Consider the following 56,604-nt stretch of genomic DNA (forward strand, 5'->3'; position numbering starts at 1 on the left):
GAAGGTGCAGCGCCGAGTCGGCGGCTACAATCTCGATGCGCTGGTGCCGCGCAATGCGCGCAACAACATGGCGCATCTTCTCGTGGGCTCCGAGGGCACTCTCGCCTTTACCACCAAGGTCGAGCTGAAGCTGTGGCCGGTGATCCGCAACAAAGCGCTCGGCATCTGCCATTTCGGCAATTTTTACGAGGCGATGGACGCCGCCCAGCATCTGGTCAAGTTGAAGCCGATCGCGGTCGAGCTGGTCGATCGTACCATGCTCGCGCTCGGCCGCGACATCGCGATGTTCCAGCCGATCATCTCTGCTGCCATCAAGGGCGATCCGGATGCGGTGCTGGTGGTCGAATTCGCTGAAGAGGATCAGGCGGATAATCTCGTACGCCTGAAGCAGCTCGGCGAGCTGATGGGCGATCTCGGCTTCGGCTGGAACAACGACAAGCGCAAATGGGGCGGCGTGGTCGAAATCATCGAGCCTGCGCTGCAGAGTGGCATCGCCGATTTCCGCGCCGCCGGCCTCAATGTCATGATGTCGATGAAGCAGGAGGGCAAGCCGGTCTCCTTTGTCGAGGACTGCGCCGTGCCGCTGCCGCATCTCGCCGACTACACCGCGCGGCTGAGCGAGGTGTTCGCCAGGCACGGCACCAGCGGCACGATGTACGCCCATGCCTCCGAGGGCTGCCTGCATGTGCGACCGGTGTTGAATTTGAAGCTCGATAAGGACGTCAAGGCGATGCGCGCCATCGCCGAAGAGGCCTTCGAGTTGGTGCGCGAATACAAGGGCTCGCATTCCGGCGAACATGGCGACGGCCTGGTGCGCTCCGAATTCCACGAAACAATGTTCGGCGAGCGCCTGGTCGCCGACTTCCGCGAGGTGAAGCAGCGCTTCGATCCCGATGGCGTGCTCAACCCCGGCAAGATCGTCGACGCACCGAAGATGGACGATCGTTCGCTGTTCCGCTTCAAGCCTGGGTATCGCGTCGCTGAGCTCAAGACAAAACTCGACTGGTCCGCTTATCCCGGGGCCGGCGGCGGTTTTCAGGGCGCGGTCGAGATGTGCAACAACAACGGCGCCTGCCGCAAGCTTGAGGGCGGCGTGATGTGCCCGTCCTACCGCGCGACGCGCAACGAGAAGGACGTCACGCGAGGGCGCGCGAACACTTTGCGGCTCGCCATCTCCGGCCAGCTCGGCGAGGGCGCCTTGTCGTCGGACGAGATGATGGAGACGCTAAAGCTCTGCGTCTCCTGCAAGGCCTGTCGCCACGAATGCCCGACCGGTGTCGACATGGCCAAGATGAAGATCGAGGTGCTCGCCGCGCGTGCGGCGTCACACGGCCTGACCTTGCGCGATCGCCTGGTCGGCTACCTGCCGCGCTATGCCGGCCTCGCGTCGCGCTTCGCGCCGCTCGTCAACCTGCGCAATCACAGCCCGCTGCTGCGAAGACTGTTCGAGCGCTTCGCCGGCATCAGCGCGCGACGCGCCCTGCCCGCCTTCCGCAGTGATGTGTTCGTGCCGCCTGCGGACAGCGTGGGACCTGAAACCGGCCGCGAGGTCGTGCTGTTCGCCGACACCTTCAATCGTATCTATGAGCGCGAAAACCTCGAGGCCGCACTGCGCGTGCTCGCGGCCGGCGGCTATCGCGTGCACCTGCCGAAGCCCGCGAGCGGCGGCCGGCCGCTGTGCTGCGGCCGCACCTTCCTGTCCGCCGGCCTCGTCGACCAGGCCAAGGTCGAGCTCGATCGTCTCGTCGCCGCCTTCGCGCCCTTCGCCGCGCGCAGCGTGCCGATCGTCGGTCTCGAGCCAAGCTGCCTGCTGACCCTGCGCGACGAGCTGGCTTCACTGCGCAAGGACAACGATGCCAAGGCGGTCGGCGCCCATGCGCTGACCTTCGAGGAATTTCTGGTGCGCGAGGCCGAGGCGGGCCGGCTGCAACTGCCGCTCGGCACCGTCGCCGACAACGCCATGGTGCACGGCCATTGCCATCAAAAATCCTTTGGCGCCTTCAAGCCGGTCGAGCAGGTGCTGCGCCTCGTCCCCGGCCTTGCGGTCGAGACCATCGAGTCGAGCTGCTGCGGCATGGCCGGTGCGTTCGGTTATGGCGCGGACACCTACGACGCCTCGATCGAGATGGCCGAGCTGTCGCTGCTGCCTGCCGTGCGCCGCGCGGACCAGAATACGCTGGTCGTTGCCGACGGCACCTCCTGCCGGCACCAGATCCACGACGGCGCCCAGCGCGAGGCACTTCACGTCGCGCGTGTGCTGGCGATGAGCCTTGATCGTGCCAAAACCCAATCCACAACCACTCCCCTTGCAAAGGAAACCAGCCATGGCTGACCTCACCCTCGACACCGCCCGCAAGATCCTCGACGCCGCCTTCGCGAAATCCACCGAGCTGAAGCTGAAGCCACTCGTCGTCACCATCCTCGACGCCCGCGGCGTGCTCAAGATCGCCGCGGCGCAGGACGGCACCAGCCTGATGCGCGCGGAGATCGCGCACGGCAAGGCCTATGGCGCGCTCGCATTGGGCATGGGCTCGCGCGCTTTGTTCCAGCGCGCGCAGGAGCAGGCCTATTTCATCGACGCAGTGAACACCATCGCCAAGGGCGCGCTGGTCCCGGTCCCCGGCGGCGTGCTGATCATGGACGGCGCGACGCTGCTCGGCGCCGTCGGCGTCTCCGGCGACACGTCGGACAATGACGAGGCGTGTGCCGTGGCGGGCATCCAGGCCGCGGGGTTGAAAGCCAACGCGGGGTGAATCCTGTAGAGGTGGGTTGGACGGCGGCTGCGCGAAGCGCAGTCGCTGACGTAACCCACCACTTCTGTCACCGCGGAGACTAAAGAGGTGGGTTACGCCCTACGCGGCCACAACACTTTGCGCCACCCGACGAGCAAAACACGCTAGCCCTCGGTCAACCACCACCCATCAAAATATTCGCCTTTACAGAATTGCTGTTTTATCGCATTCTCCGCCCCATCTTGATCCGGCGAAAGGGGCGGTCGTACGTCGTCACGAACCGCGGATCGGGCTGCGGTGGACGCGAGCGGCGCCGATGCGGAACGTAGTGTGCAGGGCGGGATGAACCCCGTGAGCACATCGCGGACCGCGCACGACGGACGGCGCCGAATGCGTACGGCAAAACCGCGTGGTCCTGGCCGTCGTTGCTACGGTCAAGCCTTTGCGAATGCGGCATCGCCTCAACCGGGGAGATGTCCGTGATTTTCGCGAGGCGACGGAGGCAAGCAGGAATTCGTCTCCGGGGAGAGCGCGCATAAGCCGTCAAACCACTGCGCAGGGAAGGCCGGATGTCAGGCTGCCCTGTTTCTCTCCTGTGCATTGCGTGTGCAACGTTCTCGCACGGGAGTTATGCGGGGTGCCAGCCGGCACCCGGCCTTCCGTGCGCCCTTTCTCCGGAAAGGGCGTGAAAACGGAGAGCAAACCTCGGGCGGAATACGCCGCGAGAAGGCGAAGGCGTGTTTGCTGTTTGACAATCGAATCTAAGCTGGTGGAAGTCGCTCTCGTGCCCCGGACGCAGCGCAGCGCTTCTTCAGCGGTGCGCTGCAGAGCCGGGGCCTATCCCGCCGCGCTGTACCGAACTGCCTTCTGGGTCCCGGCTCTGCGCAGCAACGCAAGAGCGTTGCAGCGCGTCCGGGACACGAGAGCGGTGCGCCCTCACCGCCCCGTCCAAATCGGCTTGCGCTTTTCGCCGAACGCTTTCAGCCCTTCCTTGGCGTCCTCGGTCATGGCGAGCAGCGCGATCTGGCTTTCGGTGTAGGCGATGCTCTCGTCGAACGACATCGAGGAGATCGCGCGCATGGCGTATTTGCCGCGGCGGATCGCGGTCGGGGATTTGTCGACGATGCGGCCGATCAGCCAGTCGACCTTGGCGTCCAGCTCGGCCGTGGGCACGACATAATTGAGCAGGCCGGCTCCTTGCGCCGCTTTCGCGTCGAACGGCTCGCCGGTCAGCGCCCATTCGTTGACGAGCCGAGGCGGCGCGATCGACTGCAACAGGCTCAACACCTGCATCGGAAACACGCCGACCTTCACCTCCGGCAGGCCGAAGATGACGTGATCGGCGCCGACCGCCATGTCGGTCATGCAGAGCAGGCCCATGCCGCCGGCCATGCAGACGCCGCCGACGCGCGCGATCGCCGGCTTGGTCGCGTTCTGCGACAAACGCAGCAGATCGGCATAGTCGACATTTGGTTTGGAATGATCCATCGCGAAAGCCGCGCCGGAGTTCTGCAAATCCGCGCCGGCGCAGAACGCCTTCTCGCCCGCACCCGTCAGCACGATGATGCGGACATCCTTGTCGTCATGCGCGTCGCGATAGCCGCGTGCGATGCCGGCGATGACCTCGCCATTCAGTGCATTGCGTTTCTCGGGCCGGTTGATGGTGATCCAGAGCGCCTGCCCGCGCTTCTCAGTGATCACGGCTGTGGTGTCGGACATGGCGCACTCGCTTCCTTAGTTCCCGTTTTGCAGCCATTTGCGGCAGCACGGGCGGAAGGTGCAAGGGCAATCTGCGGCGAGCCGCCGCTTTAGCGCCTCGACACAAACTTGAAAGGCGAACGAAGCGCGAGCGCTCAGGCCGCGACCGCTTTCCTGATCCAGACCTTGTTGTCGTGGAAAGCGGCTCCGCCGATCGGCGCGATGGTGTCCGCGCCCGTCAACATGTTGATGCCGCGGTTACCGATATGGTTCTTGTTGGGATGAACCGACTCCGCGATCAGCACACCACGGCGCACGCCCTCGAACAGAATGGCAATCAGCGTGGTCTCGCCGCGGGTGTTGCCGAGCGTCACGGCGTCGCCGTCGGCGATGTCGAGCGCGGCCGCATCCAGGGGATGGATCATCACGCTCGCTTTGCCCTCGCGCGCCTGCGAGGACGGCGTCTCGTTGAAGGTGGTGTTGAGGAAGCTGCGCGACGGGCTGGTGGCAAGCCGGAACGGATGGGCCTGATCGGAGTGCTCGATCACCGCCCAATGGTCCGGCAGCGACGGCATCTTGTCGAAATCCCCCATCGTCTGGCCGAACGGCGGATGCGCCCAATCGGCTTTGAAGTGGAATTTCCTGTCGGCATGGGCGAAGCCGTCGAGATAATGCGAGGTGCGGAAGTCCGGTTGCAGGTCACGCCAGAGATCGGCTTCAAGGCCGGCAATGTCGCCGTGGTCGCTGAGCTTCAGCGTCGCGTCGATCAATTCGCGCGGCGTCAGCTCGAAGCCGGGATGCCTGGCGCCGAGCCGCGGCGCCAGCGCCTGCAGGACCTCATGGTTGGAGCGGCATTCGCCGGGCGGATTGATCAGCTTCGGCCCGACCGAGATGTGCTGGTGGCCGCCGCCGTAATAGAGATCGTCGTGCTCCATGAACATCGTCGCCGGCAGCACGATGTCGGCCATCTCGGCCGTCTCGGTCATGAACTGCTCGTGCACCGCGACGAACAAATCCTCGCGCGCAAAACCCTGCCGAACCAGCGCCTGCTCCGGCGCCACCGTCATCGGATTGGTGTTCTGGATCAGCAGCGCCTTGACCGGCCCCTTGCTGTGCAGGGCCTTGGAATCGCCGGTGAGAATGCGGCCGATCTGCGACTGGTCGAGCGCTCGGATAGTCTGGTCGATGGCGTCATGGCCTTCGATGATGGATTCGTTGAAGTGCCACAGCGCGTAATTGTTGAAGAAGGCGCCGCCGCCTTCATATTGCCAGGCGCCGGTCACCGCGGGAATGCAGTTCGCGGCATGCATCTGCGCCGCGCCGTTGCGCGAGCGGGTGAAGCCGTAGCCAAGCCGGAAGAAGGTGCGCTTGGTTTCGCCGACCAATTTGGCAAAGGCCTCGATCTCCGCCACCGGCACGCCCGAGATCGCGGACGCCCATTCCGGCGTGCGCGTCTTCAGATGCGCCTCGAGCTCGTCAGGGCAATCGGTGTACTTGTCCATATAGGCGCGGTCGGCATAGCCGTCGCGGAACAGGACATGCATCACGCCGCAGGCGAAGGCACCATCGGTGCCGGGCCGCAGGATGATCTTGATGTCGGCCTGCTTCATGGTCTCATTGTCGTAGATGTCGACCGCCGCGATCTTGGCGCCGCGCTCCTTCCGCGCACGTGCCGCGTGCGTCATCACGTTGACCTGCGTGTTGACGGGATTGGTGCCCCAGATCACGACGAGGTCGGAGAGTGCCATCTCGCGCGGATCGACGCCGGCGATCTTGCCAGTGCCGATCGCGAACCCGATACGCCCGACATTGGCGCAGATGGTCTGATAGAAGCGCGAATATTTCTTCACATGCGTGAGACGATTGAGGCCGTCGCGCATCACCAGCCCCATCGTGCCGGCGTAATAATAGGGCCAGATCGATTCTGCGCCGAACTCGCGCTCGGCCTGGTTGAAGCGATGCCCGATTTCGTCGAGCGCCTCGTCCCAGCTGATCCGCGCAAATTGACCGGAACCCTTCGGCCCGGTGCGGCGCATTGGATACATCAGCCGCTCGGGGTGATGGATGCGCTCGGCATAACGGGCAACCTTGGCGCAGACCACGCCGGCCGTATAGGTCTGCTTTTTGGAACCGCGGACGCGGCCGATGCTGCGTCCCTCGACGACTTCGATGTCGAGGGCACAGGCCGACGGGCAATCATGCGGGCAGGTGGAATGGCGGATTTCGATCTTGGCGTGCTGGTTCATGTCCAATTTGGTAACACCAAAATACCTGTCAGCCGAGCGTATTTATCCGGCAATGCCCATGCGATTTGCTCAGGCCGCCTGCGCTGCCGGTTCCTGCCGCAACCGCGAAGAGCGGCACCGCCACACCGCAAACCGCCCGATATTCCAGGCACCGTCGGCTTTGTGAGGCGTCGACAGTCCGCCTCCCCTGCCGCTACAGTGCCGGCCAACAAGAACGATATCAGGGAGGTGGGTGTGACGGCCCGACAATTTATGCTGGCGCTGGCCGCCGGCCTGCTCAGCGCATTCTCCGCAGCCCCGTCCCTGGCACAAGACTATCCCAACCACGCGGTCCGGATCGTCGTGCCCTTCGGCGCCGGCGGGCCGGCCGATGTCGCGGCCCGGCTGATCGGCAATGCGCTCCAGGAGAGTTTCGGCCAGCCCTTCGTGATCGAGAACCGAACCGGCGCGGGCGGCGTCATCGGCACGGTCGAAGCGGCGAAGTCGCCGGCCGACGGCTACACGCTGTTGATGATGTCCAACACCCAGACCGCAAACGAATCCCTGCTGACGCCGGATAAACGCAAATACGAGCTGATGCGTGACCTCGCGCCGATCACGCCGGTGAACTATTCCGATCTCGTCATCGTGGTGAACCCGCAAGTCGCAGCGAAGACACTGCTGGAGTTCGTCGCGCTCGCCAAGTCGCAGCCGGGCAAGTTGAACTACGCGTCCTCCGGCCAGGGCACGCCCTATCACATGGCCGGGGAGCTGTTCAAAGCCATGGCCGGCATCGACCTCGTGCACGTCCCCTACCGCAACAGCGGCGAGGCGCGCAGCGGCGTGATCGGCGGGCAGGTGCAGATGATGATCGACGCAGTGCCGGCGATGGCGCCTAATATCGGCGAGAACCAGGTCCGCGCGCTCGCGACCACTGGCAAGCAGCGCTCAGCGGTGCTGCCAAACGTACCGACGGCGATCGAGGCAGGCGTGGCAGGTTATGAAGCCACGATCTGGCTCGGCCTGATGGCGCCGGCCGGCACGCCGAAACCTGTCATCGACAAACTCAATGCCGCCGTGAACGCGATGGTGAAGCGCCCCGACATCATAAAGCTCTGGACCGAGCAGGGTGCCGTACCCATGTCGATGACGCCGGACCAATTTGAGAAATTCCTGCGCGGCGACATCGAAAAATGGGCCGACGTCGTCAAGAAGTTCGACAAGTCCTGAGGCTGTAGAGCGACAATGCCTACCATTCAATTCCAGCTCAACGGCGCGGCCACGTCCGTGGATGCCGCTCCCGATCGGACGCTACTCGATGTGCTGCGCGGCCCGCTCGGCGTCACAAGTCCGCATTTCGGTTGCGGAGCGGGCGAGTGCGGCGCCTGCTATGTCATGGTCGGCGACCGCGCGATGGCCTCCTGCGACTTGCCGATGTGGTCGGTCGCGGACAAGGACATCGTCACGGTCGAGGGCCTCGGCACGGCAGAGCAACCGCACCCGCTGCAACGTGCCTTTATCGCCGAACAGGCGATGCAATGCGGCTATTGCGTCTCCGGGATCCTGATCAGCGCGGCGGCGTTGCTGAAGCGCAATCCGTCGCCGACCGAGGCGGAGGTCAAAGCGGCGCTGGATCACAATCTGTGCCGCTGCGGATCGCACAACCGGATGGTCCGCGCCGTACTGCGGGCGGCGTCGCAGATGGCGGCATCATGAGTACGGCGTCCCCTGCCCCGACACTGCCGGTCAGCCTTGCGGCCAATCCAAAGCTGTCCTCCTGGGTGAGGCTCATCGGCGAAGGCCGTATCGCGATCTCGCCCGGCAAGGTCGAGATCGGTCAGGGCATCGTCACGGCGCTGGCGCAGATCGCCGCCGACGAGCTCGACGTCGATATCATCAGGATCGAGATGATCCGTGCCTCCACAGCGACCAGCCCGAACGAGGGCGTCACCTCGGGCAGCCTCTCAATCCAGCAGTCCGGCCGCGCGCTGCGCCACGCCTGCGCCGAGGTGCGCCAGCGCTTCCTCGTCGCGGCATCGGAACGTCTCGGTGTCGATGCGTCGCTGCTCGAGATCGATGACGGCACGATCTCGGGCCCCGGCAATGTCAGGACCAGCTATTGGGAGCTTGCCGGCGACGTCTCGCTCGACCACGACGCCAATGCGGGCGCGACAACGAAGAACTTCGCCAAACGCGCTATCGCCGGACATTCGGTCCAGCGCGTCGATATTCCCGACAAGGTGTTCGCACGGCCGCGCTTCATCCATGACCATGCGCTGCCGGGCCTGGTGCACGGACGCGTGTTGCGGCCGCACGTCTCGGGCGCCAAGCTGATCGCACTGGACGAAGCGGCCGCGCGCGCCGTTTCCGGCCTCGTCATGATCGTCCGCGACGGCGGCTTTGCCGGCGTGGTTGCGGACAGCGAGGCTGCGGCGGAAACCGCGCTGAAAGCCTTGCGCAAGGGCGCGACCTGGTCGGCCGGCGAACCGTTGCCCGATGAAAATGATCTGGCGGGCTTCCTGAAGAGCCAGCCGGTCGAGACTGATGTCATCGACACCAGGATGGCGGCAACGACAGGCAAGCCCATTCGGACTCTCCGCCGGCAATACACCCGCCCCTACATCGCGCATGCCTCGATCGCGCCTTCCTGCGCCATGGCACAATGGGCCGGCGACGATCGTGTCCACGTTTGGACGCACAGCCAGGGCGTTTACCTGCTGCGTGCCGATCTCGCGATCGTGCTCAAGCTGTCGGCCGAAAACATCGTGGTCGAGCACATGGAGGGTGCGGGCTGCTACGGGCACAATGCCGCCGACGATGTCGCGCTCGATGCCGTGCTGCTGGCGAAAGCGGCGGGCGGCCGTTCGGTGCGGGTGCAGTGGTCGCGCCACGACGAGATGGCCCACGCGCCGTTTGGCGCAGCGATGGCGATCGAGGTCGAGGCTGATCTCGACGTGGACAACGAGATCGTCGGCTGGCGCCATGCGATCTGGAGCAACGGCCACGCGGCGCGACCGGGGCGCGCAGCACAGCCCGCGCTGCTAGCCGCGACCGAGATTGCGAACCCCTACCCGCGCATGATCTCGACCAACCCGCCCGCTGCCAACGGCGGCGGCGGCGATCGGAACTCCATTCCGCTCTACGACCTCCCCGCCTGGACGGTTACGAGCCACCGGCTGCTGACCATGCCGGTGCGGACCTCGGCGCTGCGGACACTCGGCGGACAAGGCAATGTGTTCGCCATCGAGTCCCTGCTCGACGAGATCGCCGCCCTGCGCGGCGAGGATCCGATCGCGTTCCGCTTGCGTCGTCTGCGCGACGAGCGGGCGAAGGACGTCATCCGCGCCGCGGCGCGACGCGCGCAGTGGAAACCGCAGAAGCAGTACGGCACGGGCCACGGCGTCGGCTTCGCCCGCTACAAGAACACAGGGGCCTATTGCGCCGCGATTGCCGAGATCGAAGGCACTGATGACATCCGCGTCAAGCGGCTGACGCTTGCGGTCGATGTCGGCGAGGCCGTCAATCCGGACGGTGTCATCAACCAGATCGAGGGTGGCGCGATCCAGGCGACAAGCTGGGTGCTGAAGGAACGTGTCCGCTTCGACCGGACGCGGATCACATCGGCGTCCTGGACCGACTATCCGATCCTGACCTTCAGCGAGGTGCCGGCGGTGGATGTCGAGATCATCCAGCGGCCGGAAATCGAGCCGGTCGGCGCCGGCGAGGCCGCCCACGGCCCGGTGACGGCGGCGATCGCGAATGCCGTTTACGATTGCCTCGGCGTGCGCGTGCGCGACCTGCCGATCACCCGTGACAAGATCATTGCTGCCATGGAGCTAGCATCGTGACGACAGTGAACATTTTGAGCGGAGGCGCGGCCCAAGGCCTGGTACGCGGCCTCAGCGAGCCTTTCAAGGCGCAGACCGGCCTCGGCATCGACGGCGAGTTCGGCGCGGTCGGCATCATGGCCGACAAGCTGCGCGCGGGGACGGCCGCCGATCTCGTCATCCTGACGCAGGCGCTGCTTGCAAAGCTCGCGGAGGAGAAGTTCGTCACCCCCTCCTCCATCGCAGATGTCGGATGGGTCGAGACCGCACTCGCGGTCCGCAGCCGCGATCCCAAGGTGACGGTGAAGACCGAGGCCGATTTGCGCGAAGTGCTGCGCAGCGCCGACGCAATCTTCGTCCCGGATACCAGAGCCTCGACAGCGGGACAGCACGTCGCAAAAGTCCTGGATCAGCTCGGCATCGCCTATGAGGTTGCTTCGCGCCTCAAGATTTTTCCCAATGGCGCGGCCGCGATGCGGGAGCTTGCGTCATCGACTGCGACGCGTCCGATCGGTTGCACCCAGGCGACCGAGATCATCGCGACCGACGGCATCGCGCTATCAGGGGCGCTGCCGCCGGGCTGCGAGCTCGTGACGATGTACACGGCCGGCGTGACCACGCGGGCCACGCATCCGCACGATGCGGCCGCGCTGATCGCGTTGCTGACCGGCGCAGACCACAAGGAGCTGCGCCAGCGTGCAGGCTTCACCGGCTAGATAACCGCCCTATTTGTGCAGCTGGGTGAGGCCGGTCGGCGGCCCGTCGACCGCGGTCCAGCCGCCATCGACGAACAGCGTGCTGCCGCTGACATAGCTTGCGGCGTCCGAGGCGAGATAGGCGACGGCGGTCGCGACCTCGTCGGCGCTGCTCCAGCGGTTGAACACGGTGTGGCCGGCGTAGAGATTATAGATGTCGGGACGCTGCTTGAACGGGCCGGTCAGCGCGGTCTCGGCGATGCTTGGCGCGATCGCATTGACGCGCACGCCGGCATGGCCGACCTCGGAGGCAAACCCCTTCACCAGCAGGCCGATGGCCGCCTTGGTCGAGCCGTAGACGCCCAGGCCCGGCTCGATGGTCACCGCACGCACCGAGGAGCAGGCGATGATGCTGCCGCCTTTCTGCTCGACCATGATGCGGCCAAACGCCTGGAAGAACCAGACCGTGCCTTTGACGTTGAGGTTGAGGACGCGGTCGAGATCCTCCTCGGTATAGTCGAGGATGGTCTTGCGGATGTTGAGCCCGGGCGTCGTCACCGCAATGTCGAGCCGCGGAAATTTCTGCATCACGGTCTTGGCCAACGCATTGACGTCCGCAGCGCTCGCGGCGTCACACGCAGCCGCCTCGGCCCAGCCGCCCTTGTCGCGAATGCCGGCGGCGGTCGCTTCGGCGGCATCAAGCGCCCGATCGGCGCAGACGACACGGGCGCCGAGCCCGGCCAGCGCCTCGGCTGACGATTTGCCGATGCCCGATGCGGCGCCGAGCACCACGGCGGTCTTGCCGGTGAGATCGAAGAGCTTGCGATAGTCAGTCACGAACGAATTCTCCTGTGTTGCTGCTATCCCTTGTAGCCCATCAGCAGGCGGGGCAGCCACAGCGAGAAGGCGGGGATGTAGGTCACGAACATCAGAGCTGCGATCAGGGCGGCGTAGAACGGCAGGATGGTGCGCATCACCGCGCCCACCGAGATGCCGCCGATGGCGCAGCCCACGAACTGCGTGGTTCCGACCGGCGGGGTGTTCAGTCCCAGCGCGCAGTTGATCAGCATCAGCATGCCGAACTGCACCGGATCCATGCCCGCCTTCATCGCGATCGGCAGGAAGATCGGCGTGCAGATCAGGATGGTCGCGGCCATGTCCATGAACGTGCCGAGCACGAACAGGATGACGTTGATGAGCAGGAAGATGACCCAGGGCTGCGTCGAGACCTTGCTCATCATGTCGCCGGCGAAGTCGGCCACCTCGTATAGTCCCATCAGATACTGGAACATGGTGGAGACGCCGATCAGCAGCAGCACCACGCCCGTCGTCTTCACCGCCTTGGCCGCAGCGCGCAGGAAGTTCGGCAAGGTCATTGTGCGGTAAATGAAGAACGTCAGCAGGATCGTATAGGTGACCGCGACGGCCGCGGATTCGGTTGCCGTGAACACGCCCGAGAGGATGCCTGAGAGGATGATGCCGACGATCAGAAGGCCAGGCAGAGCGGCCGCAAACGAGCGAAAAACCGCGGGCCAGCCCGGGAACTTGCCGGCCGGATAGCCTCGCTTCACCGCGACCCCGTAGGCGGCGGCCAGCATGCACACCATCAGCACGAGCGCCGGCAGCAGGCCGGCGGCGATCAGCGCGCCGATCGATACCTTGCCGCCGGCGGCGAGCGCATAGATGATCATGTTGTGACTGGTCGGCATCAGCGCTCCGACCAGCGAGGCATGGGTGGTGACGTTGACGGCGTAGTCGGTGTCGAAGCCTTCCTTTTTCATCATGGGGATCATCACGGCCCCCATTGCCGACACGTCGGCCACGGGCGAACCGGAGACGCCGCCGAACAGCGTGCAGGCGACCACGTTCGACATGCCGAGCCCGCCGCGGATGTGCCCGACGAGATTCTTGGCGAGCTGCACGATTTTGTCGGCGACGCCGCCATGCAGCATCAGCTCACCGCTGAAGACGAAGAACGGGATGGCGAGGAAGGAGAAGATGTTCATCCCCGACATCATCTGCTGGAAGATGACGGCGACCGGCAGGCCTTCGTAGAGGATGGTGCAAATCGCCGAGAGACCGATCGCGAAGGCAACGGGTACACCGATGACGAGAAAGCCGAAGAAAGTGGCGCCGAGAATGATCAATTCCATGAGGGGACGACCTCTTCGCCGCGCAGGAGAGCAATGATGTGCTCGATTGAAAAGGAAACGATCAAAACGCCGGAGGCGATCAGCGGCACGTAGCGGATGACCTCCGGCAGGCCGAGATTGGGAATCTTCACCGTTCCGACCGACGCCCCGAGGATCCAGCCGTTGTAGGCCATCGCAATGCCGAACACGGCCACCAGGACGTGGATCACGAGTTCGATCTTCTCACGGACTTGATCAGGAAGCATCACCAGCAAGCTGTCCATTCCGATGTGTCCGGCATCGCGTACGCCGACAGCGGCGCCGATCAGCGTGACATACAGGATCAGAACCAGCGCGAGGTTCTCCGTCCAGGTCGGGCTGGAATTCAGCACGTAACGTCCGAACACCTGGTAGAACACGATGGTGACGATAACGAGCAGTCCGGTCACGGACACATACATGCCCAGCCGAGCGACGACGGCGTTGATCCGCGACAGCAAGCCGGTCGACGGTCGTCCGGCGACTTCCTGCTCGTGGCTTGCGACGTGAGGGTCTGTCATCAGCTCTCCTTGCGGGGCCCGGTGTCGCCATGCGGCGACGCCGGACCGACGCTATGGTCTTACTTCGTGTCCTGGATCCGCTTGACGAGGCCCTTCAGCTTCTCGTCGCCGGCGAACTTGTCGTACACCGGCTTCATCGCATCGACGAATTCCGCCTTGTTGGCGATCGTCACGACCTGAACGCCGGCCGCCTCGACCGTCTTGCGGGACGCCTGCTCACGCTCGTCCCAGAGCTTGCGCATGACGGGCACCGATTCCTTGGCCGCCTTGCGGACCATCGCCTGATCTTCCTTGCTCAGCGTGTCCCAGACCGTCTTGGACATCACGAGAACTTCGGGCGCCAGGGAGTGCTCGGTGACGTTGTAGAACTTGGCGGCCTCGAAATGGCGCGAGGATTCGTAAGAGGGCCAGTTGTTCTCGGCAGCGTCCACCAGACCCGTCTTGAGCGCGGTGTAAACCTCGCCATACGGCATCGGCGTCGGGTTGGCCCCGAGGCTCTGGATCATGCCGACCCACAGGTCGGATTGCTGGACGCGGATCTTCAGTCCCTTGAGGTCGGCGAGCGACTTGATCGGTGCCTTAACGGTGTAGATGGACCGGGCGCCGCTGTCATAATAGGCGAGGCCGATCAGGCCTGCGGGCGCCATAGCCGCCAGGATCTCGTCGCCGATGGGCCCGTCAAGGACCGTGCGCATGTGCTGCGTGTCCCGGAAGATGAAGGGCAGGCACAACGCGATGGTTTCCGGCACGAAGTTGTTCAAGGGCGACGCGTTGATCCGCATCATGTCGAGTGCGCCGATCTTGAGCTGCTCGATGGTGTCCTTCTCGGAGCCCAGGGCTCCGTTGGGAAACACCTTCACACCAAGCTTGCCGCCGCTCGCCGTCGCGAGCTGCTTGCCCATGAACTTGACGGCCTCGACGGTCGGATAATCAGCGGGATGGATGTCGGCGGAACGGAAATCGCGTGCGGTCGCCAAGGGGGCTGAGACCGCGAGCAGAGCGGCTGTAATGATGCCGGTGAGTGTCTTCATCTGGGCTTCCTCCTGAGGTGATTATATCGTTGGGCAGATGCTGTGGGCCGCCTTGGGTCGCTCCACTTCAGGTGTGAAGTCAAGCGCCATTGTCGTCCGTAGGGCGGGCGGCATTCTGAGTCCAAGCCAAATCCGGCATCGATCAATGCTAGAGTTGCATCGATGGATCAAGCGGGTTCGGAGAGGCAATCTGGGAATAGCCAGCTTTTTCCGAAACCATCTGGCCGCCTGCCGCGGGAAACGTTCACGCGCGTCGCTTGACGCCTCCGGTGCGGCCCCTCCAAGATGCTTCGAAACAAAACGGACCGTCCCGAGGAACACCCATGCCGCGGAAGCTGATCGACATCTCCGTGCCGCTCAGAAACGACGTGACGGCCGATCCCCCGGGCAATCACCCGACGATCCAGTATATCGATCACCAGCAAGGCCTGCCGCGCATGCTGCAGTTCTTCGACGGCCTCAAGGCGCAAGACCTGCCGGACGGCCAGGGCTGGGCCGTCGAGCAAGTCTCGCTGTCGACCCATAACGGCACGCATCTCGATGCGCCCTGGCACTTCCATCCGACCATGAATCGCGGCGAGCGGTCATGGACGATCGACGAGGTGCCGCTGGAATGGTGCTTTCAGCCCGGCGTGAAGCTCGACTTCCGGCATCTGCCCGACGGTTATGTAGCGAGCGTCGACGACGTCGAGAAGGAGTTGAGCCGGATCGGGCACACGCTGTCGCCGCTGGAGATCGTCGTCGTCAACACGAGCGCCGGCGCCAAATTCGGCCGCGCCGAATACGTCAACTCCGGTTGTGGCATGGGCTATGAGGCCACCATGTATCTGCTCGAACGCGGCGTGCGGCTGACCGGCACCGACGGATGGAGCTGGGACGCGCCATTCGTCTATACCGCGAAGAAATATGCGGAAACAAAAGATGCCGGCCTGATCTGGGAAGGCCACAAGGCGGGACGGCACATCGGCTATTGCCATCTCGAGAAGCTGCACAATCTCGACCAGCTGCCCTCGACCGGGTTCACGGTGTCATGCTTTCCGGTGAAGATCGAGCGTGCCTCCGCAGGCTGGACCCGCGCAGTCGCAATCATCGACAGCTAGTTACCGTCGAGGCCGCTCTCGGCGAGTTCGCGCAAGGCATCAATGTCGAGCACGACGATGGCGCCGTGCTCGAGGCGAACCCAGTTGCGACCTGCCCAGACGCGCAATTGCTTGTTGATGCTCTCGCGCGTCATCCCCACCATCTCGCTGATCTCCTGCTGCGTGATGGTGAGCGTGCCGCTGCCGGAGTCGAGCTTGCGCTCCTCAGTGAGACCGAGCAGCGCGCTCGCGAGCCGACCCGGTAGATCTTGCAGGATCACCTGCTCGACTTGCTGGCTGGTCCAGCGCAAGCGCGCGCAGAGCAGCTCGATGAATTTCATCGCCAGCGCCGGCTGGCTCTTCACGAACGGCAGGAAGTCCCGGCGGTCGATGATGTAGAGCTCGCAATTGGTGTTGGCGGTCGCGTCGGCCGACCTTGGCGCGCCGTCAAGCACGGCGATCTCGCCAAAGATTTCTCCAGGACCGATCAGGTTGAGAATGGCATTCCGCCCATCAGGCGACGAAGAGGAAATCTTCACTGTCCCGGCGATCACCGCGAACAAATTGTTTCCGGGATCGCCCTTGGCGGCGATCGTCGCACCGCGCTTCACCATGGTGTGCTTGGCGTAGCGGCAGAGCTGATCAAGCGCGTCCGGCTCCAGATCCGCGAAGATCGGGTGCTTGCGCAGGACCGATAGTTTGTTGCCCGCCGACTGTCGCGGGTCGCCGGTCTTGTCCTGAGGCACGCCGCGGGGCTCCTAAGACTGCAAGGCACTGAAGTTCCTGCGTAGTCAACGTTATCAGGCTTTTCAACCAGAAAGCACGCGCGCATCTGTAGGCAAATGCCGCGAAAATGCGGCAGTCGGGCCCCAAGTCGGCATCCGAAGGATGCGCCGATGCATTTGATAGATGCAGAGTTGCAGGTAACGCAATTCTTATTGCGTTGAGACGCTGCCGAACGCCCGGAGCTGGCCCGGGTGAGCATCGCGATTTGGCGCGCCAGATCAGACGATGATCGCGCGAGGGTCTGCGAGAGCGCTGTGGACAGAAGGTCAGGCCGCGGCCAGAGCCTCGACGCCGGCCGTCGGGCAGCAGCTTGTATAGCCGCATGACGCCCTCGAGGAGATTGTAGAACGAGGTTGTGATGTCCTCCTCGGAGAACACGTCTCGCCGGAGGCAAAATGGACGCGACGTCCGAGATGCTCAGAGTTTCAGCCTGACGTCGCAAATATCGGGCTCGGCGGGATCCGGCCTCACCTCGAAGCCGAGCTGGCGACACATCTCAAGCATCGTGGTGTTCTCCCTGAGAACATCACCGGAGATCGCTTTGAGCCCTTCCGACTTCGCGTAGTCGATGATCAGTTGCATCAGCGCCCAGCCCAGCCCCCTGCCCTTGAGATCGGACCGCAGCAGGATCGCGTATTCGCCGCTCTCGTAGATCGAGTCCGAATGGAGCCGGACCACGCCCACCATCTCGCCGGTCGCCTCGTCGAATGCGATAAATGCCATCGCGCGCGCATAGTCGAGCTGGGTCAGGCGCGCGATGAACTCGTGGGTGAACTCCTTCATCGGCGCGAAGAAACGCAGGCGAAGGTCGTGCGCCGTGACGTGACGCAGGAATTCGTGGATGGTCGGTTCGTCTTCGGGACGCAAGGGCCGCACGAAGATGCGCCAGCCGTCCTTGAGCTCGAGGCGGCGTTCCCATTGCGACGGATAGGCCCGAACGGCGAAGTTGGCAGGACCTGAGCCGGCAAACTTCCGTTGCGGCGGCCCGACCGCGACGCGGGCATCGACCGCGGTGATGCCGGTTTCATCCGCGAGCAGCGGATTGATGTCGAATTCGCGGATCTCGGGAATGTCGGCGGCCATCTGCGCCAGCTTGACCAGGACCATGGCGACGGCGTCGGGCTTCACCGCCGGCACGTCCCGGTAAGCGCGAAGCAGCCGTGACACGCGCGTGCGGTCGATCAGGTCGCGGGCCAGTTGCAGATCGAGCGGCGGCAGCGCAAGCGCCCTGTCGTCGATGATCTCGACCGCGATCCCGCCGCGGCCGAAGACAACGACGGCGCCGAAGGTGGGGTCGTCGGCGAGGCCCAGGATCAGCTCGCGCGCCTTCGCCTTGACGACCATCGCCTGCACGATGACGCCCTCGATGCGAGCTTCGGGACGCAGCTTCCTTGCCCGAGCGATAATGTCGGTGGCAGCGGTGCGCACCGCCTCGGGCACGGTCAGATTGAGCACGACGCCGCCAACATCGGATTTGTGGACGATGTCGCGCGACATGATTTTCAGCACGACGGTGGCGCCTTGCGCGAAGATTTCTTTCGCGTAGGCTACCGCCTGCTCGACATCAGTGGCGGCATAGGTCGGAACCATTGCGATGTCATAAGCCTCCAGCAGAAGCTTGATCTCGACGGGTTCGAGCCATTCGCGACCGTCGGCGATCGCAGACGTAACAATCTGCCTGGCAGCCAGGGCGTCAGGCGCGAACGTATCGGGCATCGCCGGAGGAACCTGGCTCAGCTCCTCCACGACTTCGCGATGCCTCACGAGGTACATGAAGCCGCGTACCGCGTCGTCTTCGGTTGGATAGTTCGGAATGCCGGCGCCAGACAGTGTTTCGATGATGTTCTGGTCTGCTCCGATCCACGAGGCGAGCACGGGCTTGGCCCAACTGCGGTGCTTCTGGCGATATGCCTTGACGCGTTCGGTCACCATCGTTGCGATATCGGCAGCCGAGGCGATCGCTGTCTGCACATTGAGGACCAGGACAGCGTCATTGCCGGAATCGGCGAGCAGCACCTCCAGCGCCGCCGCATAGCGCGACGCATCGGCGTCGCCCACGATGTCGACGGGATTAGCGCCGGACCAGGTCGGCGGCAGCGCATCATCGAGCTTCTTGCAGGCCTCCGCCGAGATGCCCGCCGGAATGCCGCCGAGTTCGACCAATCGGTCAATGGCGAGGACGCCGATGCCGCCGCCATTGGTCAGGATGGCGAGGCGCTTTCCGGCCGGGGATTCGACGCGGCCGAGCGTCTCGGCGCAATCGAACAGCTCGCGCAGATCGGAGACCCGCAGGACGCCCGCGCGGCGGAACGCCGCGTCATAGACGGCGTCGGCGCCCGCGAGCGCACCGGTGTGGGTGGCTGCCGCCCTCGCGCCCTGCGCCATGCGGCCGGATTTGACCACGACGACCGGCTTCACGCGCGCCGCGGCGCGCGCTGCCGACATGAACTTCCGCGCGTCCTTGATGGCCTCGATATAGAGCAGGATCGCACGAGTCTTGTGATCCATCGCGAAATAGTCGAGCAGATCGGCAATATCGACGTCAATCTGATTGCCGATCGAGATGATGCCGGAGAAGCCGACGCCGCGCTGCGCGGCCCAATCGACCATGCCGGCCGCGATGGCACCCGATTGCGAAATCAGCGCGAGATTTCCCGCCCCCGGCATGTGCGCGGCAAAACTCGCATTGAGGCTCACGCCGGGCATCATGATGCCGAGGCAGTTCGGCCCGATCAGCCGCATGCCGAATTTGCGTGCCGCCGCGATGGCGGCCTCGTGCGGGGACCCCGGTCCGTGACCGAGCCCGGCCGAGACGATCAGCGCGCCCGCCGAGCCGCGACGGCCGGCTTGATCGATAATGTCGGGAACCGCGCGCGCCGGCGCGGTGATGACCACGAGTTCGGGCACGAACGACAGTTTGTCGAGGCTGTCCACCGCCGCGACGCCGCCGATCTCGGCATGGCGCGAATTGACGAGGCCGAACTGGCCCGTGAATTCAGCCTTCCGAATGTTCTCCAGAATGGCGCGTCCAACGGAGACCGGGCGGGCGCTCGCACCGACGAGCGCAACGGAACGCGGCGACAGCAGGTTCTTCAGACGATAAGTTGACATGAAAGCAAATGCGCCCGGTCGGTGGCGGTTCCGATGGTTGACGATCAGGCCGATGAACTGGCTACCCGCCTAGTGCGAGATCATAACCCAGCACGGTGGCTCGCCAATGACGGTCTTTGTCACACCGCCCCAAACGATCTCGTTCAGGCGCGAATGATGGTAGGCACCCATCACGATCGCATCGATGGCATGGGAATTCGCCCAGCTTCCCAGCACCTTGCCGATCGAACTGCCGCTGCCCGTCGTGGTTTCGAACGAGGCGTAGATCCCGTGCTCCCTTAAGTGATCGACCAAAGCCGTCCCGGATTGCACGATCCGGTCGGACTTGTCGTCCGCCACGGTCACCACGCGGACCGAGGTAGCTGCCTGAAGGATAGGCAGCGCGTCACCGGCCGCTCGCGCCGCGCGCGCGGAGTGATCCCATGCGATCATAACGTTCTCGAATTGCGGTCGCAGTTCGTCCACATGCTGCTCCGGGCAGAGCAGCACTGGCCGCCCGGATTCGAACAGGAGCGTCTCGATGATGTGCTCCGTCCGGCTGTCGTGCGGCTTCACGGGGACCAGCGTGAGATCGCTGAAACGCCCGTGCTCGGCCAGGATTGACGCGATCTGGTCGGCCGGCACCTTGGCCGATCGGCTGTGAGCGCGAATGTTGGCGCGGGACGTCGCATGGCTGAACGCATTCAGGAGCTGCTGCATGTCGCCGGCCTCGAGCAACCCTTTTGCCTCGGCGGCATCGGAATCGTCTGGGAGCATCACCTTCGGCCGCACGAAAACATCCTCTTCGAGTGCCAGCGCGGTGATCCTGGCGCCGAGGTCGGCGGCAACGGCAACGCATTTCTCGATCGCAGCAAGGGCCGGCTCGCGCGGCTGGCCGACAAGCGGCAGAAAGACGTCCTTGATGGGCATCGGGATTCTCCTTTGACCGCTATATTAGGCTCGGCTTCGTCGGGACGCTTGATCCTCGTCAAGCCCGGGGAACTCCGCCAGCCGGGACAGGCGTTGACCAAGGTCAAGGACTGGCCGCGATCTCCTCCTAAGGGTTAACCTGTCGCTTGGTGGACCGCCTTTCGATGCATGTGGAAGTGCCAACTGGAATGACAGAGGATTCTGCGACCCAGGACCGGATCTTTGCGGCGCTCACCGATTCTGTCATGCATCCAGGCGTGAGGCGGATCGATACGCACGCAGCTTCGGTTTTTCTCGAAGGCAGGCGCGCGCTGAAAATCAAGCGCGCCGTGCAGTTTCCGTTCCTCGATTATTCGACTCTCGAGAAGCGCAAGGCGGCGTGCGAGGAGGAGCTCAGGATCAACCGGCCGCAGGCGCCGCAGATCTATCATCGGGTCGTGGCGATCACGGAAGAGCCCGACGGATCGGTGAAGGTCGACGGCCCCGGCCGGCCGATCGAGTATGCGGTCGAGATGTCGCGCTTCGACGAGAGCCGGACGCTGGACCATCTGGCCAAGGCCGGTCCGCTGGATGCTAATTTTGCCTCGGCTGTCGCCGACGCCATCGTGGCTTCGCATGCCGCGGCGATCCCCGCCGACGGCGAGGCATGGGTTTCCTCCATCCCCGGCCTGATCGACGGCAACAGCAATGGCCTGCGGACCGGCTTCGAAGCCGGAGAGATTGCACGGCTCGGTACAGCCTCGCTCGCGATGTTCAGGGGCCTCCGGCCGCCGCTCATAGAGCGCAGCCGTCAGGGCTTCGTGCGCCGCTGCCACGGCGACCTGCATCTTGCGAACATCGTGTCGATCGACAAAAAGCCAGTGCTGTTCGACGCCATCGAGTTTGATGCCCAGATCGCAACCATCGACGTGCTCTACGATCTCGCATTCACGCTGATGGACCTGCTGCGCCATGATCAACGATACGCGGCCAACATCGTGCTGAACCGTTATCTCGCCGCGACGCCGCCCGAAAATCTCGACGCGCTCTCCGCATTGCCGCTGTTCATGTCCGTCCGGGCCGCGATCCGCGCCCAGGTGACCCTGGCACGGCTGAAGCCGTCACATTCTAGCAATCCCGGGATCGTGGACGACGCACGGCGCTATTTTGGCCTCGCCCGGGCGCTGATACACCCTCCCGCTCCCCGCCTGATCGCGGTCGGCGGACTGTCAGGCACCGGAAAGACGATTTTGGCACGCGCACTCGCACCGGTCGTTACGCCGCAGCCGGGGGCCGTCGTGCTGCGCAGCGACGTCGTCCGCAAGCAGATGTTCGGGGTCGAGGAGACGCACAAGCTGCCGGCATCCGCATACACGCCGGAGGTTACAGCCCGCGTTTACGACATGTTGGCTCAGCACGCCCGGCGGGTGCTGGCGCAAGGCCATTCGGCGATCATCGACGGCGTATTCGCCCGCGAGAACGAACGAGACGCGGTCGCCGCACTGGCACGCGAGCGCAACGTGCCGCTGAGCGGCCTATTTCTGGTTGCGGACCTCGCGACCCGGCAGGCGCGGATCGGAAGCCGCCGGGGCGACGCATCCGACGCCACGCAAGAAGTTGCCGCGCTGCAAGAGCACTATAATATCGGCCATGTCGGTTGGGCGACCATCGATGCATCCGGGACGCAAGAGCAGACGCTCCAGAACTGCCGGGACGCGATCGCCGAGAGCAAGTAAGGCAATCTGCAGATAAGGCAATCTGTTTGACGCGGGTAAGGATGGCGCGACCCAGCACGAGTTCGACGGCGGCCGCGCGCGCCAAGCCTGCGGCGAAGCGCAACGCCCTGCCCGGCCGGCTCAGCCCCGGTATGGTCTGCGACACGGCCTTCCGCATCATTGCCCGCCGTCACCTCGACGCCGTTCTTGCCCAGCATGACGGCACCTGCCGCGGCGATCCAGAGGCGCTGCACCAGATCCGAATCGCACTGACGCATCTACGCACCGCCATCCGCTTCTTCTCGCCGATGGTGGATGACGCCCTGCGCCCGCAGGTCTGGACCGAACTGAAATGGCTCAACAGCCAACTCGGCATGGTGCGGGACCTCGACGTGGCGATCGAGCGAGTCATCGCCGAGAGCGGCGGCGAGTTGACCGTGATTGCCGAACTTCAGCACTGGGACGAGAAGCGCGCCGAGAGCCATCGTCTGCTGGCGCGCGCGCTGCAATCCGCGCGATATCGCCGTCTCGTCGAGCAGACCTCCAGCTGGATCGAGAGCGGCCCCTGGTCGACCCGGCGCAGCAAGGAGGCCATCCGGTTGCGCCGCTGCCCGCTTGCCGACCACGCGACGGCGCAACTCACGGAGTGGGAAACGACGCTGCTCAAGAAGGCGCGCAAGCTCCGCAAGCTCAACGTCGAGGAACGGCACAGGCTGCGGCTTCTCAACAAGCGGCTGACCTATTCGATCGAGTCGCTGGAGGACCTGTTCGCCGACGACACGTTGACGAAGCAGAAGTCGATCCTCAAGCAATTGCGCAAGGCGCAAAAGTCGCTGGGACAGTTGAACGACGATGCGCGAGGGCAGACCCTGGCCGCGTCATTGAAAGAGGCCGTCCCCGAGGCGGGCATTCGCTTCCTCAGCCGCAAGCGCGAAAAGAAGCTGTTGCGGACCGCCTCGGACGCCTACCGGAAACTGGACAAGGCCAAGCCGTTCCGCTCCGCCGACCTTGCGCCGAATGCGGAGCGTGAGGATTAGGTGATCTCGCCAAGGCGAGCTGAAACCGGGCACGGCTCAGCGCGGAATGACGGCGGTGGCCTCGATTTCGACGCGCGCCGCCTTCTCGACGAGGCGGACCACCTGAACCAGCGCCATCGCCGGATAGTGCGCGCCGAAGATGGTGCGGTAGGCCTTGCCGAGCTCTTTGAGGTTCGTCAGGTACTCGTCCATGTCGACGACGTACCAGGTCAGCCGCACCAAATGCTCGGGCTGCGCACCGGCCTCCGCGAGGATCGCGGCGATGTTGCCCAGGGATTGGCGCACCTGCGCGACAAAACCCTCCGCGAGACGTTCCTCGGCATCCCAGCCGATCACGCCGCCAGTGACGACGATGCGTCCCTCGGCGGCCATGCCGTTGGCATAGCCTTTCGGCACCGGCCAACCAGACGGCTGAAGTACCTGCGCCCTGGAGCGGGTTTCGTCCTCGGCTGCTGTCGGCAGCACCGCGAGGTGCGGGCCTTTCGGCGTCGTCACGGACAATTCTCTATCCTTCTCATTCCGCCGCGACGCCAGAGGACGTCACTGCGGTTTGCGCCAGTTGCCGCAGGGCGAAGCGTTTTAACTTGCCAGTCTCGGTCTTCGGTAGCTGCGTCACGAACTCGATCGCGCGCGGATATTTGTATGGCGCGATCTCGCGCTTGACATGCTCCTGCAACGCGGTGACCAGCTGATCGTCGGGCGTCACGCCAGGCGCGGCAATGACATAGGCCTTCACGATCATGCCGCGCGCCTCGTCCGGCGCACCGACGACCCCGCACTCGACGACAGAGGGATGCGTGAGCAGCGCCGCCTCGACGTCCGTGCCTGCGATGTTGTAGCCGGCCGACACGATCATGTCGTCCGAGCGCGACTGGTACCAGAAATAGCCGTCGCTATCCATCAGGTAGGTGTCGCCCGTGATGTTCCAGCCGTTCTGGACGTATTTGCGCTGCCGCTCGTCGGCGAGATAGCGGCAACCGGTCGGCCCGCGTACCGCGAGCTGTCCTATCGTGCCGGGCGGCAAATCATTGCCGGAATCGTCGACGATCTTGGCTTCATACCCCGGCACCGGCTTGCCTGTCGCACCCGGGCGAATCTCGTCCTCGGTGGCGCTGATGAAGATATGCAGCAGCTCGGTCGAACCGATGCCGTCCATCAGCTTGATGCCGGTCGCCTTCAGCCAGGCATCGAATGTCGGCTTGGGCAGCGTCTCGCCGGCGGACACGCATTTGCGGAGCGTGGAAATGTCGCGGCCCGGGAGCTTGCCGATCATCGCCCGGTACGCGGTCGGCGCGGTGAAGCAGACCGTGATCTTGTGCTGCTCGATGGCGTTCAGAATGTCGTCGGGCGCTGTCTTCTCCAGAACGACGAAGGAGGCGCCGATGTGCATCGGAAACAGCACGCCACCGAAGCCAAACGTGAAGGCGAGCGGTGCCGAGCCGACGAAGCGATCCTTCTGCTCCGCACGCAAGATGTTGCGCGCATAACCATCGCAGACCGCCAGCATGTCGCGGTGGAAATGCATGGTGCCTTTGGGATCGCCGGTCGTGCCCGACGTGAAGGCGATCAGGCAGATGTCGTCGGAGGCAGTATCGACAGCTCTGAACTCCGGACTTGCATCCGCCATCAGCGCCTCGAGCGAGTCGCCGGCCCCGTTGCCCCAATAGACCACGTGCCTGAGGCCGGGTGCTGCGGCTTTCGCCTTCTCCATTTCCTCGGCGAGTTTTCCATCGCAGAGCGCCAGTGTGATCTCCGCCTTCTGGATCGGATATGACAGCTCCTTGGCGCGGAGCAACGGCATGGTCGCGACGACGATGCCGCCAGCCTTGATCACCGCGAGGTAGGTCGCAACCATCATCGGATTGTTGGCCGAGCGCAGCAGCACGCGTTCGCCGGTCACAAGACCAAGCCTGCCGACCAGTACATTGGCTATGCGGTTCACGAGCTCTTGCAACTCGCGATAGGTGTAGCTGCCAGCGGGGTTGATGACGCAAGGGGCGTCGCCATGTCCCTGCTCGACCCAGCGGTCGAGGAAATAGCTGACGCAGTTCAAGCGGGGCGGATATTGCAGCTCGGGACGCGAGAAAATGAATTCGGGCAAAAACTCTCGCGGCGGCAGATGTTGCCGCGCGAACGCATCGACATGAGCCGTTGCGGCGTTGCCGTCATGCGAGCCCGAGACTTGAACCTTAGCGGCGTTGGCCATCGCACGCTCCTTTCGGCATGGAAAGCACCCGGCAGCACTAACTCGAAAACATTTTATGCTTAAAACAATTTGGTGCAATAGCGGATTTTGGGCATCCTGTGCTTTTTCCGGCGGCAAATGGGATTGGTGGGGCGTCAGCCGTGGACCTAGGTCCGGCGACGACCGGCTGATTTCTGCGCCGATGCCTTGGTCTTGGCAAGGAGCCGCATCAATTCGCGTACATCCTTCGGCGTCAGATCGGCGAACAAATCGGCGATCCAGGTCTCGTGTTCCGCGGCCATTTTGCGGAACTCGACGCGACCGACTTTCGTGAGGCGAATCACCTGGACGCGGCGGTCCGTCTCCGAAGTGCGGCGGTCGAGATGACCGGATTCCACGAGGCGTTCGACGAGGCCGGTCACGTTGCCGTTCGACACCATCATGCGCTTGGAAACGTCGGACAGCGTCATGCCGTCAGGCGTCTTGTCGAGCTGCGCCATCAGGTCGAAACGAGGCAATGTGACGTCGAAGCGCTGCCGCAACCGGCCACGGACCTCGCCCTCGATCAGGGTCGTGCAGGTTAAGAGGCGCAGCCACAGCCTAAGCTCTTCGGCGTGATCCTCCGGAGTTTCGACGGCCTTGGTCTCGGAATCGAGCATGTTGATGTAGTCACTCACGGCCGGCATTGGCGCGGGCACGGATTCCCCAACGTTTTGAGCTTCAAATAAATCGAAGCCGGCTGCAAGCCTAAAGCCGCAACAATCGACCGCACGCTGATTTCTTTAGGCTTCAAATAATTGGCGCGCCGCTTGCATGCGCGGCTGCGCGCAGCATGACGACGCCCTGAGCTCGCTTGCCGCGGCAGCAATCATCGGCATAAACTTGGATTGGAGTAGCGGCTTGCAGCGCAAGGCCGTCGTCACGGGGGACTGATCATGAAGACGCAGATGACCTTGGCCGCAGCCGCCTTGCTGCTTGGCACCGCGGTGAGCCCTTCCTTCGCCCAGGAGAAGATCAAGCTGGGTGTGATCGTGACCCTCTCGGGACCCGCCGCCGCGCTCGGCCAACAGGTTCGCGACGGCTTTGCGCTCGGGATGAAGGATCTCGGCGGCAAGATGGGCGGCCGCGATGTCGAGGTCGTCGTGGTCGACGACGAATTGAAGCCGGACGCAGCGGTCACCAAGGTCAAGGGCCTTCTGGAACGCGACAAGGTCGACTTCGTGGTCGGCCCGATCTTCTCCAACATCCTCCAGGCGATCCACCGGCCGGTCACGGAATCGAAAACCTTCCTGATCAGCCCCAACGCCGGCCCATCTACTTTTGCCGGCAAGGACTGCAATCCGTTCTTTTATGTAACCTCGTACCAGAACGATCAGGTGCACGAAATCCTCGGCAAGGTCGCGCAGGATCGCGGCTACAAGCGCATGTATCTGATGGTGCCGAACTATCAGGCCGGCAAGGACTCGGTCGCCGGCTTCAAGCTCGACTACAAGGGTGAGATCGTCGAGGAATCCTACATGCCGCTCAACACGCTGGACTTCCAGCCGGAGCTTTCCAAGATTTCGTCGCAGAAGCCCGATGCTCTTTTCACGTTCATGCCGGGCGGCCTCGGCGTCAATCTCGTCAAGCAATACAAGCAGGCAGGCCTCGCCGACAGCATTCCGGTGCTCTCGGCTTTCACGGTGGATGAATCGACCTTGCCGGCGCAGCAGGACGCCGCGGTTGGCATGTTCGGCGGCGCGAACTGGGCTCCAAATCTCGACAATCCCCAGAACAAGAAGTTCGTCGCCGCCTACGAGGCCGCCTACAACAGCGTGCCAGGCACCTACGCCTTCCAGGCGTACGATGCCGCGATGCTGATCGACAGCGCCGTCAAAGCCGTGAAGGGAGATCTCTCGAACAAGGATGCAGTTGGGGCCGCGCTGAAAAAGGCCGACTTCACCTCACTGCGCGGCGCCTTCAAGTTCAACACCAACGGCTATCCGATCCAGGATTTCTACCTGACCAAGGTCGCCAAGCGCGCGGACGGCAAGTTCCAGACCGAGATCGTCCAGAAGGTTTTTGAGAATTACGGCGACCGTTACGCCAAGGACTGCAAGGCGGCGAACTAAGCCGCATCGCGTTATGGGAGGATCACAATGAAGAGCGAAATCACCGGCATCACGCGGGCCAATGAGGGGATCCAGGGCATCTCGTGGAACATCCTCGGCCAGACCTATGTGCCGAAGAGCAACACAGAGCACAGCTTCTCCTGGCACGCGACGCTGCCGCCGGGCACGTTCGTACCGCCGCACATTCATCCCGACCAGGATGAATATCTCTACATGCTGGAGGGCAATCTCGATTTCATGCTCGGCCATTCCGAGTCGCAGGCGACCGCGGGAGATCTGATTCGGCTCGGCATGGGCGTGCCGCATGGCATCTTCAACAAGTCGGAGCAGACCGCAAAAGTGCTGTTCTGGGTCTCGCCGACCCGCAAGCTGTTCGACCTGTTCTGGGGCCTTCACAACATGAAGGAGCAGAAGCCGGAGGACGTGGTGGCGATGGCGGCCGAGTTCAACATCCACTTCCTGCCGCCGCCTTCCGGCGGCTAGCAGCGCATCCTAAGCGCGCACCGCCGCAAGTCCCGGCACGGCAGCGAAGCCGGCTTTGGTGGCATAGCCGCGTACGATGGCTTCGCGCTGGGGATAGCTCAGCACGTTGTCGACATTGTCGAAGCCGTCAGGCGCGAGTTGCTCGACGGCGTCGATGACGCCCTCGGGGCCGCCGCGACGGTTGGAGCGGACGATGTCAGCGGTCATCGGCAGGCGCTTCTTCTCGTATTCAAGCAACGCCTGGCGCGGGTGCTCGGCGCGCACCAGCGTGTCGGCGAGGCAGCGTGCATCGAGGATTGCCTGCGAGGCGCCATTGGAGCCGACCGGATACATCGGATGCGCGGCATCGCCGAGCAGCGTGACGCGCCCGGACGACCAATAGGGTAACGGATCGCGGTCGCAGGTCGGATATTCGTAGAACTCGGGCGTGGCCGAGATCAGGCTCTTCACGTCGATGTAAGGCACCGAGAAGCGCGCGACATGCGGCATCAGCTCCTCGCGCCGCCCCGGCCGGGACCAGTCTTCCTTTCGCGGCGGCGGGGCATTGCCCTCGCCGACCTTCACTAGCACCGCCCAGTTGGTGAGACGGCTCGCGGGGCTCGATCCCTCCGCGATGGGATAGATCACCACCTTGGCGTTGAGGCCACCGGCGACGATCATCGACTTGCCGGTGAGGAACAGCGGCCAATCTCGCGCACCACGCCACAGCATCAGGCCGTTCCAGCACGGCGGCCCCTCGCTCGGAAACAGCGTGTCGCGGACCCGCGAATGGATGCCGTCGGCACCAATCAGAATGTCGCCGCGCGCGGTGTGAATGTGCGCGCCTGAGCGGTCGAAGAAGTAAGCGGTGACGCCGCCCTCGTCCTGCGTGAAGGCGCCGAGGCGGCAACCGGTGTGGATTGCCTCCGGCCCGAGCCGCTCCTCGACGGCCCGATGAATGACGCCCTGAAGGCGGCCGCGGTGGATCGAGAATTGCGGCACATCGTGCCCGGCGTCGATGCCGCGGGCCTCGCGCCAGACCTCCTGGCCGTGACGGTTGAGGTAATAGAGCTGGTCGGTACGGATCGCGACATCGTCTAACTGCTGGAGCAGCCCGAGGCCCGCCAGCTCGCGCATGGCATGCGGCAGCGTGTTGATGCCGACGCCAAGCTCGCGGATGGTGTCGGACTGCTCGAATATCTCGCAAGCCAGGCCCCGCGAGCGCAACATCAATGCGGTGGTGAGACCACCGACACCGCCACCGACGATAATCGCCTTCATCGCCCTCACTCCACTCGATACACACCAGGCAATGCGGCCAAATTCGCACGGGCGGTCACTCCGCCGCAAGCGGCTTTGTCGCCTCCGCCTTGAGCTCGGCCCGGGTCTTGGGCTTAGCCTTAATTCTCAGCTCCTCGAGATCCTGTCGGTCCCGTACGCTGTTGCGGAAAATCTGATCTTTTCCGGGAAGATACTGCGGCGGGCAGAACGCGTCGCCTGCTCCGTACCAGGCTGCAGCCCGCATGGTGAAGAAGGGATCGACCAGATGCGGCCGCCCGAGCGCGACGAGGTCCGCCCGGCCGGCAGCCAGGATGGTGTTGGCCTGGTCGGCGGTCGTGATGTTGCCGACGCACATCGTGGCCACGCGAGCCTCATTGCGGACCTGGTCGGAGAACGGGGTCTGGAACATGCGCCCATAGACCGGCTGCGCATCGCGCACGGTCTGCCCGGTTGAGACGTCGACGAGATCGACGCCGGCTTCGGCAAAAGCGCGCGCGATCGCCACCGCGTCATCGCCGCCGATACCACCCTCGGCCCAGTCGGTCGCGGAAATGCGCACCGACATCGGCTTGTGCGACGGCCACACGGCCCGCAGCGCCTCGAAAATTTCGAGCGGGAAGCGCAGGCGATTGGCGAGCGATCCGCCATAATCATCCGTCCGCGTATTCGTCAGCGGCGAAATGAAGCTCGCGAGCAGATAGCCGTGGGCGCAGTGCAGTTCGAGCATGTCGAAACCGCAGCGTTCGCCGCGCTCGGCCGCCGCGACGAAAGCGTCCCTCACCGCATCCATGCCGGCGCGATCGAGCTCACGCGGAACCTGGCTGTCGGGGAAATAGGGCAGCGGCGATGCGGAGAACACCTCCCAGCCGCCCTCCTCCAGCGGACGATCCATGCCGTCCCACATCAGCTTGGTCGCGCCCTTGCGCCCGGCGTGGCCCAATTGCAGGCAGATTTTCGCAGTCGAATTGGCATGAACGAAATCAACGATGCGCCACCACGACGCCTCCTGCTCGTCATTCCACAGTCCTGTGCAGCCGGGCGTGATGCGGGCGTCGCGGGCAACGCAGGTCATCTCCGTGAAGATCAGGCCGGCGCCGCCGATCGCGCGCGATCCGTAATGCACCAGATGGAAATCGGTCGGCACGCCCTCCTTCGCCGAGTACATGCACATCGGCGACACCACGGCGCGGTTGGCGATCTCCATCTCGCGCAAGCGGAACGGCTGAAACAGCGGCACCATCGGCTTGTCGACGTCGACGTCGAAGCCGCTGTCATGGACCTGCCTGGCAAACGATTTCTCAACCTCAGCCACGAAATCGGGCGCGCGGAGCTTCAGATTGTCATAGGTGATCGCCTTCGAGCGCGTCATCACGCCGAAGGCGAACTGCACGGGATCAAAATCCCAGAAGCGGTCGACATGTTCGAACCAGACCAGCGAGACGTCAGCGGCGTGCTGCGTCTTCTCGACCTCTTCGCGGCGGCCGTGCTCATAGACGTCCAGCGCCGCCTTGATGCTGGGCGCTTTCTCCATCGCGTCAGCCAGCGCGATCGCGTCTTCCATCGCGAGCTTGGTGCCCGAGCCGATCGAGAAATGCGCGGTCGCCTTGGCGTCGCCGAGCAGCACCATGTTGTCCTTAACCCAGCGTTTGCTGCGGATCATCGGGAAGTTGCGCCAGGTCGAGCGGTTGGTGAGCAGTTGGTGCCCTTCGAGGAACCAGCCGAAGATCTCAGCCATCCGCGCGGCGGATTGGGTCTCGTTCAGACCCGTCAGTCCCGCGCGTTCGAACGTCTCCGGATCGGTCTCGAAAATCCAGGTCGAGTGCCCGGCTTGATATTGATAGGCATGGGCGATGAACGGTCCCCACTCCGTCTCCTGGAAGATGAAGGTGAAGGCATCCAGCGGCCTGGTCGAGCCCATCCAGGCAAACTTGTTGGTACGGAGGTCGACTTCCGGCGCGAAATGATCGACGTATTTGTCGCGGAAGCGGCTGTTGATGCCGTCCGCGAGCAGGATGAGATCGGCGTCGGCGAAGCTGGATTCGTCCTCGACGTCCGCTTCGAAATTCAGGGCGACGCCCAGTTCGCGCGCCCGCGCCTGGAGGATCAGGAGCAGCTTCTGCCGCGAGCAGCCACAGAAGCCGTTGCCGCCGACCCGATGGACCGTTCCGCGGAAGTGCACGGCGATGTCATCCCAGTAGGCGAATTCCTGGGTGATACGGCGATAGCTCGGAAGATCGTGCTTCTCGAAATTATCGAGCGTCGCGTCTGAGAACACCACGCCGAAGCCGAAAGTGTCGTCCGCGCGGTTGCGCTCGTACACCGTAATCTCAGCGCTCGGCCGCTGCTTTTTGAGCAGGATTGCAGCGTAGAGACCCGCAGGTCCACCACCAATGATCGCGACTTTCATGGGAGCCTCGCCAATTCAACCCGCTGAAACTATTTTAAGCCTAAACTAATTTCGCGCAAGTCCCCATTGCGGCAGGATGCCGGTAAAGCCCGGCTTAGTCGCCCCTGAAGACCGGCTTGACCTTGTTGGCGAAGGCCTCGAAGGCCCGTTCGAAATCCGCCGTCGTCATGCACAGCGCTTGAGCAACAGCTTCCGCCTCGATCGCCTCCTCCACCGACATCGCCCATTCCATGGCCAGCATCCGCTTGGTCATGGTGTTGGCGAAGGTCGGTCCCTCCGCAATCTGCTTGGCCAGCAGCTGTGCCTGGGGCAGCACCTGCTCCGATGTGACGATGCGGCTGAAGAAGCCCCAGCGCTCGCCCTCCTCCGCAGTCATGAACCGGCCGGTGTAGAGCAACTCGGAGGCGCGGGACTGTCCGATGATCCGCGGCAGGATCGCGCAGGCGCCCATGTCACATCCAGCAAGGCCCACCTTGTTGAAGAGGAATGCGACCTTGGTCCCGCTCGCCGTAAGCCGCATGTCCGACGCCATGGCGATGATCGCGCCCGCGCCGGCGCAGATCCCTTCGACCGCCGCAACGATCGGCTGCGGGCAGGCCCGCATCGCTTTGACGAGGTCGCCGGTCATCCGCGTAAACGCCGTCAGCCCCTTGGTGTCCATCTTCACGAGCGGACCGATGATCTCGAACACATCGCCGCCGGACGAGAAATTGGCACCGGCGCCTGTCATGACGATGGACTTGACCGCATCATCGAACGCGCAAGCGCGAAAGAAATCGGTGAGTTCGCGATAGCTCTCGAAGGTCAGCGGATTCTTCCGTTCCGGACGATTGAGCGTAACTGTTGCAACGCCATCGACTACGGCCAACAGGAAGTGCTGCGGCGAATAGTCCGCGAGCGGCAAGGTCACGGGGTTGGCTGGTCTGCTCATGCGATCTCCTTAGCTTCTTTGTTCCGCGCCTGCGCCATACGTGCTAGATTTCACCACCGGCAACGGCGATCGCCTGTCCCGTGATTGCGCCGGCGCCCTCGCCGCACAGCCAGAGCACGGCATCCGCGACCTCCTGAGGAGAGATCAGCCGCCCCTGCGGATTATGTTTCGCGAGCTCGGCAATGGCTTGCTCGCGGCTACGCCCCGTCTTTTTCATGATGTTTTCGATGCTGCCGGCGACGAGATCCGTGTCGGTGAAACCCGGGCACACCGCGTTTACGGTCACGCTGCTGCCGGCCATCTCGATAGCAAGGGACCGCACGAGACCGACCACAGCATGCTTGGCCGCAGTGTACGCGCTGACGTAGGCATAGCCCTTGAGCCCGGCCGTCGACGCGATCGCGACGATGCGCCCGTAGGGGCGATCCTTCATCCCGGGCAGCACACCGCTGATGGCATGGACCACGCCCATGAAATTGACGTCCATCATGCGCGCGAACAGGGCGCTGTCGGATTTGAAGAACGGCGCGGACTCGGCACTTCCCGCGTTGGCGATCAGAATGTCGATCGGCTGCCGCGCGCTCGCTTCAGCGATGGCGGCCTTCAAAGAGGTTTCGTTCGAGACGTCGGCGACGGCCGCGAAATGCGCAGCTCCTGCACTGACGGCCTCTTCAAGCGTCGCGGCGTTCCGGCCAAGCACCGTCACCGTGGCGCCGGCCTCGACGAGCGCTGCCGCGATGGCGCGACCGATGCCGCGACCGCCACCGGTCACCAGCGCGTGCGGCGAATGCGGTAATCCGGACATGCGCTGGCTTCCTTGCATTTTGCTGATCGCTCTCTCGGATATATTTTAACCTTCAAACTTTTGCAAACAAGCCTCGACTTGGCACCGCGAACAACTGCACGCCAACGACCGGCCCAAAAATTGCTTTAAGTATAAAATTATCTCTTCCCATCCCTCACAGGCCTGTTAGCATCAAAGGGCCGAGCAAAAGGATGTCGCGTGTCGCAGCCTGCGCCAATGATAACAAAGGACGGCCGCTTCGCCTATGAAGCCGTCGGCGATCCGGGCGCGACGCCTCTGATTTTCCTGCACGGCATCGGCGGTGCGGCACGGGCCTGGCGGCAGCAGCTTGCTACATTCGGCGACCGCTTCCACGCGATTGCGTGGGACATGCCGGGCTATGGCGGATCGGCGCCGCTCGCCAGCGTCAGCATCGCTGCCCTGGCCGATGCGCTCCAGCAATTCATCGAGCAGCTTGGTGCGAGCAGGCCCATTCTGGTTGGCCATTCCATCGGCGGCATGATCGTCCAGAAATGGCTGGTGCAATCCCCAAAACTGGCGCGCGCAGTCGTGCTGGCGCAGACCAGCCCGGCCTTCGGCAAGGCCGATGGCGATTGGCAGAAATCGTTTATCGCCGCACGCCTGGTACCGCTCGATCGCGGGGAAACGATGAAGTCGATGGCGCCCTCTCTGGTGGAGGAACTCGTGGGCGACGATCCTGATCCCAAGGGAATGGAGCTCGCTCGCGAGTGCATGGCAAGCGTGCCCGAGGCGAGCTATCGCGCCATAATGCTGGCCTTGATTGGATTCGATCAGCGAGCCACCCTCAAGGACATTTCCATTCCGACGCTGCTGCTGTCCGGCTCCAGGGACAACAACGCGTCGGCCGCCATGATGGCGAAGACGGCGACCTACATTCCATCTGCCGAATATGTCGAGTTGGCCGGTGCCGGCCATCTTGCGAACCTTGAGCGCCCCGATGCCTTTGACGGGGCCCTCGGCCGGTTCCTGAACTCCGTCGCGACCAAAACGTAGGGTAACTGCGCCATGACCGTGCAAGTCAGCAAGAATATTGGAGCAACCGACAAGGTCGCGCTCGATGCGCCGATCTTCGATCCCGTCGCGTTCCGCCTGAGCGACGAACAAGCCGGCATCATCGCGCGGGCGCGCGAGATCGGCCAGAGCGTGTTCGCTGGCCGTGCCGCGACTTACGACCGCGAGGCGATCTTCCCGTCCGAGAATTATCGCGACCTGCATCGCGTCGGCCTGCTCGGCATTGCCGTCCCCAAGAAACATGGCGGGCTCGGCGCAAACTACCAGACCTACGCTTTGGCGGCAGCCGAAATCGGCCGTTATTGCGGCGCGACTGCGCTCACCTGGAACATGCATGTCTGCTCGACGCTGTGGTCGGGCCCGCTCGCCGACGATCTCGATATGGACGCTGAGACCCGCGCCGAGCACGAAGGGCGGCGTGCAGTCCACTTCAAGCGCATCGTCGAGGATGGCGCGATCTATTCGCAGCCCTTCTCGGAGGGTGGTGCGGCAGCCGCAGGCGGCGTCGCTTTCGGCACGGAAGCACGGCCGGCCGAAGGCGGCTGGATCGTCAACGGCAAGAAGATCTTTGCATCGCTCTCCGGACATGCGGACTATTACGGCGTGCTCTGCACCGAGATCGAGGAAGGCGAAAAGGCTTCGCGCCGCAATACGCTTTACCTCGCCATCCCCGCAAAATCGGAAGGCGTTTCGGTCGTCGGCGACTGGGATCCGCTCGGGATGCGCGGAACGGTCTCGCGCACGCTGCTGTTCAAGGACGTGTTCGTGCCGGGAGATTCGGCGCTGATGCCGCGGGGCGTCTATTTCCAGGCCGCGATGCGCTGGCCGCACATGTTCCTGACGCTGTCGCCGACCTATATGGGCCTTGCGCAAGCCGCCTATGACTTCACCGTGCGATATCTGCGCGGCGAAATACCGGGCATGCCGCCGGTCAAGCGCCGGATGTATCCGACCAAGCAAATTGCGGTCGCGCAGATGCAGATCAAGCTCGAGCAGATCAAGGCGATCTGGTTCCAGGCCGTCACCGAGGCCCGCGCCAATCCGAGCAAGGAGCAGGTGCTGCGCGCCTATGCCGCGCAATATTCGGTGATGGAGGGCGCCAATGAGCTCGCTACACTCGCGATCCGGACCTGCGGCGGCCAGGCCATGCTCCGCTCGCTGCCGCTCGAGCGCATCTATCGAGACAGCCGCTGCGGCTCGCTGATGCTGCCTTGGACAGCCGAGCTCTGCCTCGACCGGATCGGACGCGAAGCACTATACGAGGCCGGCGAAACGGACGACTGACGGTGGACCTCTGTAGTCTGATCGATCGCAACGCGGCGTTCGCGCCAGACAAGACAGCCATTGCCTTTGAAGGCGAGCGGTTGAGCTATGCAGCGTTCGCCGCACGGATCGAGCGGACCGCGGCGACATTGAAGCAGGAGCTCGGCGTAGGCCGGGGCGACCGCGTCGCCATCCTCAGCCTGAACCGGCCGGACTATCTGGTTCTGCTCTATGCCTGCGCCCGGCTCGGCGCGATGCTGGTGCCCCTGAACTGGCGGCTCGCTATCGCCGAGCAGCTTTTCATCCTCACCGATGCCGGCGCCAAGGTTTTGGTGCTCGAGCAGGCATTTGAAGGCGTTCTTGCCGAGCTTGAGGGGACTGCAATTGTAGGGCTCGACTTCGAGCCGCTTCGCGGCACGACGTTCGAAAACCTGTTGGCTCGAAGCCGGGGCACCGGCCGCAACCCGCACACTGATCTCTCCTGCCCGCTCCTTATTGTCTACACGTCAGGAACGACCGGACGGCCCAAAGGCGCGGTGCTGCGCCAGGAGGCGCTGTTCTGGAACGGCGTCATGAGCCAGCACATGCACAACATGACTTCCGACGACCATGTGCTGACGTTGCTGCCGTTTTTCCATGTCGGCGGCCTCAACATTCAAACCACGCCGGCACTCCAGCTAGGCGCGACGGTCACGGTTCACGCGCGCTTCACGCCGGACACTGCGCTTGCAGCCATCGAACGGGAACGGCCGACCTTGACCGTGATGGTCCCGGCGATCATCCAGGCCATAAGCGAGCATCCCGCCTGGACCACCACCGACCTTTCGTCACTCAAGGCCGTCGCGACCGGCTCGACCATCGTGCCGCCGCATCTGATCGACCGCTTCGTGGCGCGCGGCGTCCCAGTGCTTCAGGTCTACGGCTCGACGGAAACATGCCCAATTGCAGTCTACACCCGGCTTGGTGGCGATCTCTCTCGTGCGGGATCGACTGGGCTTGCCGGCCTGTGCTGCGAAGCGAAAGTGATCGATCAGGCCGGCAACGAGGTGCCGGCGGGAGTGCCGGGCGAGATCGCGGTGCGCGGTCCCAACGTGTTCTTCGAATATTGGGGCAATGCGGACGCCACGCGCGATGCGCTGCACGACGGCTGGTATCGTACCGGCGATATCGGCCTGTGCGATGTGGACGGCTATTTCTGGGTGCGCGACCGCAAGAAGAACATGATCATTTCCGGCGGCGAGAACATCTATCCGGCGGAGGTCGAACGCGTCCTGCTCGAACATCCCGATGTGAGCGAATGCGCCGTGATCGGCCGGCCCGATCCACGCTGGGACGAGGTGCCCATCGCCTATGTGATTCAGCGATCCGGCTGTCGACTGGAGGCAGACGAGTTGAAATTGCATCTTCAGGCCCAACTCGCCCGCTACAAGGTTCCGCGCGACATCGTTTTCGTCACCGACCTGCCGCGCACGGCGCTGGGCAAGGTCCAGCATTTTCTGCTGAAGCAGCTTGATGCGCAATCGCGCACGCGAGGAGAAGCAACTTGAAGATTGCGGTTCTAGGCGGGGGGAACGGCTCTTTCGCGGCCGCGGGCGATTTTGCGCTGTCGGGACATGCGGTCCGGCTCTGGCGCCGCGACGCGAATCAGGTCGCAGCCCATCGCGCCGCCGGCTCGCGCATCCTGGTGAAGGATCATAACGGTCCTCACGACGTCAAGCTCGCGGTGGTAACGGCCGACATTGCCGAAGCGGTCGACGGCGCAGAGTTGATCCTGTGCCCTGCACCTGCCTTCGCGCAGCCCGACATTGCGCGGCTGCTTGCTCCACATCTACGAGATGGACAGGTCGTGTTTCTGCCGCCGGCGACGTTCGGCTCGATGATCTTCGCACAGGCTGCGCGGGATGCGGACAATCGCGCCAAGGCGAGCTTTGCTGAGACCGGGACGTTACCCTGGCTGACCCGCAAGCACGGGCCATTCGAGGTCGCGATCACCATCCGCGCCAAGCGACTTCCGGTCGGCGTTTTCCCGCTCGATCAAGCGCCGCATGCACTTGAGGTGATTGGACAGGCTTTCCCCGGCGCGGTCGAGCCGTGCGGAGATGCTCTCTCCGGCGCGCTGATGAACGCAGGCCCGATTATCCATCCGCCTCTGATCGTGATGAATGCGGGCCCGATCGAGCATTTCGAGCGGTGGGACATCCACAAGGAAGGAACGCAAGCCGCGATTCGCCGAGTTACGGATGCACTCGATGCCGAGCGGATCGCCGTGCGTGAGGCACTCGGATATGGCGCACCGCATTTTCCGCTCGCCCATCATTATGCGAGGGAAGGCGAGATCTGGATGTATGGGCGCGGCTCGCATGACCGGCTGACCGATTCCGGTGACTGGCGCGAGCGGATCGTGCTGAGGGAGCATCGCTACATGCGTGAAGATTTGCGGCTTGGGCTATCGCTGCTGGTCTCCGTCGCCGGCCTAGCGGGCGTGGCGACGCCATTGGCCAAGGCATTCCTGGCCATCGGTGGCGCAATCTGCGGTGAGGATTTAGCGCAAGGCGGCCGAACGCTCGAGACGCTGGGGCTCGGCAATCTCGGCAAGGCCGAACTGCAGACGCTTCTTCGCAAGGGATTTTAACCGATGACCAGCCGAGCTAACATTGCCTGTCTCGGGGCCGGCCGCATGGGCCGCGGCATCGCCGTCGCGTTCGCCTACGCGGGGCATACGGTCACGATGATCGACATCAAGGCCCGCTCAGCGGAAGATTTCGCCAGGCTGGAGGCAGATGCGCTCGGCGAGGTCAGGAAGACCTTTGCCAGCCTGTCGAAGCTGGGGCTAGTGACCGAGGCGGATGTCGATCCGCTCATCGCACGGGTCTCGGTGGCGCCGGCCAGCCAGAGCGGTGTTGCACTATCCGACGCGGGAATAGTCTTTGAGGGGGTCCCCGAAGTCGTCGAACTGAAGAGAGAGATCCTGGGGGCGGCTTCAAAGCAGATCGGCCCGGATACGATCATCGCCTCAACGACGTCGACCATTCTCGTCGACGATCTCTCAGGTGCCATCGTGAACCCCCGACGCTTCCTCAACGTGCACTGGCTCAATCCGGCCTATCTGATACCGCTGGTCGAGGTTTCGCCCGGCAAGGCTACCGATCCTGCCATCATCGACGAGGTCAAGGCGCTGCTCGAAGGCATCGGCAAGGTGCCGGTGGTCTGCGCGGCGACGCCCGGTTTCATCGTTCCGCGCATCCAGGCGCTCGCGATGAACGAGGCCGCGCGCATGGTCGAGGAGGGCGTCGCCAGCGCCGAAGAGATCGACAAGGCGATCCGCTACGGCTTCGGCTTCCGCTACGCCGTGCTCGGGCTGCTCGAATTCATCGACTGGGGCGGCGGCGACATTTTGTACTACGCCAGCCGGTATCTCGAGGACGCACTTGGCAGTGACCGGTATCGCGCGCCGGACGTCATTACCCGCAATATGCACGAAGGCCGGATCGGCCTGCGCACAGGCGCAGGCTTTCTCGATTATTCAGGTATGGACGTCGACGCCTATCGGGTGAAGCGGCTTCAGGCCATGGTCGACCTGCTCCGGCACTTCGACCTGGCGCGTCCGCCGGTGCTCGATCGCGGCTAGAGCATTATCGGTTCTGATTGAATCAGAACCGAAGCTCTACATTCTTGTTTTGACGCGTTTTCTTCACGCGAACCGGTATCCACTTCGCTCGAAAACGCTCTAGCCGAAGACATCCTGAAGCACCCCTTCACGCACCACCGCGACGTCATCGAGCTCAATCGTCGTCCCCATCATCGGCAGATCGAAATGGCCCGCCGTGTAGCGGCCGGCGAATTCATTGGCCCCGGTCGAAAATAGGAAGTTGCCGGAGACGGCGCGAATCTCCGTGCCGTTGGTGTCGCGCTGGTCATACATCGACAGCGCCTCGTAGCGTGCGCCCGGATTCATGCCGAAACCGACATGGGATACCGCATAGGCTTCCCGATCGCCCCAGGCCGCGAGATAGGCGCGCATCATCGCGGCATCCGTGCCCTCGCCGTCGAGCTCGACGACATAATCGTCCTTCAGTGTCATCTTCACCGGAGATGTCAGGTAACGCTTGAAGGTCAGGTTGATGTCGCCGGGCGCCATCACCAGCGTGCCATTGATCGTTCCGCTCTTGGGGAAGCTGACAACGATGCCGCCGGGCCAATGCGCCAACGTACCGGGCTTGTCCGTCCACCCCCACACGCCGACCGTGGACGCGCCGACCATATCGACGTCGAGCGCCGTGCCGGCTTTTGACGTCACCCGCATCCGCTTGGCCCCGCGCAGCATCTTCGCCGCTGCGCGAACGCGCTTCTCCAGCGCCGGATCCGGCACCATCCGCTCCAGCGCCTCGGGATGCTCGTTGGAGATCACCAGGATGCGCGCACCGGCCTTGAGGATCTCTGGTGTCTCCACGGCATGCATTAGACCCTCGATGGTGCAATCCACCACAAAGCCGGCCTGTTGAAGCGCGGTGATGACCGGCCCGAGCCGTTGGATCGCCTCACTCGCCCCCGTTGAGCGAACCGGAACAATATTCCGGTTACGCGGAGTCGGCATAACCACATGAAACGGCCGCGCGCCCATCCGCAGCAGCGCGAGCTCCGCCAGATGAACATTCAACGCACGTGACTGGGTTTCCGAAAGGATCGCGGCGGTATCGCCGGCCTTGACAGCGCATCGTTCAAAGATCTCGCAAAATGCGTCGATCCATTTAGCCTCAATGCGATCAGCCAGCATGGTCTACTCCCGTCTTCTGGTTTCTTCTTCGCAGTTCATGCTTCGGGGAAACCCCGCAGCAGGTACGCGCGCACGGCCCCCAGCAGACCATTCAGGATCAATCCCAGCAGCGAGATCGTGACTAGCGGCACGAACATATCGACGGCCTGAAAAGTCCGGGCCGCCGTGACGAGCGAATGTCCGAGCCCATCCGTCGATGTGATCATCTCGGCCAGAAACACCACGATGCAGGAAATGACAAGGCCGATCCGGCAACCGGTCAGGATCGACGGCATCGCCGCCGGCAGCACCACCTTGAACAGGATCTCATAGCGCGGCGTTCCCGCCGCCATGGCCGACCAGATCAGCTTCTGCTCCACCGTCGACGCGCCGTAATAGGTAGAGAGCAAAATGGGAAAGAGTGCGTCTGCCGCCACCAGCGTGATCTTCGATCCGTGTCCGAAGCCGAGCAGCAACAGAAGTGCCGGATAAAGCGCAACCTTGGGCAACGGCGCCAATACGCGAACAATCGGCCGAACCACGGCGTTGATGGCCGGATTGGCGGCAGCGGCGATGCCGACGCTGACACCGAGCACGACCGCAATCGCGAAGCCGGCAAACAACCTGAGCAGGGTCGCCGCGATATCCTGCTGAAACGTCCAGGTCAAAAGTTGCTGGAGCAGCCGGCCGAAGACGTATCCCGGCGGCGGCAGCAAGACTGCAGGCGCAAAGCCAAATGATACGAGGCCCTGCCACAGCGCGAGCACCAGCACGATTGGCGCGAGCCCGAGGATGCTTGTGGAGTGAAGGCGCGATGTCATGAGAAGCTCAGCGGCATGTCGAACTGAGGCTCGGACCACCGCACCAGCCTTGCGCGGACCCGCTCGAAGATCGCATCCAGGCAAATTCCCATCGCCCCCACGACGATGATCATCGCAAAGACGGTGTCGTATTGGCCCATGTCGAGCGCATTGAACAGGATATTGCCGGCGCCCGACTGGCGGGCAATCATCTCGCTGGTGATCATCGTGATTAGCGCCAGCACGAGTCCCGTGCGGCACCCGGTCAGAATTTCCGGAAGCGCCGCCGGCAGCACAATCCGGACCAGCCGTTGCGCAGGTGAAAGCCCCATCGCGGCGCCCGACCAGAGCATTTTCTCTTCCACTGCCTTGGCGCCCTCGAAGCTGTGATAGATCACGGGCAGGCTGACGCCGAGAAAGATTACCAGCGTTTTCGTGACGTCGCCGACGCCCAGCCACAGCATGATGATCGGCATCAAGGCTGCCTTCGGCACCGGGTAGATCACCATCAGGAGCGGATTGAAGAAGGCCGCGACGGCCCGGCTGCGGCCCATCAGCAGGCCTAGCGGAATCGAGATCAATACCGCTATGCCGAATCCGATCGCCATGCGGCGCAGCGAGGCCAGGATATTGATCAGCGATTCCCTGTCGCCAAGAATGTCCGGAATCGCCCGGATCGCCTCGATCGCCGTTGGAAAGCTGTCATTCTTTAGCGCGAGCGATGCCACCTGCCACATTGCGAGCAATCCGATGCAGGCAAGCACCGGGGCAGCACATCTCGCCAAGGCAGCAGGCGATATCATGACGAAGACCCAATTAGGTCGCTCTCGTCGAACATCCGCTCGATATCGACGACGTATTTCTGGTAGCGCGGGTCAAGCAGCAGCTCGTTACGCCGGCGTGGCCGCGGCAGGTCGATGTCGATGATGTCGCGGATGCGGCCGGGCGATGTCGACATCATGACGACCTTGTCCGACAGGAAGACGGCCTCGTCCACCGAGTGGGTGACGAACAGCACCGTCTTGCGATCACGCTCCCAGATGTTCAGGAGATCGTTCTGCAGGCGCGTCCGGGTGTGAGCATCGAGCGCACCGAATGGCTCGTCCATCAACAGAACCTCAGGATGGTAAGCCAGCGTTCGGGCCAGTGCTACGCGCTGCTTCATGCCGCCGGACAATTCCTTGGGATAGAAGCCCTCATAGCCCTTGAGCCCGACCATCTCGATCAGGGCCCGGCTCTGCGCTTCCGCCTCAGTAGCCCGCACGCCCTGCTGACGCGGGCCATACATCACGTTACCCAGCACGGTCTTCCACGGAAACAACGCGAATTCCTGAAACACCGGACCGCGATCCGGCCCTGGCCCCGTGATTGTCCGTCCCTTTATCTTTGCTGAGCCGCTGGTCGGGCTGACGAAGCCGCCGACGACGTAAAGCAAGGTCGACTTGCCACAGCCGGACGGACCAAGGATGGAGACGAAGGCCCCCTCGTCGATCGTCAGCGAGATGTCGGATAGCGCCACATGATCCTTGCGCGTCGAGGTCTGGAAAACCTGCGAGACGCGCTCGATCTCGATGATTGCAGAAGCCGGTTTTTGCGGCGTCACCGGTCTCACCCATTCGCTCGATCTCGAAGGCACTACCTTCATCCCGTCTCACTTCACTCGCGCGAATCCTGCGCAACAGACTCGCTGAACGTCCCCGTCAGCGGCACGAGCTTAGCAAGAAATTTGCCAGACTACCGACTGTTTCCGAGCAGGTGCGCCGCGTCATTCGAACCAGGGCCATTCTGCGGGCCCTTCATGCGTGACAGCACCGCCTGGCGCCTGGCCAACCAATCGCGCATATTTCGCGAGGGCGCCAGCACGGTGACGAGGCGGACGCGGCTTCCAATTGTGCCGGCGAGCAGTGAGTTCCTGCTCGTCGACGAGCATATCCATCCGCCGATTTGCAGCATCAATCCGGATATTGTCGCCATCGCGAACCAGCGCCAGCGGACCGCCAACGAAGGCTTCGGGAGACACATAGCCGACGCACATTCCGCGAGTGGCGCCAGAGAATCGTCCATCCGTGATCAGGGCCACCTTCTCGCCCATGCCCTGTCCATAAATCAACGCGGTGACGCCAAGCATCTCGCGCATGCCTGGACCGCCCACCGGCCCTTCATTGCGGATCACAAGCACGTCGCCCGCACTGTAGCTGCGGTCGCGAACCGCTGCGACACAAGCTTCTTCGTCTTCGAAGATGCGCGCCACACCTTCGAACATCTGGCTCTTCAAGCCCGCGACCTTGATCACCGCGCCATCAGGACAGAGGTTTCCCTTCAGCACTGCCACGCCGCCATCGGGCATGATTGGCGCCCGAGCCGCGTAAACGACCTCTCCGTCGGGTGCGTTGGCGGCGCCATATTCTTCGGCAAGGGTACGCCCCGTGACGGACAGGCAACTGCCATCAATATGCCCGCTCTGGATCAGCTCCCGGATCACCACGGCCGCGCCGCCGATATCGTAGACATCCTTCGCCGTATATTTGCCTCCAGGTCGCAGGTTTCCGATCAGCGGCGTTCTCGCAAAAACCTCGCCGACATCATCGATCGTGAATGCGATCCCGGCCTCGTTCGCGATCGCCGGCAGATGCAGCGCAGCATTGGTCGAACCACCCGTTGCAGCCACGATTGCCGCACCGTTTTCCAGGGATTTCCGCGTCACGATGTCGCGCGGCAAGGGCCCGCCGCGCTCCAGCATCTCCATGATGAGGCGCCCCGCCCGCCTGGATATCTGCGCGCGCTCGGCATAGACGCCCGGCACCATCGACACGTTGGGAATGGTGAGGCCCATCGCTTCAGACACCATCCCCATGGTGTTCGCCGTGAACTGCCCGGCGCACGCGCCGATGGTCGGCAGGCAGGCGCGCTCGATCCGCTCGAGCGTGGCGCCGTCGATCTCTCCGGTCATGAAGCTGCCGACAGCCTCATAGGAGTCGAGCACGGTCAGTGTCCGCCCGTCCACACGGCCCGGCAGCGAGCTACCGCCATAGATGAAAATGGACGGCACGTTGCACCGGACCATCCCCATCATCACGCCGGGAAGCGTCTTGTCGCATCCGCCGTATCCGATCAGCGCATCGTAGGCGAGACCATGGACGACGGCTTCGATCGAATCGGCAATCAGCTCCCGCGAAAACAGGGAGAACTTCATCCCCTCGTGATTCATGCTGATGCCGTCGGAAACCGACACGGTCGAAAACTCGCGCGGCGTCCCGCCGGCCTCCTCGATGCCCGTCTTGGCCGCCGCGACCTGGAAGTCGTGGGTCATGTTGCAGGGCGTCTGTTCGCCCTTCATGCTGACGACGCCCACCATCGGCTTGGCAATCGCAGCGTCGTCGAGCCCCATGGCCCGCATGAACGCGCGGTGCGGGGCCCGATCGAGGCCGTCCGTCGTGATCCGTGATCGCAACTTCTTCATACGTGCATCTTCACGCCGCGACCTCCTCGCTCGGATCGTTCGCCGTATCGCCTATTGCAAAGGAGCGACAATCGTCGAATGCTTGAATTGCGCGACATCCAATTTTGGTAGCATCCCTGTCTCCGCGTAGATGTCCAGCATCTTCTGGATCGCAGGGAAATTCGGTGCCGCACCCGGATCGCGGCCGAAATCATTGTCCTTGAGCAGATAGGTCTCGAGAACCGGAATAGGTGCCTTCAGGACTTCGTTGACCACCTTCAACGTCTCTTCGCGGTTGGCCAGCACTTTCTTCATGCCGGAGGTGATGTCACGCACGTAAGCCTTCACCAACTCGGGGTTCTTGTCGACGAAATCGGCGCGGCAGGCTTCCAGGATGTGCACGATGTTCGGCATGGCCTGCGACAGCGAGAACAGTTTGCGAGTGCCGCCTTTTGCCTCCGCGCGCGCGGCAAACGGCTGGTTCATGTTGACCGCATCGACACGGCCCTGCCGCAGCGCATCTTCAGAAATGGCAAAGCCGACCTCGACCAGCTTGATGTCCTTGGCCGGATCGACGCCATTCTGCTTCAGCAGCAGATTGAACGGGCCTTGCGTGCCGCCGCCGATCACGGAGATCCCGACCGTCTTGCCTTTGAGATCGGCGATTGACTTGATCGGGGAGTCGTCCATGACGGCCCAGTAGACCGAGAATCCGCCGGGCTTCTCGAAGACGTGCTGCGCCACAATGTAGGCCTTGAGGTTGCCGCCGACCACGCCGTTGGCGAGCGACAGCGGCGCCTGCGTCGCGCAATCCAGCGCGCCGGCCGCCAATGCCTGCGTCATCGGAGCGGTGCCCTGAAATTGGGTCCATTCGATGTTGTAGGTCTTGCCGATATTGGGAAACTCAGCCGGTCGGCGCATCATCCAGTACTTGGATTCCTCAGCCGGAATCGTCCAGCCGACACGGATCGTCTGCTGCGCCCATGACGAGCCTGCACTCGCACTCACGGCCGCTGCCGCCCCCAAAGCCAGGATCCACTTCGAAACGGTTCGCATCGTGCCCACTCCGCTGCTCCGGCGCCGACCCGCGCCATCCAATCCGACCGCCGCAAATGTTTCATGGTTCAAACAATCAAGCAAGCCATGCGGGCCGGCCGGTTTCGTCGTGGCATGTGCCATGTATGGTAATGCAGGGTCGCGGAGCGACAGATGGAGGCAACCTATGGCTGAAGCGAGCAGGACAAACCCGCAAGGCGTCGAGCGGCTCGGCTATCTCGGCCTTGGACTGATGGGGACATCCATGACCCGGCGCCTGCTCGAGACCGGCCATCAGGTCACTGTCTGGAATCGTTCGGAAGGGAAGGTGGCCGCGCTCGTCGAGGCCGGCGCCAGGCGTGCAGCCACCCCACGCGACTTGATGGAGAGCTCGGACATCGTCTTCATGTGCGTGACCGATGCCGCCGCCGTTGAAGAGGTGATCTTCGGGCCTGAAGGCCTTTCAACCGCTGCCGGAACAGGGAAGCTCGTGGTCGACTTTTCATCGATCCATCCTGACGCCGCACGGGACCTTGCAGCGCGGCTGAAAGCTGCGAATGGCGCGAGCTGGGTCGATGCACCGGTGTCTGGCGGCACCAAGGGCGCCGAGGAAGGCACCCTTGCGATCATGGCCGGCGGAGAAACAGGCGACATCGAGAGGGTTCGGCCCTATGTGCTCGCTATGGCACGCAGGTTCACCCACATGGGCCCGACCGGCGCCGGCCAGACTACAAAGCTCTGCAACCAGGTGATTGTCGGATGCGCGATGGCTGTGCTTGCCGAAGCAACGCGCCTTGCCGTGAACGCCGGAATCGACGCCAACCGGTTACCCGAAGCACTCGCCGGCGGCTTCGCGGACTCCATTCCGCTTCAGCTGTTCGTGCCGCGGATGGTCCAGGGCATTCACTCACCGCCGCTCGGTCACATCGCTACAATGCTCAAGGACCTCGATACGGTTGCCGATGTCGCGCAGACGACGTCAACGCCGGTGCCCATGGCTTCGCTTGCGGGACAACTTTTCAGGCTCGCCAAGGCCGCGCGAGGTGCGGATGCGGATGCACTCGAAATCTACAAGCTTTCGGCACGGGAGCGCTGAACTGTCCAGCGCGAGCTGGAGCACGTTAGGGTAACTTCTTGGGCTCGTCGTCGGCGAGAAATCGACCAAAGGCGCCCCGCGCGAACAGCAGCGGCTCCGTCGCATTGTAAGCGTAGGCCTCGACTGCACCGAGAAAGATCACATGGTCGCCGCCGTAATAGCGATTGACCGAGCGGCATTGAAAATTGGCGACGCTCTCGGCGAGCACCGGCGCGTTGCCGAGGCCCGGCGTCCAGTCAACACCGGTAAACTTGTCATCCGACGACTTGGCGAATTTGCTCGCAAGCGCCTGTTGCGAAGCGCCAAGCACATTGACGGTGAAATGACTGGCGTTCTGGAAGATGGTCAAACTGGACGAATAGACGACCAGGCTCCAAAGAACCAGCGGAGGATTCAGGGAGACCGAGGCGAACGAATTGCATGTCAGGCCATAGGGCTTGCCATCAGGCGCCGCGGCCGTGATGATCGTCACGCCCGTAGCGTAGGTGCCAAGCGCGCTGCGAAAATCACGGGGATCGATCGGCGAGCTGTCGTTCGCGAATTCGTTGGCTGGATCGGGAACGGCCGGTTGCTTCGGCAGATCATTCATCGGCCGGCCTCAAAGCGTGAGATTCTCGGACGGCAGGCCCAGCGCCACGCGTCCATAATTGGTCCCGGCCGCATCGAAATTGAACGCGAGATGCGAGTTGATCGCGTGCGCATCGCGGAACTGCCGCTGCAACACGCCCGTCGTGAACAAACCCCGCGCTCCGCTCGCGGCAAACAGCATCGAAACCGCATCCGTGCAGGAGTTTACTGAATAAGCCCCGTCGCGCCGGTATCTGGTCTTGGTCGCCATATCGGGGACATGACCGCGCCGCGCATCCTCCATGGCATTCAGACAGGCCGAGCGCATGATCAAGCGTGCGGCGTCGATCTTCGCCGAGGCCTCTGCGATCTTGATCTGGGTGCTTTGAAAGTCGCTCAGCTTGGCGTGGTTGTAGGTGGAAATGCGATGACGGACGACCTCCGCATAATCGTCGAGACACGCCTGCGCGTTCCCCAGCGCGACCCCGGAGAGGACGTAAGGAAACAGCGCGAACACGGGGAGCGCATACAGCGAATTAGGATTGAGCTCGCTTCCCGGAGTCGGACCGCCGGCAAGATCGCCCACCGCGACCGTCATGTAGTGGGGCACGAAAACGTCCCTGACCTCCACGTCGCAAGACCCTGTGCCGCGCAGTCCCGCGACATTCCAGGTATCAAGGACCTTGTAGTCGGCTTTCGGCAGCAGAAATATCCGATACTCGATGCCGTCTGCCTCATCGTCGGAGTAAACCACGCTTGCGAGCATGTTCCATGCGCAGGAGGCAACGCCCGAAGAGAAGGGCCAGCTGCCATGGAGCCGGTATCCCCCCTCCACTCTCGTGGCGCGTCCGGCGGGAAATATGAACGAGGATGCGATCAGCGCGTCCGGATCACGGCCCCAGACCATATCCTGCGCCGACGGCTCGAACATGCCGAGCATCCAGTGATGGCTCGCCAGATTGGCCAGATTCCAGGCCACCGAGGCGTCTGCTTGTCCGAGGAGGTCCGCGCAATCGATCAAGGCAACATAGTCGAGTTCTGCGCCGCCAATGCGCCTGGGCTGGAGCATCCGGAACAGGCCGGCCTCGTGGAGGTCCAGTTCGGTCTCCGGCGGCAGGTGCCGCAGCTCTTCCGTTCGTGCCGCGCGGTCTCGCAGCCGTGGTACGAGCGCCCGGGCCTTCGCGACCATTGCCGCATGGGCACGTTCATCGGATTGCGCCCCCGCGGGCTGGCCCACGCTCGGCTCTTGACCAGGCGCCATTGGTATCCCTCGCTTTCACGCAGTTATGAGGCGAGACTTTTGCCAAATCAAGCCGAGGCGGCGCCCGCTGGGTATGGTCGTCCTGAATCCGGCCGCCCGGGAAGGATGCGATGTCGCGAAGGCGATATCGCGACGCCGTGAACTGCGAATCGCGCCAGGCTTGGCCTGCAGGATCAGCCCCTCAGGCTCAAACCGACGCCGAGGGCTTACCTGAGCCAAAGACACCCCTTTGGGTGAACTGCGATATCCGACGCTCGTCATAACCGAGCGTATCACGTAAAACCTGCTCCGTGTGCTCGCCCAGCAGCGGAGCAGCCACAGGATCAACCGAACCGGTCAGGCTCATGGTAATCGGTGGCTCGATGTTCGGGACCCACTCCGCCGTACGATGCGGAATCCGGCTCAAGCGATGGCGCTCTCGCGCCTCCGGTGCATTGAACCCCTCCTCGACCGTCCGGAGATAGCCGACCGGGATGTTGGCGAGCTTCATCTTCGCCATCCAGCTCTCGAGGGTATCGCTTGCAAAGACCTCCGCGATGGCTGCTCGCAAAAGCTCCTTGTGCTCGGAGCGGGCTTTGCGCGTTGCAAACTGCGGATCGGTGATGAGATCAGGCCTGTTCAGCACCTCGACGACCAGCCTGCGATAGAGCCGGTCGTTGGCACACGCGATGTAGAGCGGCCCATCGGAGGCCTCGTAGACGCCGACGGTGGGAGACCCGCTCGGCGAATTACCGAACCGCCCAGGGTTCTCGCCGTTGATCAGATAAGCCATGCCGTAGAAGCTCGTCATGCCCATGGCGATGTCGAACAGGGCGACCTCGACATGCTGGCCGCGACCGAGCCGATCCCGCGCCAACAGCGCCAGCAGGATGGCGTTGCAGGCAGCCATCCCCGTCGCTATGTCGACGATGGGCGGGCCGGTGCGAACCGCCGGTCCATCGGCAAATCCGTTAAGCGACATGAAGCCGCTTTCCGCCTGCGTGATCGGATCAAAACCGGGACGCGAGGCAAACGGTCCGGTGCGCCCGTAGGCGGAGATCGAGCAATAGACCAGCCGCGGATTGAGCGGCGCAACAGCTTCATAATCGAGGCCAAATTTCTTCATGACCCCGCTGGAAAAGTTCTCGACGACCACGTCGGCCTTGCGAATCAGATCCAGCGCAATCTCACGAGCCTCCGGTACGGTCAGGTCGAGCGCGATGCCGCGCTTGTTGCGATTCAAGCTGAGATAGGCAGCACTCTCTCCACCGATCTCGGCGTGTTCATACGCACGCGTGTCGTCGCCGCCATCCGGATTCTCGATCTTGATGACGTGCGCGCCGAAATCAGCAAGCGTCTGCGTACAGGCCGGACCGGCAACCACACGCGTGAAATCGACGACCAGCAGACCATCGAGTGCGGTAGGCGCGCCCGTCGCCCGCGACGAACGTTCCGGCAATTGAGGCTTGGTGGGCATCGATAGGGCTCCCCTACATCGGCTTGTGGCCGCCGAATTTCCTGCGAGAGCAAACTTAAAGCCCGCCGCCGCTGACTTCGCAAGTGCTTCACCCGCATCGCTCGAATACGCAAAAAAGGGCCCGGCAGCTGTCAAGCTGCCGGGCCCTTGGACGTTTCGTGCTGCGCTTCATCTCGCGCGACCATTTTACGTTGTGCGAATCACGTGTCGCACCGCGGGAAACCTGGCTCCATTCGCTCAGCGAAGCCGCTTTCGCCAGTAAAGCGTATGCGACCAAGCCCAGGGCACATGGGGCTCAAAGAGCCGATAGCCCGCCCGGATGAAATTATTGGCAGACACCGGATTGTCCGTCGTATCCGAGACGATGCTGTCCCATCCAATACGCCGTCCCCTCGCCTCGATCACCCGCATCAGCCTGCACTGAAGATCACGTCCCCGATGCCGCTGCAACACACCGACCCTGGAGAAATAGCCGCCATTTCGAATGTGCGTTGAGGGCACGACACCGGCGAAGGCTACCGCCTCATCGCCGTGATAGGCAAGCCACCACGCCCCTAACTCGAATTGTGGCAAGGCAGCCGCATCGAAGAACGTCAACTGATGCAGATCAGCCAATGTCTCGGCGATGTCGTCATCGGATGCATCGACAATGCGAATTCTGTACATGAGACGGTCCATTGGCGAGGAATGACGTGAGTGGAAGTGCAGCAATGTCGTCGCGGTTGAGGCTCACTTGCCGAGCACGACCTTGACGCCTAGCCAAACCGCACCCATCAGGCCGGTGGCGATCACTGTAATGACGGCCTTGAAGGTGTAGCTCTGCGCCTGCTCCACGCTCGTTCGCCATCGGCGTAGGTGCTGAAAATCAGCCCTCAGTTCCTTTCGGTCGTCATCCTCGATTCCAAAAGAGGCCAGCACCGATGCCACCGTCCTCAATACGATCGCATCGATATTCGCCTGCTGAAGCCTGTGTTGCTCGGCCAGCGTCTCGGCAACGATTGCCCTGATTTCATCATCTGGCATCTTCACCGCTTGATGATCCTTGCGACATTTTCGAAGCCGCGCTTGGCGAAGTAGAAGGACACAACCAGGTTGGCTGTGATCGCCGCAAATCCCGCCAAGGCGTCCGTGGAGCCAATGCCGAGGACCTTGTCCCAGACCAGGAGTTTTGCGAAGTAAAGCGCGACGCAATAGCCCATCAATTTGTCCGGCTCCCACCAGTGTCCGATCTCCGCGATGCGGTACTGCATGACGGTTTTGGTTTCGACCGTCTGCGATGCGATCTCGCTCGCCGCGAGATCCGCGGCGATCTTGGTGTCGACATTTTCAGCCTTCAGCTTCGCGCTGTAGGCGTCGATCAGCGCCTTGACGACGGGGCCGCCGAGAAACGAGATGATCGTCATCCACATTGGTCGTTCCTCCGAAGAGTTCTCAGGCGTGAGATGATCGTCACGACGGAGATCACCAGCAGGATGCGTCCCGTTGTCTTGACGTCGCCGATGGCCGAGCTGATCTGGTCCTTGACACCGGGATCACCCAGCGTGTCGGCGAGATCATCGATGAACGAAGCCAGCGCACCGGCGAACGCGATGCAATAGCTCCAGGCGATGGTCATGGAGTGCATGCAGGCCGTTTTGATCCTTGCGAGCATCACGATTTGTCCCTCAGCGCCGAAAGTCTTGCCTCGAGCGACTTGATCAGGATGTCGGTGCCGGTCACGAACCGGAGGACCGGGTCCTTGCAGAACCAACAGGCGCCAAAGCCCGCGGCGAAGAGGAGGATGTCGAGGATCGTCCGCATGTTCATTTCCTTCCAAGAATCGCTCGGACCAGGTTGATCACGAACGCGCCGATCGAGCCCTTCGACGGGTTCGTCAGTGACGGCCTCGCCGGGTCGCCGGCGGTCGGGCTCTTTGCACTCTTCGTCGCCGCAAAGCCGATCTCGGGATCGAGCTCCATCAGAGCGATCATGAGCGCCGCGCATCCCAGTTGAGAATCGACCTTGCTTGGATCGTAGACGCCGTCCCGGACGTACTTTCCGGCGCGGTATTGGTTGGTGCCGGACCAGAGATAGGGCGACGGCACACCCCGGGCTGCGTAGCCAATGCCGTTGTAGGTCTCGAGCGCGGTCAACGCTGCCGCGATCGACCAGTCCTTGTGGCGCGCGAGGAAGGGCGGACACTCGGCCAGCGCATCGATGGCTGCCGCCTCCCATGACTCGAACGGGCCTCGCCCGGCTGGAACGTGAACCGACACGCGGTTCCAGGAGTCCCCCTGGGCCAGCGAAGCCCTCCAGTCCTGGGAGGACTCCCGTTCGTGAATGACCGCAATGGCGGGCCAGGGGACACCGGTCTCCCGCCCGACGGCCTGGTAACGATGTCTGGCCTTGTGGAGGCGAGCAGCGACATTGGCGGCCTCGGCTTTCCGGGTCGGCTTGGCTCTTGACCAGCGGTCGGCGTTCGCCCGAGCGAGGGCGTTTAGGTCTACCATGGGTTGACTCGGTTGGGGGTTGTAGTAGTAGCCTCAAGTCATGCTCGAGGATGTTCATTTTTTAGTTCGATGCCTGCGCTACAGGCTGAGAACCGAAAGTTTGCAGATCAAGACCCTTCTGCGCTTGCGGCTGACTGGCGCCACTGTTCTGGACATTGGCGCCAATAAGGGCATCTACTCGTATTGGCTAGCTAAAGCAGTTGGAACGCACGGTCGAGTTCTCGCAATCGAACCTCAGCCGGAAATGTCCGAGTATATTCGTCAACGCCGCCTCGGATCGACTGTCGAGATAGTCAATCTTGCTTTGTCCGACGCCGATGGCGTCTCCCAACTATCAAGAAAGCGTCCCGGAGACGGGAGTGCCTCCCTCTCCAGAAACATCGGCACTTCGATACCTGTTAAGCTCGCGAAACTAGACGATATTGGACCAATCTCGAATTTGAAATTTATCAAGTGCGACGTAGAGGGGCATGAACTGAAGGTTTTTCGTGGCGGAGAAAACCTGATTCGCAAATTTTCTCCTGTCATACAATTTGAGAGCATGTCGGGAGAAATTGCCCCGTTGCTAGAATTCTTCAGCGATCTCGGCTATTTGGGCATTATGTTTCTTGGGAAGACATACGCACGGATAGAAGAACTCTCACGAACTCCTCATCCCAAGTTCGGATTGAGCGGCCATCGAGATTTTATCTTTTTTCCAAAAGACGCTGTCGGATCAATCATCCCGCAAGATCATCAAATGATGCGGTGGTATAGAGCCCTCTAAATAATCCGCAGCAGCTTACTAGCGATGATCGTTGGTTGTGTATTGTTATGAGCGTTGCCACTGCCTGATGCGACGTTATTGATCGCGATACCGGTAGTCGCCGATCCCGTATTTTGGGAGGAATAGGTGGAAAACGGTGCGTTGCCGCCGGATGCTGGCTTCTGTTCACCCATCTCGGCGCGCTGATACGAGTGCGCGTGTCCAGGATCGGTTAGTGTATTCAAGTGTGTATGTGAGGCCAGTTGTGCAGTTGTCAGCGAATGGCTTTCCGAGCCACCCGTCGCACCAAGATTGGTCGCCGTGCCCCCAAAGTAAGGCGACGTCAGACGGCCAGCCACAGCGCCACCCATGTCATCCTTGCCCGCAACTACCCGCCCTCGCAGATCGGGGATGTTGAACGTCGTCGATCCGTCGCCCGTGCCATAAGCGGTGCCAAGAAGCGAAAACAGCGTTGCATACGTCGTGCGCGATATGGCCTGTCCATACATCAGTGCGAAGGAGCTGTTCGGCGCAGACGATCCCCAGAAATCCAGGCTGCCGCCGATCGGAATATTGTATGGATTGCCGAAGACGTTCTGCAGAAGAAACAACCCAGTGCTGTTATTGTAGAGCGCAACATAAGGCGTGCCCGCAACCAGGAGGCCAACCGGCATTTCCGTGTTGGGGTCGGGTCGGATGGACTTCGCGCCGAGCCCGTCGACATTGAGAGTGACGTTCGGCGAGCCTGCCGCGTTCGTTACGTGGGGCGTAAAAGCGACCATCTGGCCATTCAATTGCGAGAGCGACTGAAACACCTGATAGGTGTTGACCGCATAGGCCGTGCTGGTCCCGCTCGTCACGATCGCGCCTGCGACATCATCTCGGTATTTCGCCATCGCCGCCATCATCGCGCGTGCCGAGTCGTTGACGCTGGCGGGTGACTGGCCCTCCGCCCAGTTGATCGTGGAATCCGCGGTCGCGTCGGCGGACGCCATCTGAGACCATTTGTAGAGAGTCATACTGCATCCCTAATTGGAAAGCGGCGCCGTGGGCGCCATCATGAGCTTTGATAATGTCGCCGCTGCGGACCATCAGTCGGGCATTTTCGTCTCTCTGCTGCACAGCTCGATATACTGCGCGCAGCGACAAGACGGGGCCCGAGCCGTCAGGAGGTTGCGGATCACACCCGGGGGGACGCCGGGGCTCTCGCTTGCGATTCCGGCGACACGTGCGTCGATGATCCCGTCGATTTCGGCGCGCAGCTCCTGGATCCTATCCTCAATTCTTGTCACCCGGTGCTGCTGTTGCTTCATTGCCATTGGTCTTTTCGTCCTTCGTTTGAGCTTCGAATGCCGCCAGCTTCTGGCGGGCGGAGGCAGCATCGTTCTGCGCACGCCGGAGTGCGCGTTCCCGCTGAGCTTCGTGCGAGGCGAGATGAACCTGGATGTCGTAGGATAGCGCGCCGAACTGTTGTTTGAACCGCTCCGGCCACGACCGTGGCGGAGGAATCGCCGCAATCCCGCTCATCGCGCTTGCCGGCAGGCCGCCTAGTGTGGGATCCGCAAGACCGAGCGCGACATGCATCCGCGATATGTCCTGAACGGCCGGCCACAACCGGCTCATGCCGAGCGACGCACAGTCGGCCACAAAACGCGCCACCGATTCAGGCGTCGCCGGACAGGCGGTCGCGCCGTTCAGCTCACACCATTTGACGAACATGGGCGCATCGCGCAGTCGTGCTTGCGCAAGCGCCGTCAGTAGCGGATGGGTCATCGCTTCGCTTTGCGCAGCGCTTCGTGGAGATCGCCCATGCGCCGGCGCACATCGACGAGTTGAACGCGCCTTCGCAGGCTGTGAGGGCTGGAATCGATCTCGCCGGCCAGCTCGGAATCGAACTGCTCGAGCGCGGCCACACGTTTCCGCAAGCCGTAGAGCGCGAAGTTCTCTGCGATCCGATCCGGCGACATTGGTTCGCCATAGAGATTGCCAGTGATGGATGCGGCGCGTTCAATTCGGTTTCTGTCGTCCTCGCTCATGGTGCGTTGTCCTGTCGTAGATTCACATTAATCGGCTCGGCGGTACAGCCAGGGATAGTAAGACTGGTCGCCTTCCAGGAGATCGGCCAGCTGTCGGCGAACGATATCGTAGACCCGCGGACGATCAGACTCCCCGATCGTTATCTCTGGATTTAGGGGAGGCAGATACTGCCGCTCGATCGTGGCCATCATGAATTCCTCTGGAAATATGCCGATCCTGCCCGTCGATCAACGCAAGATCGCGGGAGGATTCGGCTGACGATTAAGGTGATGAAAGTCGACGAGTGGCGCTCTCGAACGCCGAACTATCTCAAATCTGAAAATTGGAGATACAGGAGCCCCAAATGAATATTTTGGACGACTTCGTTTCTCTTGCGAGCGTGCCCATCGTAGATGCGCAGCCAAAGCATCGGCTGAGCAAGGTCGCCTTCAGCGCGCTGCTCCCCGTCCGAAAAATAGCAGCAACCGATACTGCGGCTACGACCACCATCGGCAAAGACGACCACCTTATGGCGCCCCGAACGCTGTACGTTCAACGATATCATCAGATCCGACTTCGTCAGCTCTATCGTGCATGGCCTGTCATACTGGCATTCCTTCGCGGTCCCCGTTTCGTTGAGCGAGCTCGTTGTACCCGCGGCGACGTCCTCCCTCGTCGTGCCGTCGAAGGCATAGGAAACAGCGTAATCACCGGCAAATGCGTCGACCGATAGAAGAAGACCGATTGCGGCGATCGTGACGGGCAGGATACGTCTCAACAGCATGGGCATCCTATTCTCTATCAAACGGCTTGATTGGGCGTCAAACAAGGTACACTCGTTGTCGATCTTTCCGCAGACGGTTGTGGTACATACCGTTCACTGCCGGCCCCCTTTCTTCGCCTGGTAGAGGGCAACCGCGTCCTTGAGATCGCCCGTGCTCGAAAGTCGTGCAC

General features: G+C 63.0%; 53 protein-coding genes and 1 pseudogene (1 of these 54 cut by a window edge). 18 read left to right on the forward strand and 36 right to left on the reverse strand.

Going from position 1 to position 56,604, the window contains the following annotated elements:
* A protein-coding gene (locus IVB27_RS11905) for an FAD-binding and (Fe-S)-binding domain-containing protein (protein WP_247443753.1) crosses the window boundary here: on the forward strand, window positions 1-2,332 show its 3' portion. The gene continues 647 nt to the left of window position 1, outside the view; 2,332 of the gene's 2,979 nt are visible here — the last part of the coding sequence; the start codon falls outside the window, past its left edge; its stop codon occupies window positions 2,330-2,332.
* The gene (locus IVB27_RS11910) at window positions 2,325-2,753 is read left to right on the forward strand and encodes a GlcG/HbpS family heme-binding protein (protein WP_247443755.1); all 429 of its coding nucleotides are present in this window, start codon (window positions 2,325-2,327) and stop codon (window positions 2,751-2,753) included. Before IVB27_RS11905 ends, IVB27_RS11910 begins: the two co-directional genes overlap by 8 nt.
* A 915-nt stretch (window positions 2,754-3,668) precedes the next feature.
* Here IVB27_RS11910 and IVB27_RS11915 read toward each other — a convergent pair.
* On the reverse strand, window positions 3,669-4,451 hold the full coding sequence (locus IVB27_RS11915; protein WP_247443756.1) for an enoyl-CoA hydratase/isomerase family protein: 783 nt from the start codon (window positions 4,449-4,451) through the stop codon (window positions 3,669-3,671).
* 134 nt (window positions 4,452-4,585) lie between these two features.
* Complete coding sequence (locus tag IVB27_RS11920; RefSeq protein WP_247443758.1) at window positions 4,586-6,676, reverse strand: molybdopterin-dependent oxidoreductase; 2,091 nt, start codon at window positions 6,674-6,676, stop codon at window positions 4,586-4,588.
* Window positions 6,677-6,928: 252 nt separating this feature from the next.
* On the opposite strand from IVB27_RS11920, the gene IVB27_RS11925 reads away from it, so the two are divergent.
* The 4 genes from IVB27_RS11925 to IVB27_RS11940 are packed head-to-tail and all read left to right on the forward strand — an operon-like array spanning window position 6,929 to window position 11,198.
* Entirely contained in the window at window positions 6,929-7,885 is a 957-nt protein-coding gene (locus tag IVB27_RS11925; RefSeq protein WP_247444026.1) for a tripartite tricarboxylate transporter substrate binding protein, read from the forward strand.
* 15 nt (window positions 7,886-7,900) lie between these two features.
* Window positions 7,901-8,371 carry a (2Fe-2S)-binding protein gene (locus tag IVB27_RS11930; protein WP_247443760.1) on the forward strand — a complete coding sequence of 157 codons (471 nt, stop codon included), beginning with the start codon at window positions 7,901-7,903 and terminating at the stop codon, window positions 8,369-8,371.
* Window positions 8,368-10,503, forward strand: coding sequence for a xanthine dehydrogenase family protein molybdopterin-binding subunit (locus tag IVB27_RS11935; protein WP_247443762.1), 2,136 nt, complete (start codon window positions 8,368-8,370; stop codon window positions 10,501-10,503). Before IVB27_RS11930 ends, IVB27_RS11935 begins: the two co-directional genes overlap by 4 nt.
* Complete coding sequence (locus tag IVB27_RS11940; protein WP_247443764.1) at window positions 10,500-11,198, forward strand: molybdate ABC transporter substrate-binding protein; 699 nt, start codon at window positions 10,500-10,502, stop codon at window positions 11,196-11,198. Before IVB27_RS11935 ends, IVB27_RS11940 begins: the two co-directional genes overlap by 4 nt.
* 9 nt (window positions 11,199-11,207) lie before the next feature.
* Here the strand turns inward: IVB27_RS11940 and IVB27_RS11945 are convergent, their stop codons facing one another.
* Genes IVB27_RS11945 through IVB27_RS11960 form a run of 4 tightly spaced genes read right to left on the reverse strand, consistent with a single transcriptional unit; the run spans window position 11,208 to window position 14,900 of the window.
* Window positions 11,208-12,014 (reverse strand): SDR family NAD(P)-dependent oxidoreductase, encoded by an 807-nt coding sequence (locus IVB27_RS11945; RefSeq protein WP_247443765.1) that lies wholly within the window; start codon window positions 12,012-12,014, stop codon window positions 11,208-11,210.
* Between the two features lie 23 nt (window positions 12,015-12,037).
* Window positions 12,038-13,330, reverse strand: coding sequence for a TRAP transporter large permease (locus IVB27_RS11950; protein ID WP_247443766.1), 1,293 nt, complete (start codon window positions 13,328-13,330; stop codon window positions 12,038-12,040).
* Entirely contained in the window at window positions 13,321-13,869 is a 549-nt protein-coding gene (locus IVB27_RS11955) for a TRAP transporter small permease (protein WP_247443767.1), read from the reverse strand. Before IVB27_RS11955 ends, IVB27_RS11950 begins: the two co-directional genes overlap by 10 nt.
* Window positions 13,870-13,928: 59 nt before the next feature.
* Complete coding sequence (locus IVB27_RS11960; protein ID WP_247443768.1) at window positions 13,929-14,900, reverse strand: TRAP transporter substrate-binding protein; 972 nt, start codon at window positions 14,898-14,900, stop codon at window positions 13,929-13,931.
* Window positions 14,901-15,223: 323 nt separating this feature from the next.
* On the opposite strand from IVB27_RS11960, the gene IVB27_RS11965 reads away from it, so the two are divergent.
* A complete protein-coding gene (locus tag IVB27_RS11965) occupies window positions 15,224-16,000 on the forward strand; it encodes a cyclase family protein (RefSeq protein WP_247443769.1) in 777 nt (258 codons plus the stop codon).
* Here the strand turns inward: IVB27_RS11965 and IVB27_RS11970 are convergent.
* The 4 genes and pseudogenes from IVB27_RS11970 to IVB27_RS11980 form a co-directional block, all read right to left on the reverse strand.
* Window positions 15,997-16,725 (reverse strand): Crp/Fnr family transcriptional regulator, encoded by a 729-nt coding sequence (locus IVB27_RS11970; protein WP_247350731.1) that lies wholly within the window; start codon window positions 16,723-16,725, stop codon window positions 15,997-15,999. The two genes, IVB27_RS11965 and IVB27_RS11970, sit on opposite strands and share 4 nt — an antisense overlap.
* A 307-nt stretch (window positions 16,726-17,032) precedes the next feature.
* Window positions 17,033-17,184, reverse strand: a pseudogene (locus IVB27_RS43270) (cyclic nucleotide-binding domain-containing protein); the annotation flags it as partial.
* A complete protein-coding gene (locus tag IVB27_RS11975) occupies window positions 17,183-19,876 on the reverse strand; it encodes a bifunctional acetate--CoA ligase family protein/GNAT family N-acetyltransferase (RefSeq protein ID WP_247443770.1) in 2,694 nt (897 codons plus the stop codon). The pseudogene IVB27_RS43270 and the gene IVB27_RS11975, both read right to left, overlap by 2 nt.
* Window positions 19,877-19,945: 69 nt before the next feature.
* Complete coding sequence (locus IVB27_RS11980) at window positions 19,946-20,785, reverse strand: universal stress protein (RefSeq protein WP_247443771.1); 840 nt, start codon at window positions 20,783-20,785, stop codon at window positions 19,946-19,948.
* 188 nt (window positions 20,786-20,973) lie between these two features.
* Here IVB27_RS11980 and IVB27_RS11985 point away from each other — a divergent pair, with 188 nt between their 5' ends.
* Together IVB27_RS11985 and IVB27_RS11990 are read left to right on the forward strand one after the other, a co-directional pair.
* Window positions 20,974-22,500 (forward strand): bifunctional aminoglycoside phosphotransferase/ATP-binding protein, encoded by a 1,527-nt coding sequence (locus tag IVB27_RS11985; protein WP_247443772.1) that lies wholly within the window; start codon window positions 20,974-20,976, stop codon window positions 22,498-22,500.
* A gap of 41 nt (window positions 22,501-22,541) precedes the next feature.
* Window positions 22,542-23,516 carry a CHAD domain-containing protein gene (locus IVB27_RS11990; RefSeq protein ID WP_247443773.1) on the forward strand — a complete coding sequence of 325 codons (975 nt, stop codon included), beginning with the start codon at window positions 22,542-22,544 and terminating at the stop codon, window positions 23,514-23,516.
* Window positions 23,517-23,552: 36 nt separating this feature from the next.
* Here the strand turns inward: IVB27_RS11990 and IVB27_RS11995 are convergent, their stop codons facing one another.
* The 3 genes from IVB27_RS11995 to IVB27_RS12005 all read right to left on the reverse strand — a co-directional run bounded on the left by IVB27_RS11995 (window position 23,553) and on the right by IVB27_RS12005 (window position 26,387).
* The gene (locus tag IVB27_RS11995) at window positions 23,553-24,011 is read right to left on the reverse strand and encodes a RidA family protein (protein WP_524536479.1); all 459 of its coding nucleotides are present in this window, start codon (window positions 24,009-24,011) and stop codon (window positions 23,553-23,555) included.
* Window positions 24,012-24,030: 19 nt separating this feature from the next.
* Window positions 24,031-25,722 (reverse strand): benzoate-CoA ligase family protein, encoded by a 1,692-nt coding sequence (locus IVB27_RS12000; protein ID WP_247443776.1) that lies wholly within the window; start codon window positions 25,720-25,722, stop codon window positions 24,031-24,033.
* A 146-nt stretch (window positions 25,723-25,868) separates the two neighbouring features.
* A complete protein-coding gene (locus IVB27_RS12005) occupies window positions 25,869-26,387 on the reverse strand; it encodes a MarR family winged helix-turn-helix transcriptional regulator (protein ID WP_247443778.1) in 519 nt (172 codons plus the stop codon).
* A gap of 249 nt (window positions 26,388-26,636) precedes the next feature.
* On the opposite strand from IVB27_RS12005, the gene IVB27_RS12010 reads away from it, so the two are divergent.
* Together IVB27_RS12010 and IVB27_RS12015 are read left to right on the forward strand one after the other, a co-directional pair.
* Window positions 26,637-27,812, forward strand: a complete 1,176-nt coding sequence (locus IVB27_RS12010; protein WP_247443780.1) for an ABC transporter substrate-binding protein — start codon at window positions 26,637-26,639, stop codon at window positions 27,810-27,812.
* A 27-nt stretch (window positions 27,813-27,839) separates the two neighbouring features.
* Window positions 27,840-28,295: a cupin domain-containing protein gene (locus IVB27_RS12015; RefSeq protein WP_247350717.1), complete on the forward strand. Its 456-nt coding sequence runs from the start codon at window positions 27,840-27,842 to the stop codon at window positions 28,293-28,295.
* 9 nt (window positions 28,296-28,304) lie between these two features.
* Here the strand turns inward: IVB27_RS12015 and IVB27_RS12020 are convergent, their stop codons facing one another.
* The 4 genes from IVB27_RS12020 to IVB27_RS12035 all read right to left on the reverse strand — a co-directional run bounded on the left by IVB27_RS12020 (window position 28,305) and on the right by IVB27_RS12035 (window position 33,698).
* Window positions 28,305-29,555 carry a flavin-dependent oxidoreductase gene (locus tag IVB27_RS12020; protein WP_247443782.1) on the reverse strand — a complete coding sequence of 417 codons (1,251 nt, stop codon included), beginning with the start codon at window positions 29,553-29,555 and terminating at the stop codon, window positions 28,305-28,307.
* Between the two features lie 55 nt (window positions 29,556-29,610).
* Window positions 29,611-31,962, reverse strand: a complete 2,352-nt coding sequence (locus IVB27_RS12025) for a bifunctional salicylyl-CoA 5-hydroxylase/oxidoreductase (protein WP_247443784.1) — start codon at window positions 31,960-31,962, stop codon at window positions 29,611-29,613.
* Window positions 31,963-32,056: 94 nt separating this feature from the next.
* Window positions 32,057-32,893 (reverse strand): enoyl-CoA hydratase family protein, encoded by an 837-nt coding sequence (locus IVB27_RS12030; RefSeq protein ID WP_247443786.1) that lies wholly within the window; start codon window positions 32,891-32,893, stop codon window positions 32,057-32,059.
* Between the two features lie 43 nt (window positions 32,894-32,936).
* Window positions 32,937-33,698 (reverse strand): SDR family NAD(P)-dependent oxidoreductase, encoded by a 762-nt coding sequence (locus IVB27_RS12035; RefSeq protein WP_247443788.1) that lies wholly within the window; start codon window positions 33,696-33,698, stop codon window positions 32,937-32,939.
* 198 nt (window positions 33,699-33,896) lie between these two features.
* Here IVB27_RS12035 and IVB27_RS12040 point away from each other — a divergent pair, with 198 nt between their 5' ends.
* From IVB27_RS12040 to IVB27_RS12060, 5 genes are read left to right on the forward strand one after another with little or no spacing between them, the layout of a single operon-like run.
* Window positions 33,897-34,712, forward strand: coding sequence for an alpha/beta fold hydrolase (locus IVB27_RS12040; RefSeq protein WP_524536480.1), 816 nt, complete (start codon window positions 33,897-33,899; stop codon window positions 34,710-34,712).
* Window positions 34,713-34,724: 12 nt separating this feature from the next.
* Complete coding sequence (locus IVB27_RS12045) at window positions 34,725-36,014, forward strand: acyl-CoA dehydrogenase family protein (RefSeq protein ID WP_247443791.1); 1,290 nt, start codon at window positions 34,725-34,727, stop codon at window positions 36,012-36,014.
* Between the two features lie 2 nt (window positions 36,015-36,016).
* Window positions 36,017-37,540 carry a class I adenylate-forming enzyme family protein gene (locus IVB27_RS12050; RefSeq protein ID WP_247443793.1) on the forward strand — a complete coding sequence of 508 codons (1,524 nt, stop codon included), beginning with the start codon at window positions 36,017-36,019 and terminating at the stop codon, window positions 37,538-37,540.
* Window positions 37,537-38,625 (forward strand): NAD/NADP-dependent octopine/nopaline dehydrogenase family protein, encoded by a 1,089-nt coding sequence (locus IVB27_RS12055; protein ID WP_247443795.1) that lies wholly within the window; start codon window positions 37,537-37,539, stop codon window positions 38,623-38,625. Before IVB27_RS12050 ends, IVB27_RS12055 begins: the two co-directional genes overlap by 4 nt.
* Before the next feature lie 3 nt (window positions 38,626-38,628).
* A complete protein-coding gene (locus IVB27_RS12060; RefSeq protein ID WP_247350698.1) occupies window positions 38,629-39,621 on the forward strand; it encodes a 3-hydroxybutyryl-CoA dehydrogenase in 993 nt (330 codons plus the stop codon).
* Between the two features lie 99 nt (window positions 39,622-39,720).
* Here IVB27_RS12060 and IVB27_RS12065 read toward each other — a convergent pair whose 3' ends face one another.
* The 6 genes from IVB27_RS12065 to IVB27_RS12090 all read right to left on the reverse strand — a co-directional run bounded on the left by IVB27_RS12065 (window position 39,721) and on the right by IVB27_RS12090 (window position 46,041).
* Complete coding sequence (locus IVB27_RS12065) at window positions 39,721-40,767, reverse strand: 2,5-dihydroxypyridine 5,6-dioxygenase NicX family protein (RefSeq protein WP_247443796.1); 1,047 nt, start codon at window positions 40,765-40,767, stop codon at window positions 39,721-39,723.
* Between the two features lie 35 nt (window positions 40,768-40,802).
* On the reverse strand, window positions 40,803-41,567 hold the full coding sequence (locus IVB27_RS12070; protein ID WP_247443798.1) for an ABC transporter permease: 765 nt from the start codon (window positions 41,565-41,567) through the stop codon (window positions 40,803-40,805).
* Window positions 41,564-42,349 (reverse strand): ABC transporter permease, encoded by a 786-nt coding sequence (locus tag IVB27_RS12075; RefSeq protein ID WP_247443800.1) that lies wholly within the window; start codon window positions 42,347-42,349, stop codon window positions 41,564-41,566. Before IVB27_RS12075 ends, IVB27_RS12070 begins: the two co-directional genes overlap by 4 nt.
* Window positions 42,346-43,191, reverse strand: a complete 846-nt coding sequence (locus tag IVB27_RS12080) for an ABC transporter ATP-binding protein (RefSeq protein ID WP_247443802.1) — start codon at window positions 43,189-43,191, stop codon at window positions 42,346-42,348. The genes IVB27_RS12075 and IVB27_RS12080 overlap by 4 nt, the downstream gene beginning before the upstream one ends.
* Window positions 43,192-43,311: 120 nt before the next feature.
* Entirely contained in the window at window positions 43,312-45,006 is a 1,695-nt protein-coding gene (ilvD, locus tag IVB27_RS12085) for a dihydroxy-acid dehydratase (RefSeq protein ID WP_247443803.1), read from the reverse strand.
* A 51-nt stretch (window positions 45,007-45,057) separates the two neighbouring features.
* The gene (locus IVB27_RS12090) at window positions 45,058-46,041 is read right to left on the reverse strand and encodes an ABC transporter substrate-binding protein (protein WP_247443805.1); all 984 of its coding nucleotides are present in this window, start codon (window positions 46,039-46,041) and stop codon (window positions 45,058-45,060) included.
* 166 nt (window positions 46,042-46,207) lie between these two features.
* On the opposite strand from IVB27_RS12090, the gene IVB27_RS12095 reads away from it, so the two are divergent.
* Window positions 46,208-47,116, forward strand: a complete 909-nt coding sequence (locus IVB27_RS12095) for an NAD(P)-dependent oxidoreductase (protein WP_247443807.1) — start codon at window positions 46,208-46,210, stop codon at window positions 47,114-47,116.
* A 25-nt stretch (window positions 47,117-47,141) separates the two neighbouring features.
* Here the strand turns inward: IVB27_RS12095 and IVB27_RS12100 are convergent, their stop codons facing one another.
* The 9 genes from IVB27_RS12100 to IVB27_RS12140 form a co-directional block, all read right to left on the reverse strand.
* Window positions 47,142-47,705: a flavin reductase family protein gene (locus IVB27_RS12100; protein WP_247443809.1), complete on the reverse strand. Its 564-nt coding sequence runs from the start codon at window positions 47,703-47,705 to the stop codon at window positions 47,142-47,144.
* A 9-nt stretch (window positions 47,706-47,714) separates the two neighbouring features.
* Entirely contained in the window at window positions 47,715-48,944 is a 1,230-nt protein-coding gene (locus tag IVB27_RS12105) for an acyl-CoA dehydrogenase family protein (RefSeq protein WP_247443811.1), read from the reverse strand.
* A gap of 187 nt (window positions 48,945-49,131) precedes the next feature.
* On the reverse strand, window positions 49,132-50,400 hold the full coding sequence (locus IVB27_RS12110) for a CaiB/BaiF CoA transferase family protein (RefSeq protein WP_247444027.1): 1,269 nt from the start codon (window positions 50,398-50,400) through the stop codon (window positions 49,132-49,134).
* 237 nt (window positions 50,401-50,637) lie between these two features.
* Window positions 50,638-51,066, reverse strand: a complete 429-nt coding sequence (locus tag IVB27_RS12115) for a GNAT family N-acetyltransferase (protein WP_247443813.1) — start codon at window positions 51,064-51,066, stop codon at window positions 50,638-50,640.
* 63 nt (window positions 51,067-51,129) lie between these two features.
* The gene (locus tag IVB27_RS12120; protein ID WP_247443815.1) at window positions 51,130-51,429 is read right to left on the reverse strand and encodes a hypothetical protein; all 300 of its coding nucleotides are present in this window, start codon (window positions 51,427-51,429) and stop codon (window positions 51,130-51,132) included.
* Complete coding sequence (locus tag IVB27_RS12125) at window positions 51,426-51,809, reverse strand: hypothetical protein (RefSeq protein ID WP_247443817.1); 384 nt, start codon at window positions 51,807-51,809, stop codon at window positions 51,426-51,428. The genes IVB27_RS12120 and IVB27_RS12125 overlap by 4 nt, the downstream gene beginning before the upstream one ends.
* Window positions 51,800-52,051 carry a hypothetical protein gene (locus tag IVB27_RS12130; RefSeq protein WP_247443819.1) on the reverse strand — a complete coding sequence of 84 codons (252 nt, stop codon included), beginning with the start codon at window positions 52,049-52,051 and terminating at the stop codon, window positions 51,800-51,802. Before IVB27_RS12130 ends, IVB27_RS12125 begins: the two co-directional genes overlap by 10 nt.
* Window positions 52,051-52,200 (reverse strand): hypothetical protein, encoded by a 150-nt coding sequence (locus IVB27_RS12135; RefSeq protein ID WP_247443820.1) that lies wholly within the window; start codon window positions 52,198-52,200, stop codon window positions 52,051-52,053. Before IVB27_RS12135 ends, IVB27_RS12130 begins: the two co-directional genes overlap by 1 nt.
* Window positions 52,201-52,202: 2 nt before the next feature.
* Window positions 52,203-52,889, reverse strand: a complete 687-nt coding sequence (locus IVB27_RS12140) for a hypothetical protein (RefSeq protein WP_247443821.1) — start codon at window positions 52,887-52,889, stop codon at window positions 52,203-52,205.
* Window positions 52,890-52,989: 100 nt separating this feature from the next.
* Between IVB27_RS12140 and IVB27_RS12145 the strand changes: the two genes are divergently transcribed.
* Complete coding sequence (locus tag IVB27_RS12145) at window positions 52,990-53,655, forward strand: FkbM family methyltransferase (RefSeq protein ID WP_247443822.1); 666 nt, start codon at window positions 52,990-52,992, stop codon at window positions 53,653-53,655.
* Here the strand turns inward: IVB27_RS12145 and IVB27_RS12150 are convergent.
* From IVB27_RS12150 to IVB27_RS12165, 4 genes are all read right to left on the reverse strand, one after another.
* On the reverse strand, window positions 53,652-54,653 hold the full coding sequence (locus IVB27_RS12150) for a phage tail protein (RefSeq protein WP_247443823.1): 1,002 nt from the start codon (window positions 54,651-54,653) through the stop codon (window positions 53,652-53,654). The two genes, IVB27_RS12145 and IVB27_RS12150, sit on opposite strands and share 4 nt — an antisense overlap.
* A gap of 259 nt (window positions 54,654-54,912) precedes the next feature.
* Window positions 54,913-55,407: a hypothetical protein gene (locus IVB27_RS12155; RefSeq protein WP_247443825.1), complete on the reverse strand. Its 495-nt coding sequence runs from the start codon at window positions 55,405-55,407 to the stop codon at window positions 54,913-54,915.
* Complete coding sequence (locus IVB27_RS12160; RefSeq protein WP_247443826.1) at window positions 55,404-55,670, reverse strand: hypothetical protein; 267 nt, start codon at window positions 55,668-55,670, stop codon at window positions 55,404-55,406. Before IVB27_RS12160 ends, IVB27_RS12155 begins: the two co-directional genes overlap by 4 nt.
* Before the next feature lie 305 nt (window positions 55,671-55,975).
* Window positions 55,976-56,440 (reverse strand): hypothetical protein, encoded by a 465-nt coding sequence (locus IVB27_RS12165; RefSeq protein ID WP_247443828.1) that lies wholly within the window; start codon window positions 56,438-56,440, stop codon window positions 55,976-55,978.
* Window positions 56,441-56,604 lie beyond the last annotated feature (164 nt).

The sequence above is a fragment of the Bradyrhizobium sp. 197 genome, from assembly GCF_023073375.1.
In the GTDB taxonomy this organism is placed as follows: domain Bacteria; phylum Pseudomonadota; class Alphaproteobacteria; order Rhizobiales; family Xanthobacteraceae; genus Bradyrhizobium.

Bases quoted from the DNA above. Each gene is read 5' to 3' on its own strand.
- IVB27_RS12075 (WP_247443800.1), bottom strand. From the start codon at position 42,349: ATGATATCGCCTGCTGCCTTGGCGAGATGTGCTGCCCCGGTGCTTGCC.
- IVB27_RS11965 (WP_247443769.1), top strand. From the start codon at position 15,224: ATGCCGCGGAAGCTGATCGACATCTCCGTGCCGCTCAGAAACGACGTG.
- IVB27_RS11975 (WP_247443770.1), bottom strand. From the start codon at position 19,876: ATGTCAACTTATCGTCTGAAGAACCTGCTGTCGCCGCGTTCCGTTGCG.
- IVB27_RS12100 (WP_247443809.1), bottom strand. From the start codon at position 47,705: ATGAATGATCTGCCGAAGCAACCGGCCGTTCCCGATCCAGCCAACGAA.
- IVB27_RS11985 (WP_247443772.1), top strand. From the start codon at position 20,974: ATGACAGAGGATTCTGCGACCCAGGACCGGATCTTTGCGGCGCTCACC.
- IVB27_RS12105 (WP_247443811.1), bottom strand. From the start codon at position 48,944: ATGGCGCCTGGTCAAGAGCCGAGCGTGGGCCAGCCCGCGGGGGCGCAA.
- IVB27_RS11955 (WP_247443767.1), bottom strand. From the start codon at position 13,869: ATGACAGACCCTCACGTCGCAAGCCACGAGCAGGAAGTCGCCGGACGA.
- IVB27_RS12095 (WP_247443807.1), top strand. From the start codon at position 46,208: ATGGCTGAAGCGAGCAGGACAAACCCGCAAGGCGTCGAGCGGCTCGGC.
- IVB27_RS12015 (WP_247350717.1), top strand. From the start codon at position 27,840: ATGAAGAGCGAAATCACCGGCATCACGCGGGCCAATGAGGGGATCCAG.
- IVB27_RS12030 (WP_247443786.1), bottom strand. From the start codon at position 32,893: ATGAGCAGACCAGCCAACCCCGTGACCTTGCCGCTCGCGGACTATTCG.
- IVB27_RS12010 (WP_247443780.1), top strand. From the start codon at position 26,637: ATGAAGACGCAGATGACCTTGGCCGCAGCCGCCTTGCTGCTTGGCACC.
- IVB27_RS11980 (WP_247443771.1), bottom strand. From the start codon at position 20,785: ATGCCCATCAAGGACGTCTTTCTGCCGCTTGTCGGCCAGCCGCGCGAG.
- IVB27_RS12150 (WP_247443823.1), bottom strand. From the start codon at position 54,653: ATGACTCTCTACAAATGGTCTCAGATGGCGTCCGCCGACGCGACCGCG.
- IVB27_RS12080 (WP_247443802.1), bottom strand. From the start codon at position 43,191: ATGAAGGTAGTGCCTTCGAGATCGAGCGAATGGGTGAGACCGGTGACG.
- IVB27_RS11935 (WP_247443762.1), top strand. From the start codon at position 8,368: ATGAGTACGGCGTCCCCTGCCCCGACACTGCCGGTCAGCCTTGCGGCC.
- IVB27_RS12025 (WP_247443784.1), bottom strand. From the start codon at position 31,962: ATGAAAGTCGCGATCATTGGTGGTGGACCTGCGGGTCTCTACGCTGCA.
- IVB27_RS12130 (WP_247443819.1), bottom strand. From the start codon at position 52,051: ATGCTCGCAAGGATCAAAACGGCCTGCATGCACTCCATGACCATCGCC.
- IVB27_RS12090 (WP_247443805.1), bottom strand. From the start codon at position 46,041: ATGCGAACCGTTTCGAAGTGGATCCTGGCTTTGGGGGCGGCAGCGGCC.
- IVB27_RS12045 (WP_247443791.1), top strand. From the start codon at position 34,725: ATGACCGTGCAAGTCAGCAAGAATATTGGAGCAACCGACAAGGTCGCG.
- IVB27_RS11960 (WP_247443768.1), bottom strand. From the start codon at position 14,900: ATGAAGACACTCACCGGCATCATTACAGCCGCTCTGCTCGCGGTCTCA.
- IVB27_RS11950 (WP_247443766.1), bottom strand. From the start codon at position 13,330: ATGGAATTGATCATTCTCGGCGCCACTTTCTTCGGCTTTCTCGTCATC.
- IVB27_RS12160 (WP_247443826.1), bottom strand. From the start codon at position 55,670: ATGAGCGAGGACGACAGAAACCGAATTGAACGCGCCGCATCCATCACT.
- IVB27_RS12065 (WP_247443796.1), bottom strand. From the start codon at position 40,767: ATGCTGGCTGATCGCATTGAGGCTAAATGGATCGACGCATTTTGCGAG.
- IVB27_RS11910 (WP_247443755.1), top strand. From the start codon at position 2,325: ATGGCTGACCTCACCCTCGACACCGCCCGCAAGATCCTCGACGCCGCC.
- IVB27_RS12135 (WP_247443820.1), bottom strand. From the start codon at position 52,200: ATGCGGACGATCCTCGACATCCTCCTCTTCGCCGCGGGCTTTGGCGCC.
- IVB27_RS12155 (WP_247443825.1), bottom strand. From the start codon at position 55,407: ATGACCCATCCGCTACTGACGGCGCTTGCGCAAGCACGACTGCGCGAT.
- IVB27_RS11925 (WP_247444026.1), top strand. From the start codon at position 6,929: ATGCTGGCGCTGGCCGCCGGCCTGCTCAGCGCATTCTCCGCAGCCCCG.
- IVB27_RS11920 (WP_247443758.1), bottom strand. From the start codon at position 6,676: ATGAACCAGCACGCCAAGATCGAAATCCGCCATTCCACCTGCCCGCAT.
- IVB27_RS12115 (WP_247443813.1), bottom strand. From the start codon at position 51,066: ATGTACAGAATTCGCATTGTCGATGCATCCGATGACGACATCGCCGAG.
- IVB27_RS11915 (WP_247443756.1), bottom strand. From the start codon at position 4,451: ATGTCCGACACCACAGCCGTGATCACTGAGAAGCGCGGGCAGGCGCTC.
- IVB27_RS12060 (WP_247350698.1), top strand. From the start codon at position 38,629: ATGACCAGCCGAGCTAACATTGCCTGTCTCGGGGCCGGCCGCATGGGC.
- IVB27_RS12110 (WP_247444027.1), bottom strand. From the start codon at position 50,400: ATGCCCACCAAGCCTCAATTGCCGGAACGTTCGTCGCGGGCGACGGGC.
- ilvD (WP_247443803.1), bottom strand. From the start codon at position 45,006: ATGAAGAAGTTGCGATCACGGATCACGACGGACGGCCTCGATCGGGCC.
- IVB27_RS12140 (WP_247443821.1), bottom strand. From the start codon at position 52,889: ATGGTAGACCTAAACGCCCTCGCTCGGGCGAACGCCGACCGCTGGTCA.
- IVB27_RS11990 (WP_247443773.1), top strand. From the start codon at position 22,542: ATGGCGCGACCCAGCACGAGTTCGACGGCGGCCGCGCGCGCCAAGCCT.
- IVB27_RS12000 (WP_247443776.1), bottom strand. From the start codon at position 25,722: ATGGCCAACGCCGCTAAGGTTCAAGTCTCGGGCTCGCATGACGGCAAC.
- IVB27_RS12125 (WP_247443817.1), bottom strand. From the start codon at position 51,809: ATGTGGATGACGATCATCTCGTTTCTCGGCGGCCCCGTCGTCAAGGCG.
- IVB27_RS12020 (WP_247443782.1), bottom strand. From the start codon at position 29,555: ATGAAGGCGATTATCGTCGGTGGCGGTGTCGGTGGTCTCACCACCGCA.
- IVB27_RS12165 (WP_247443828.1), bottom strand. From the start codon at position 56,440: ATGCCCATGCTGTTGAGACGTATCCTGCCCGTCACGATCGCCGCAATC.
- IVB27_RS12070 (WP_247443798.1), bottom strand. From the start codon at position 41,567: ATGACATCGCGCCTTCACTCCACAAGCATCCTCGGGCTCGCGCCAATC.
- IVB27_RS12035 (WP_247443788.1), bottom strand. From the start codon at position 33,698: ATGTCCGGATTACCGCATTCGCCGCACGCGCTGGTGACCGGTGGCGGT.
- IVB27_RS11930 (WP_247443760.1), top strand. From the start codon at position 7,901: ATGCCTACCATTCAATTCCAGCTCAACGGCGCGGCCACGTCCGTGGAT.
- IVB27_RS12005 (WP_247443778.1), bottom strand. From the start codon at position 26,387: ATGCCGGCCGTGAGTGACTACATCAACATGCTCGATTCCGAGACCAAG.